Origin of the sequence: Roseibium sp. TrichSKD4, assembly GCF_000148725.1 — a bacterium.
Lineage (GTDB): Bacteria > Pseudomonadota > Alphaproteobacteria > Rhizobiales > Stappiaceae > Roseibium.
Map to the genome: position 1 here is coordinate 282959 of NZ_GL476320.1, position 54422 is coordinate 337380.

Annotated in this window: 65 protein-coding genes and 4 tRNA genes (2 of these 69 running past the window's edge); 60 read left to right on the forward strand and 9 right to left on the reverse strand. The window is 55.4% G+C overall.

All coding sequences use genetic code 11. The features are described 5' to 3' along the window. The 3 genes from TRICHSKD4_RS21945 to TRICHSKD4_RS21955 all read left to right on the forward strand — a co-directional run. Window positions 1-379, forward strand: the 3' portion of a protein-coding gene (locus tag TRICHSKD4_RS21945) for a hypothetical protein (protein WP_009469174.1). The gene continues 47 nt to the left of window position 1, outside the view; 379 of the gene's 426 nt are visible here — the last part of the coding sequence; its start codon lies off the left edge, out of view; it ends in the stop codon at window positions 377-379. 4 nt (window positions 380-383) lie between these two features. After that, a complete protein-coding gene (locus TRICHSKD4_RS21950; RefSeq protein WP_009469175.1) occupies window positions 384-887 on the forward strand; it encodes a hypothetical protein in 504 nt (167 codons plus the stop codon). 150 nt (window positions 888-1037) lie between these two features. Further along, on the forward strand, window positions 1038-1259 hold the full coding sequence (locus TRICHSKD4_RS21955) for a hypothetical protein (RefSeq protein WP_009469176.1): 222 nt from the start codon (window positions 1038-1040) through the stop codon (window positions 1257-1259). 39 nt (window positions 1260-1298) lie between these two features. On the opposite strand, the gene TRICHSKD4_RS21960 is transcribed toward TRICHSKD4_RS21955, so the two are convergent. Beyond that, window positions 1299-1583, reverse strand: coding sequence for a hypothetical protein (locus tag TRICHSKD4_RS21960; RefSeq protein ID WP_009469177.1), 285 nt, complete (start codon window positions 1581-1583; stop codon window positions 1299-1301). A 233-nt stretch (window positions 1584-1816) separates the two neighbouring features. Here TRICHSKD4_RS21960 and TRICHSKD4_RS21965 point away from each other — a divergent pair, with 233 nt between their 5' ends. The 3 genes from TRICHSKD4_RS21965 (at window position 1817) to TRICHSKD4_RS21975 (ending at window position 3295) form a co-directional block, all read left to right on the forward strand. Further along, window positions 1817-2632, forward strand: a complete 816-nt coding sequence (locus TRICHSKD4_RS21965) for a glycoside hydrolase family 108 protein (RefSeq protein ID WP_009469178.1) — start codon at window positions 1817-1819, stop codon at window positions 2630-2632. Then, window positions 2629-2880: a hypothetical protein gene (locus TRICHSKD4_RS21970; protein ID WP_009469179.1), complete on the forward strand. Its 252-nt coding sequence runs from the start codon at window positions 2629-2631 to the stop codon at window positions 2878-2880. The genes TRICHSKD4_RS21965 and TRICHSKD4_RS21970 overlap by 4 nt, the downstream gene beginning before the upstream one ends. 121 nt (window positions 2881-3001) lie before the next feature. After that, window positions 3002-3295, forward strand: coding sequence for a hypothetical protein (locus TRICHSKD4_RS21975; RefSeq protein WP_009469180.1), 294 nt, complete (start codon window positions 3002-3004; stop codon window positions 3293-3295). Window positions 3296-3311: 16 nt separating this feature from the next. Here the strand turns inward: TRICHSKD4_RS21975 and TRICHSKD4_RS21980 are convergent, their stop codons facing one another. From TRICHSKD4_RS21980 to TRICHSKD4_RS28545, 3 genes are all read right to left on the reverse strand, one after another. After that, complete coding sequence (locus tag TRICHSKD4_RS21980) at window positions 3312-3626, reverse strand: hypothetical protein (protein ID WP_009469181.1); 315 nt, start codon at window positions 3624-3626, stop codon at window positions 3312-3314. Window positions 3627-3806: 180 nt separating this feature from the next. After that, window positions 3807-3882: transfer RNA gene (locus tag TRICHSKD4_RS21985), tRNA-Thr, on the reverse strand. A 386-nt stretch (window positions 3883-4268) separates the two neighbouring features. Next, window positions 4269-4991, reverse strand: coding sequence for a DUF4198 domain-containing protein (locus TRICHSKD4_RS28545; protein ID WP_009469182.1), 723 nt, complete (start codon window positions 4989-4991; stop codon window positions 4269-4271). Between the two features lie 236 nt (window positions 4992-5227). On the opposite strand from TRICHSKD4_RS28545, the gene TRICHSKD4_RS22000 reads away from it, so the two are divergent. Beyond that, complete coding sequence (locus TRICHSKD4_RS22000) at window positions 5228-6406, forward strand: MFS transporter (RefSeq protein WP_009469183.1); 1179 nt, start codon at window positions 5228-5230, stop codon at window positions 6404-6406. A 75-nt stretch (window positions 6407-6481) separates the two neighbouring features. On the opposite strand, the gene TRICHSKD4_RS22005 is transcribed toward TRICHSKD4_RS22000, so the two are convergent. After that, window positions 6482-7315 carry an RNA methyltransferase gene (locus TRICHSKD4_RS22005; RefSeq protein ID WP_009469184.1) on the reverse strand — a complete coding sequence of 278 codons (834 nt, stop codon included), beginning with the start codon at window positions 7313-7315 and terminating at the stop codon, window positions 6482-6484. A gap of 428 nt (window positions 7316-7743) precedes the next feature. Between TRICHSKD4_RS22005 and TRICHSKD4_RS22015 the strand changes: the two genes are divergently transcribed. From TRICHSKD4_RS22015 to rplQ, 44 genes are all read left to right on the forward strand, one after another. Next, window positions 7744-7828, forward strand: a tRNA-Tyr gene (locus TRICHSKD4_RS22015). Between the two features lie 22 nt (window positions 7829-7850). Continuing rightward, a tRNA-Gly gene (locus tag TRICHSKD4_RS22020) sits at window positions 7851-7924 on the forward strand. 165 nt (window positions 7925-8089) lie between these two features. Beyond that, window positions 8090-9280 carry an elongation factor Tu gene (tuf, locus tag TRICHSKD4_RS22025; RefSeq protein ID WP_009469188.1) on the forward strand — a complete coding sequence of 397 codons (1191 nt, stop codon included), beginning with the start codon at window positions 8090-8092 and terminating at the stop codon, window positions 9278-9280. Window positions 9281-9392: 112 nt separating this feature from the next. Next, window positions 9393-9468, forward strand: a tRNA-Trp gene (locus tag TRICHSKD4_RS22030). A gap of 106 nt (window positions 9469-9574) precedes the next feature. Beyond that, window positions 9575-9766: a preprotein translocase subunit SecE gene (gene secE, locus TRICHSKD4_RS22035; protein WP_009469189.1), complete on the forward strand. Its 192-nt coding sequence runs from the start codon at window positions 9575-9577 to the stop codon at window positions 9764-9766. A gap of 66 nt (window positions 9767-9832) precedes the next feature. Next, window positions 9833-10366: a transcription termination/antitermination protein NusG gene (gene nusG / locus TRICHSKD4_RS22040; RefSeq protein ID WP_009469190.1), complete on the forward strand. Its 534-nt coding sequence runs from the start codon at window positions 9833-9835 to the stop codon at window positions 10364-10366. A 155-nt stretch (window positions 10367-10521) separates the two neighbouring features. After that, window positions 10522-10950 carry a 50S ribosomal protein L11 gene (rplK, locus tag TRICHSKD4_RS22045; RefSeq protein ID WP_009469192.1) on the forward strand — a complete coding sequence of 143 codons (429 nt, stop codon included), beginning with the start codon at window positions 10522-10524 and terminating at the stop codon, window positions 10948-10950. A gap of 4 nt (window positions 10951-10954) precedes the next feature. Next, window positions 10955-11650: a 50S ribosomal protein L1 gene (gene rplA, locus TRICHSKD4_RS22050; RefSeq protein ID WP_009469193.1), complete on the forward strand. Its 696-nt coding sequence runs from the start codon at window positions 10955-10957 to the stop codon at window positions 11648-11650. Window positions 11651-11959: 309 nt separating this feature from the next. Then, a complete protein-coding gene (rplJ, locus tag TRICHSKD4_RS22055; protein ID WP_009469195.1) occupies window positions 11960-12478 on the forward strand; it encodes a 50S ribosomal protein L10 in 519 nt (172 codons plus the stop codon). A 60-nt stretch (window positions 12479-12538) separates the two neighbouring features. Further along, window positions 12539-12916 carry a 50S ribosomal protein L7/L12 gene (gene rplL / locus TRICHSKD4_RS22060; protein ID WP_009469196.1) on the forward strand — a complete coding sequence of 126 codons (378 nt, stop codon included), beginning with the start codon at window positions 12539-12541 and terminating at the stop codon, window positions 12914-12916. A 265-nt stretch (window positions 12917-13181) separates the two neighbouring features. Further along, complete coding sequence (gene rpoB / locus TRICHSKD4_RS22065) at window positions 13182-17321, forward strand: DNA-directed RNA polymerase subunit beta (protein ID WP_009469197.1); 4140 nt, start codon at window positions 13182-13184, stop codon at window positions 17319-17321. 101 nt (window positions 17322-17422) lie between these two features. After that, complete coding sequence (gene rpoC / locus TRICHSKD4_RS22070; RefSeq protein WP_009469199.1) at window positions 17423-21628, forward strand: DNA-directed RNA polymerase subunit beta'; 4206 nt, start codon at window positions 17423-17425, stop codon at window positions 21626-21628. 74 nt (window positions 21629-21702) lie between these two features. Continuing rightward, window positions 21703-22083: a hypothetical protein gene (locus TRICHSKD4_RS22075; RefSeq protein ID WP_009469200.1), complete on the forward strand. Its 381-nt coding sequence runs from the start codon at window positions 21703-21705 to the stop codon at window positions 22081-22083. Window positions 22084-22535: 452 nt separating this feature from the next. Next, the gene (gene rpsL, locus TRICHSKD4_RS22080) at window positions 22536-22907 is read left to right on the forward strand and encodes a 30S ribosomal protein S12 (RefSeq protein ID WP_040617481.1); all 372 of its coding nucleotides are present in this window, start codon (window positions 22536-22538) and stop codon (window positions 22905-22907) included. 11 nt (window positions 22908-22918) lie between these two features. Further along, on the forward strand, window positions 22919-23389 hold the full coding sequence (gene rpsG, locus TRICHSKD4_RS22085; protein WP_009469202.1) for a 30S ribosomal protein S7: 471 nt from the start codon (window positions 22919-22921) through the stop codon (window positions 23387-23389). A gap of 24 nt (window positions 23390-23413) precedes the next feature. Continuing rightward, the gene (gene fusA, locus TRICHSKD4_RS22090) at window positions 23414-25489 is read left to right on the forward strand and encodes an elongation factor G (protein ID WP_009469203.1); all 2076 of its coding nucleotides are present in this window, start codon (window positions 23414-23416) and stop codon (window positions 25487-25489) included. A gap of 46 nt (window positions 25490-25535) precedes the next feature. Further along, entirely contained in the window at window positions 25536-26726 is a 1191-nt protein-coding gene (gene tuf, locus TRICHSKD4_RS22095; protein ID WP_009469188.1) for an elongation factor Tu, read from the forward strand. 73 nt (window positions 26727-26799) lie between these two features. Then, window positions 26800-27108, forward strand: a complete 309-nt coding sequence (rpsJ, locus tag TRICHSKD4_RS22100) for a 30S ribosomal protein S10 (protein ID WP_006936455.1) — start codon at window positions 26800-26802, stop codon at window positions 27106-27108. A gap of 23 nt (window positions 27109-27131) precedes the next feature. Beyond that, complete coding sequence (gene rplC, locus TRICHSKD4_RS22105; protein WP_009469204.1) at window positions 27132-27854, forward strand: 50S ribosomal protein L3; 723 nt, start codon at window positions 27132-27134, stop codon at window positions 27852-27854. Next, the gene (gene rplD / locus TRICHSKD4_RS22110; protein ID WP_009469205.1) at window positions 27854-28474 is read left to right on the forward strand and encodes a 50S ribosomal protein L4; all 621 of its coding nucleotides are present in this window, start codon (window positions 27854-27856) and stop codon (window positions 28472-28474) included. Before rplC ends, rplD begins: the two co-directional genes overlap by 1 nt. Beyond that, a complete protein-coding gene (locus TRICHSKD4_RS22115) occupies window positions 28471-28764 on the forward strand; it encodes a 50S ribosomal protein L23 (protein WP_009469206.1) in 294 nt (97 codons plus the stop codon). Before rplD ends, TRICHSKD4_RS22115 begins: the two co-directional genes overlap by 4 nt. 18 nt (window positions 28765-28782) lie before the next feature. After that, window positions 28783-29616, forward strand: a complete 834-nt coding sequence (gene rplB, locus TRICHSKD4_RS22120; RefSeq protein ID WP_009469207.1) for a 50S ribosomal protein L2 — start codon at window positions 28783-28785, stop codon at window positions 29614-29616. Window positions 29617-29627: 11 nt separating this feature from the next. Further along, complete coding sequence (gene rpsS / locus TRICHSKD4_RS22125) at window positions 29628-29906, forward strand: 30S ribosomal protein S19 (protein ID WP_009469208.1); 279 nt, start codon at window positions 29628-29630, stop codon at window positions 29904-29906. Between the two features lie 2 nt (window positions 29907-29908). Next, on the forward strand, window positions 29909-30289 hold the full coding sequence (rplV, locus tag TRICHSKD4_RS22130) for a 50S ribosomal protein L22 (protein ID WP_009469209.1): 381 nt from the start codon (window positions 29909-29911) through the stop codon (window positions 30287-30289). After that, window positions 30289-31017, forward strand: a complete 729-nt coding sequence (rpsC, locus tag TRICHSKD4_RS22135; RefSeq protein ID WP_009469210.1) for a 30S ribosomal protein S3 — start codon at window positions 30289-30291, stop codon at window positions 31015-31017. The genes rplV and rpsC overlap by 1 nt, the downstream gene beginning before the upstream one ends. 47 nt (window positions 31018-31064) lie before the next feature. Further along, a complete protein-coding gene (gene rplP, locus TRICHSKD4_RS22140; RefSeq protein ID WP_009469211.1) occupies window positions 31065-31478 on the forward strand; it encodes a 50S ribosomal protein L16 in 414 nt (137 codons plus the stop codon). A 21-nt stretch (window positions 31479-31499) separates the two neighbouring features. Beyond that, on the forward strand, window positions 31500-31700 hold the full coding sequence (rpmC, locus tag TRICHSKD4_RS22145; RefSeq protein WP_009469212.1) for a 50S ribosomal protein L29: 201 nt from the start codon (window positions 31500-31502) through the stop codon (window positions 31698-31700). 10 nt (window positions 31701-31710) lie between these two features. Further along, on the forward strand, window positions 31711-31941 hold the full coding sequence (gene rpsQ / locus TRICHSKD4_RS22150; RefSeq protein ID WP_009469213.1) for a 30S ribosomal protein S17: 231 nt from the start codon (window positions 31711-31713) through the stop codon (window positions 31939-31941). Between the two features lie 69 nt (window positions 31942-32010). Then, the gene (gene rplN / locus TRICHSKD4_RS22155) at window positions 32011-32379 is read left to right on the forward strand and encodes a 50S ribosomal protein L14 (RefSeq protein WP_008191626.1); all 369 of its coding nucleotides are present in this window, start codon (window positions 32011-32013) and stop codon (window positions 32377-32379) included. Further along, the gene (gene rplX / locus TRICHSKD4_RS22160) at window positions 32379-32696 is read left to right on the forward strand and encodes a 50S ribosomal protein L24 (protein ID WP_009469214.1); all 318 of its coding nucleotides are present in this window, start codon (window positions 32379-32381) and stop codon (window positions 32694-32696) included. Before rplN ends, rplX begins: the two co-directional genes overlap by 1 nt. Next, window positions 32689-33243, forward strand: a complete 555-nt coding sequence (gene rplE, locus TRICHSKD4_RS22165; RefSeq protein ID WP_009469215.1) for a 50S ribosomal protein L5 — start codon at window positions 32689-32691, stop codon at window positions 33241-33243. The genes rplX and rplE overlap by 8 nt, the downstream gene beginning before the upstream one ends. Window positions 33244-33264: 21 nt before the next feature. Then, the gene (rpsN, locus tag TRICHSKD4_RS22170) at window positions 33265-33570 is read left to right on the forward strand and encodes a 30S ribosomal protein S14 (protein WP_009469216.1); all 306 of its coding nucleotides are present in this window, start codon (window positions 33265-33267) and stop codon (window positions 33568-33570) included. A gap of 12 nt (window positions 33571-33582) precedes the next feature. After that, window positions 33583-33981 carry a 30S ribosomal protein S8 gene (rpsH, locus tag TRICHSKD4_RS22175; protein WP_009469217.1) on the forward strand — a complete coding sequence of 133 codons (399 nt, stop codon included), beginning with the start codon at window positions 33583-33585 and terminating at the stop codon, window positions 33979-33981. A 41-nt stretch (window positions 33982-34022) separates the two neighbouring features. After that, window positions 34023-34556: a 50S ribosomal protein L6 gene (gene rplF / locus TRICHSKD4_RS22180; protein WP_009469218.1), complete on the forward strand. Its 534-nt coding sequence runs from the start codon at window positions 34023-34025 to the stop codon at window positions 34554-34556. A gap of 12 nt (window positions 34557-34568) precedes the next feature. After that, window positions 34569-34931, forward strand: coding sequence for a 50S ribosomal protein L18 (rplR, locus tag TRICHSKD4_RS22185; RefSeq protein ID WP_009469219.1), 363 nt, complete (start codon window positions 34569-34571; stop codon window positions 34929-34931). 41 nt (window positions 34932-34972) lie between these two features. Next, on the forward strand, window positions 34973-35539 hold the full coding sequence (gene rpsE, locus TRICHSKD4_RS22190; protein ID WP_009469220.1) for a 30S ribosomal protein S5: 567 nt from the start codon (window positions 34973-34975) through the stop codon (window positions 35537-35539). A gap of 41 nt (window positions 35540-35580) precedes the next feature. Next, window positions 35581-35778: a 50S ribosomal protein L30 gene (gene rpmD / locus TRICHSKD4_RS22195; RefSeq protein WP_009469221.1), complete on the forward strand. Its 198-nt coding sequence runs from the start codon at window positions 35581-35583 to the stop codon at window positions 35776-35778. A gap of 21 nt (window positions 35779-35799) precedes the next feature. Next, the gene (gene rplO / locus TRICHSKD4_RS22200) at window positions 35800-36270 is read left to right on the forward strand and encodes a 50S ribosomal protein L15 (protein WP_009469222.1); all 471 of its coding nucleotides are present in this window, start codon (window positions 35800-35802) and stop codon (window positions 36268-36270) included. 47 nt (window positions 36271-36317) lie between these two features. Then, the gene (secY, locus tag TRICHSKD4_RS22205; protein ID WP_009469223.1) at window positions 36318-37649 is read left to right on the forward strand and encodes a preprotein translocase subunit SecY; all 1332 of its coding nucleotides are present in this window, start codon (window positions 36318-36320) and stop codon (window positions 37647-37649) included. Continuing rightward, a complete protein-coding gene (locus tag TRICHSKD4_RS22210; RefSeq protein WP_009469224.1) occupies window positions 37646-38239 on the forward strand; it encodes an adenylate kinase in 594 nt (197 codons plus the stop codon). The genes secY and TRICHSKD4_RS22210 overlap by 4 nt, the downstream gene beginning before the upstream one ends. A gap of 255 nt (window positions 38240-38494) precedes the next feature. Further along, on the forward strand, window positions 38495-38863 hold the full coding sequence (gene rpsM, locus TRICHSKD4_RS22215; RefSeq protein ID WP_009469226.1) for a 30S ribosomal protein S13: 369 nt from the start codon (window positions 38495-38497) through the stop codon (window positions 38861-38863). A gap of 66 nt (window positions 38864-38929) precedes the next feature. Continuing rightward, window positions 38930-39319, forward strand: coding sequence for a 30S ribosomal protein S11 (gene rpsK / locus TRICHSKD4_RS22220; RefSeq protein ID WP_009469227.1), 390 nt, complete (start codon window positions 38930-38932; stop codon window positions 39317-39319). Between the two features lie 90 nt (window positions 39320-39409). Next, window positions 39410-40432, forward strand: coding sequence for a DNA-directed RNA polymerase subunit alpha (locus tag TRICHSKD4_RS22225; RefSeq protein ID WP_009469228.1), 1023 nt, complete (start codon window positions 39410-39412; stop codon window positions 40430-40432). Window positions 40433-40516: 84 nt separating this feature from the next. Next, on the forward strand, window positions 40517-40942 hold the full coding sequence (gene rplQ / locus TRICHSKD4_RS22230) for a 50S ribosomal protein L17 (RefSeq protein ID WP_009469229.1): 426 nt from the start codon (window positions 40517-40519) through the stop codon (window positions 40940-40942). An 89-nt stretch (window positions 40943-41031) separates the two neighbouring features. Here the strand turns inward: rplQ and TRICHSKD4_RS22235 are convergent, their stop codons facing one another. Then, window positions 41032-41457 (reverse strand): hypothetical protein, encoded by a 426-nt coding sequence (locus TRICHSKD4_RS22235; RefSeq protein ID WP_139052255.1) that lies wholly within the window; start codon window positions 41455-41457, stop codon window positions 41032-41034. A gap of 262 nt (window positions 41458-41719) precedes the next feature. Between TRICHSKD4_RS22235 and TRICHSKD4_RS22240 the strand changes: the two genes are divergently transcribed. The 5 genes from TRICHSKD4_RS22240 to TRICHSKD4_RS22260 all read left to right on the forward strand — a co-directional run bounded on the left by TRICHSKD4_RS22240 (window position 41720) and on the right by TRICHSKD4_RS22260 (window position 48717). Continuing rightward, window positions 41720-43159, forward strand: a complete 1440-nt coding sequence (locus TRICHSKD4_RS22240; RefSeq protein WP_009469232.1) for a DegQ family serine endoprotease — start codon at window positions 41720-41722, stop codon at window positions 43157-43159. Window positions 43160-43175: 16 nt separating this feature from the next. Further along, window positions 43176-44489 carry a replication-associated recombination protein A gene (locus TRICHSKD4_RS22245; RefSeq protein ID WP_009469233.1) on the forward strand — a complete coding sequence of 438 codons (1314 nt, stop codon included), beginning with the start codon at window positions 43176-43178 and terminating at the stop codon, window positions 44487-44489. A 30-nt stretch (window positions 44490-44519) separates the two neighbouring features. Next, window positions 44520-46898, forward strand: coding sequence for a patatin-like protein (locus TRICHSKD4_RS22250; protein ID WP_009469234.1), 2379 nt, complete (start codon window positions 44520-44522; stop codon window positions 46896-46898). A 317-nt stretch (window positions 46899-47215) separates the two neighbouring features. Further along, window positions 47216-47602 carry a fluoride efflux transporter CrcB gene (gene crcB / locus TRICHSKD4_RS22255; RefSeq protein WP_009469235.1) on the forward strand — a complete coding sequence of 129 codons (387 nt, stop codon included), beginning with the start codon at window positions 47216-47218 and terminating at the stop codon, window positions 47600-47602. A 113-nt stretch (window positions 47603-47715) separates the two neighbouring features. After that, the gene (locus TRICHSKD4_RS22260) at window positions 47716-48717 is read left to right on the forward strand and encodes an RluA family pseudouridine synthase (RefSeq protein WP_009469236.1); all 1002 of its coding nucleotides are present in this window, start codon (window positions 47716-47718) and stop codon (window positions 48715-48717) included. Between the two features lie 3 nt (window positions 48718-48720). Here TRICHSKD4_RS22260 and TRICHSKD4_RS30955 read toward each other — a convergent pair whose 3' ends face one another. Next, window positions 48721-48894 carry a hypothetical protein gene (locus TRICHSKD4_RS30955; RefSeq protein WP_009469237.1) on the reverse strand — a complete coding sequence of 58 codons (174 nt, stop codon included), beginning with the start codon at window positions 48892-48894 and terminating at the stop codon, window positions 48721-48723. Window positions 48895-49083: 189 nt separating this feature from the next. Here TRICHSKD4_RS30955 and TRICHSKD4_RS22265 point away from each other — a divergent pair, with 189 nt between their 5' ends. After that, window positions 49084-49812 (forward strand): outer membrane beta-barrel protein, encoded by a 729-nt coding sequence (locus TRICHSKD4_RS22265; RefSeq protein ID WP_009469238.1) that lies wholly within the window; start codon window positions 49084-49086, stop codon window positions 49810-49812. A 152-nt stretch (window positions 49813-49964) separates the two neighbouring features. On the opposite strand, the gene TRICHSKD4_RS22270 is transcribed toward TRICHSKD4_RS22265, so the two are convergent. Further along, window positions 49965-51275, reverse strand: a complete 1311-nt coding sequence (locus TRICHSKD4_RS22270; RefSeq protein ID WP_247642843.1) for a DUF2778 domain-containing protein — start codon at window positions 51273-51275, stop codon at window positions 49965-49967. 416 nt (window positions 51276-51691) lie between these two features. Between TRICHSKD4_RS22270 and TRICHSKD4_RS22275 the strand changes: the two genes are divergently transcribed. From TRICHSKD4_RS22275 to TRICHSKD4_RS22285, 3 genes are all read left to right on the forward strand, one after another. Continuing rightward, entirely contained in the window at window positions 51692-52372 is a 681-nt protein-coding gene (locus TRICHSKD4_RS22275; protein WP_009469242.1) for an HAD-IA family hydrolase, read from the forward strand. Further along, complete coding sequence (locus TRICHSKD4_RS22280) at window positions 52372-53145, forward strand: ATP12 family chaperone protein (RefSeq protein WP_009469243.1); 774 nt, start codon at window positions 52372-52374, stop codon at window positions 53143-53145. Before TRICHSKD4_RS22275 ends, TRICHSKD4_RS22280 begins: the two co-directional genes overlap by 1 nt. Window positions 53146-53229: 84 nt before the next feature. Next, window positions 53230-53565: a hypothetical protein gene (locus tag TRICHSKD4_RS22285; protein WP_040617339.1), complete on the forward strand. Its 336-nt coding sequence runs from the start codon at window positions 53230-53232 to the stop codon at window positions 53563-53565. A 4-nt stretch (window positions 53566-53569) separates the two neighbouring features. Here the strand turns inward: TRICHSKD4_RS22285 and mgtE are convergent, their stop codons facing one another. Beyond that, window positions 53570-54422, reverse strand: the 3' portion of a protein-coding gene (gene mgtE, locus TRICHSKD4_RS22290) for a magnesium transporter (RefSeq protein WP_009469245.1). Its footprint extends 566 nt past the window's final position; 853 of the gene's 1419 nt are visible here — the last part of the coding sequence; its start codon lies beyond the right edge, outside the window; its stop codon occupies window positions 53570-53572.

Consider the following 54422-nt stretch of genomic DNA (forward strand, 5'->3'; position numbering starts at 1 on the left):
CTGGCAATATGCAGATGGCAAGCTGACCATTCTTGAAGGTGATATCGAACCACCCACAGACAAACAGATCCGCGCCAAAGAAGCTGAGATTGCGGCAGCAAAGGAACGTGAAGCCATCCTTGCCGGTATCCGGACTGAAGTCGGTCGCCGGATCAACGCCCATGCCAGCCTTCCCACGCAGATCAATCTTTCGGCTGCGGCAGGTGGAGGCATTTTGAATGAAGAACAGATGGCCGCTTATAAAGCTGGGCTTGTCTGGATTGATCAGATCCGGCAAACGGGCAAGGCTCTTCTTGAAGCGGCTGACCCCAACTATGCCGATGATGACAAGTGGCCGAAGGTTCCAGAGGCAGCTGCCAAGCTGGCAGCGCTCTTTTAGACCGATGCCGCGCAACTCCTACAGCGCCTTGCGACAGGATATCCGCTCCGGTGACCTGATTGCCTTTCGAGGTAATGGGCCGGTGTCGCGGCTCATTCGCCACGTCACGGGCGGGCGGCATACCCATGTTGGTGTGGCGTTCTGGTGGCACGATGGTTTGTTTCTGTTCGAGGCTCGCGAAGGTGTGGGGGTGCAGATCCGTCCATGTTCAAACCTCCTCCCGTTCGACTGGATCGAAACGGGACTTGAATGGACCGAGCAGGCAGAACAGTTCGCATTCGCCCAACGAGGCAAGCCTTATTCCTACCTTGATGCCATCCGCGCCGGTCTTGGCTTCAAGCTCGGGGGTGGTGGCTATATCTGCTCAGAATACGCCGCTGAAATCCAGTGGAAGTGCAATGGAGCTGATCCGCTCATTCCAAGGGCGACGCCTTCAGACCTCGTTGATTTTTGGCTGGATCAGGGAGCGCCTATCCGGGCCTTGAGATTTGCCGAGTATCTTACTTAGGTAGTTCAGATGGGAGCACTACCAATTGACAAATTTAAAAACCATCGATCTACGTAGAGGAGAAGCCGTTTGATGAGTATATTTCACAAATATATTCGAGAATTCATGTCAATACATAATGGAGAACGATGTTTATAAGGAGTTAGGATCATGGATGTCGCAAACATTGGAGGTACGAAGCCTGAAATTGAAAGCAATAGTAGCTTGCAAGAGCTGCAGCAAAAATTAGAGACACTCAATAAATTGTTAGAAAATCAATTTACCAAGCCGGAAGACGAAGATAGAGACACGATTGTCAAGTATGAATACATAAATGGGGAAGCAGTGCCGTACTTGGCAGATGCCAAATCTGGTGCAAAATTGGATTTGTAAATTAAGTCATGGGTACCCAGAGATAAATATATCGCACCGTTAGTGACGTACGACTGGTGCGACTTCGCTGTCTAGGGGATCGTTTAAAAATGTGACCATCCCTTCCTCTTCAACTGTGAGCTTGAATTCAATAAAAGCTTCGCGGTCGGAGGAAAATGTGCCTTCCCACACAGTGGAGGTTCCTGTGTCGTCGACAACCTCCAAGGTCCATTCATTACTTGTTTCCAAGCGGTAGATACGTACCTCAACGGTGATCCCATCTTCTTCTATTGGTCCGCCATATTTCGAATAGATCAGCTTTGGACCATTAGCGTCATCAAACATGGAAAACTCCTCAAAAAATTGAGTATTCCTGCGAACTTAGTTCGCACAGAAACTACAGCTGCAATCCTGATAGTCGCGACCATCTGTTGCGAGCATCGTACAGGAAACATCCGACTTTTGGACGAAAACGGGAATGAATCAAGGTTAGCCTATCCGGGCCTTGAGGTAATTGCTCTCAGTTAACACTGTCTGGGCGCACGTAAAATCGTGATCAAACAATTGGAGATCACGAGATGCGTGCCAATTTCGAAAAATGCCTAGCATGGGTGCTGGTTCACGAGGGTGGTTATGTCAATCATCCCAAAGATCCGGGTGGAGCAACAAACCGGGGCGTGATCCAGCGCACCTACAATGCCTATCGGCGGCGCATGGGCTTTGCAAAACGCAGTGTCAGGCAAATCACTGATGCGGAAGTTCAAGCCATCTACCGCGAGCAATACTGGAAAGCGGTGGCTGGTGACGAACTGCCGTCCGGTGTTGACTATGCCGTCTTCGACTATGGCGTTAACTCCGGGCCCCGCCGTGCCATCAAGGATCTGCAACGGGTTGTTGGTGCCAAGCCGGACGGCTGGATCGGCGCGGAAACCCTTGCTGCAATTCAATCCATGTTCCCAAAGGAAATCGTTCAAAAACTCTGTGAGCGCCGCTATCAGTTTGTGCGCCGCTTGCGTCACTGGCCGACCTTCGGGCGCGGCTGGACGAAGCGGATCATGGGCAAGAAGATGGGTATCCAGACAAGCGATATCGGTGTGATTGATCGCGCCAGTCTGCTTGCCGCGAGTAATACCAACGAAACCAAGCAGCCTGACATTCCAGCTCCACCCGAGAAGGCTCCGGGTAAGGCACTTGAAGCGGATACTGGCGCTGTGGCCGTTGTTGCGGAAGCGGCGAAGGATCCAAAGTGGCTTGGCGTTTTTGGTGCGTTCGGCTCCACACTGGCAACCGTCGCCACAAGCTCCGGTCCCATTGCATGGGCGTTTGCCGGTGTCATGGTTGTTGGCGGCATTTATCTTGTCTACCGGCTAGAACGCAGTCGAGTTGTCGCATGATATCCCGCCTTCTCTCACTTACTGCAGGCTGGAAGGCCAAACTGATTGCCGCTGGCGTTTTGCTGGCGGCATTCGGAGCTGCGCTCCTCCAAGCCTACCTGAAGGGCAAGCAGTCTGTTCGCAGCTCTATCGAGCGCAAGAACCTGAAAGCCATGCGCCAGCGCAAGGAGATTGAAGATGACGTTTCAGCCATGGATCACGCCGATATTGATGAGCGCTTTTCTGAGTACATGCGCGACGACCGGTAATTTCTGCGACACGGCCAAGCCTATCCGGCCATCTGTGCAGGATCAGGTCACAAGGGGAACCAAGGTTCAAATCATCGAGCACAATGAATTTGGCCGCAAAGTCTGTGGGTGGGATTTTTAGATGACTGCACCAAAATCACGCTGGATCCAACCGGGCGTTTCTGTCGGTAATCTGATTGTCCTCGGCTCCATGCTTATTGGTCTGGCTACAAGCTGGACCACTATGCAAAGCGCCCTTGGCGAGCATGAGCGGCGCATTACCGAAAACGCAGATGAACTGAAAGAACTGCGCCGGGAACAGCACACATTCTCCATGGGGTTTGCAGAACTGCGAGCCGATATGCGGCACCTGCTGGAGGAGGTATCTCGAACACGAAAAGCACTTGAACAGCTGGAGAGAGAGCGGCGGGAATAGCGCGGATCAGCCAGCATTAGATCTGCAATAACAAAGCCAAGGCAGCGCCGGCAGCAGCTCCTATCAGCGATCCAACAATTCCCATCCAGCCTGCTAGTTTGGTTGTCGTGAAAGCAAGCTTCTCGGCGGCTCGCGCGGTGCGGCGCTCTCGTTCCAACTCAGCCAACGCAATGGCCTTTTGGATACATCTGGTTTTTGAATCGTAAACTTTCCAGAGAATCTGCCTATCTAAATCTTCGTCGGAAAAGTCGCGCATTCTAGACATTGCGTTCTCGACGCTCTTCGTATCCTGGAAATCCGTTTTTCTAGCCAATTCGTAAAATTCTGACATGTCGGCTCCTAAAATCGGCAGGGGCTTCGATAACCCGACGCACGACTTATTTAGGTACTGAAAAACAAAAATGGAACAATTTCTCACACGTGTGAGATGTGAGAAATATTTACAGCTCACATGTTCTCATTTTGTTTTAATTCAATTCAATGAATTAACTATCTATTTCAAATGGATAATTGGTGCCGGCAGCAGGATTCGAACCCGCGACCCCGAGATTACAAATCACGTGCTCTACCAACTGAGCTATACCGGCTGAGGTCAAGCGCTTTCGGATATGTCCCGAAGCGAGGTGGACCGTGTACCCTCATTTGCTATTGATCGGCAAGAGGGAAAATTCAGTTTTTTGATGAAATTGATGCTGTCGACTCCGTTTGTGGAAAACTGGTTGCAGCCCAACCTGGATCCGCTGGGTAATGCGGAGCGGGGCGTAGCTGCATTTTCCCCAACTGATCCGGTGATACCGAAAGTCCGGGGCAGTCGACGGACGCATCAGTTCTGTTTTGCAAAAGGTCTGCTCAATCTCGGGACACCAATAATGTACCCTAAATTACACATGATCTGATCGTGAGTGAATTTAGATTGACGTATGCGACTAGCTGAATAGGGACGGCGGGAACCGCCGCCCCAGACATTTTAACTTCAGTGGCTATGACCATAGGCAAAACTGAAGGTCGCAAAGTGACCGATTTTGTCGGCCTTTGGATTGTCGGTAAGTGTTTCGTCCAAAGTGGCAGCGATCACATTCAGCCCGTTGTTGCGAATGGTGATGATTGCTTCCCCGTTTTCATCCGTCTTGACGCTGTTTTCGCTGTCTGTGGTGTATTCGGCGATCAGCTTGGCGCTTGGCGCAGGTTCACCGTTCATCAGTACCTGAACAGGCAATTTTTCGCCCGCCTTCAGCGTCAGGGGATTGGTCAACATGATGATTTCCAGAGGCTGGCCAACCGGCTTTAGTGTGTTGGCGTCTCCGTTGAAGATCGCCTTGGTGTATTTCAGATAGTGTCCTGCGCTTTCGGCTTCCTTTACTTCATTTTTCGGCAGGTTATGCCATTTGCCGGAAGTGTCTTTGGTCCAGTGGCCGTTATCGAGCACTGCTGTTACCAGCGCCAGTTTGGGGTCTTTGGCGAGCACCACGTGATCATCGAGATCAATTGGGGTTACGTCCACTGGTACACCCGCTTTGTCATAACCAGAGACGGTTTTCAGTTTGTCAGTGTTGTAAGCGTCGCTGGCCGCACCATGGCCATAAACAATGGAATTCTTGCCTGCATGTTCCGCAATCCAAATCCCATGCGAATGGGCGGCGTTTGAGCCGAAGCTGATGGCAAGTGCGGTTAAGGCAATCGAAAGACGGTTTTTCATTTACAAATATCCCTAATAGTAACGAGAGGTGAAATGTAATAACATTACATATATGTCAATTCGAACCTTGTGGAAAAGGTGCTGTCCGGAGAATTGCTTAGGCGGTCTTCCGTAGGGCGAGGGGATGGTTTTTGGGTCACAACCCTCGTCGATTTCAACCTAGGGAATATTCCCGTATGGGAAAAGCAGCGCCATACTGTTACTTCGGAACCCTAATTAAATCGGTGGGATCCGTTATGACCTACGCTCAACGCATTTGTTTTATCTTCTTTCTCCAGCCAATCGCTCTAGGGGCCTGGTTGCCACATATTCCGGGTGTTCAGACGAACCTTGGCCTTAGCAATAGCGAATTGGCCATTGCACTCATCGGTGCGCCCATCGGCACACTGAGCACGCTGCTTATTGCCGGCAAGGTGGCCAATTGGCTCGGTGCGCGCTTGATCACCATGATTTTCTATCCGGCCTTCCTCATATGCATGATGTCACCGTTTGTCGCCGTGACCCAATGGACGCTCATGGCTGCGCTTGTGTTGGTCGGCTGTACTCTGTCACTTGTGGAGCTCGGCCTGAACGTTCTGGCGGATGAATATGAAAAACAGACCGGTAAAAAGGTTATGAGCAAGGCGCATGGCTTTTGGAGTTTCGGGTTGCTCGCCGGAACATTGATCGGATCAGCTGTCGCTTGGGCGGGTTTAAGTCCACTCTATGCAGGGTTGGCTATCGCAGTTGTGGTGGAGGTGATCGCCTACCCGATTATCCAGGGACTGCCGATCGTCGAGAAAACTGCAGAAGCTGAGGAAGCTATAAAAGGCGGGTTCCGTCTACCGCACCCGATACTGCTCGGTGTTTGCCTGTTCACGTTTGGAACGACATTGATTGAAGGCGCGATGGTGGACTGGGCCGCAGTTTACCTGCGCGATACATTTGCGGCCAATCCGGGACTGGCCGGTTTGGGCGTGTCGGTCTTTGCCTTGTGTGTCGCCTCAACGCGTTTGATCGGAGATAAGCTTCGGCAGTTGGCTACTCCTGGTCAATTGGGGCAGGGGCTGGCGTTGATCGGACTTGGCGGCGTTGCCCTGATCTGGTTTGCACCGAATGCGATGGTCGCGCTGCTTGGTCTTGGCACGCTGGGCATTGGTGTCGCGCTTGCCTCCCCCCTTGGGGTCACAGCCGCCTCGGCAGCACCGGGCAAAAGTCCTGCCTCCAATGTGGCTGTGTTGTCGTTCCTCGCCCTGCTGGGTTTCCTCGTTGGTCCGCTGACCATTGGGCCTGTTGCGGACCTTTATGACATTCGTACCGGCTTGATGGTGACGGGACCCATGCTGGTTATCAGCTTTATAATGGCAACATTCCTGACGCGCGCTGAACGTTCGGACGCAGAAATGCCGCAGACCGGAACTGAGACGCCCGCCTGACCGAGCTTCTGCCAAAAAGAAAGGGCAGCGATGGAGTGCTGCCCTTGAAATCGCGGTCATGAGACGCCCGGAGGCTCATAGCCCCATCTTTTGCCTTGCTACATAAAGAGCCAGCACAGCAGCATTGGAAACATTGAGCGAGCGTATCTCTCCGGGCATATCCAATCTCGCAAGCGTTGAGCAGGCCTCACGCACGCCTTGTCGAACCCCTTTGCCTTCAGAGCCCAGCACAAGCACTGTCTTTGGTGCTAACTCGGTTTCTTCCAGTGACGCAGGACCATCGCTGTCCAGCGCGACCGCTGTAAATGCTTGCTCCTGCATCTCGCTGACAAAGCGTGCCATGTTCTTCACCCGCACGTGCTTGATCATGTCGAGAGCGCCAGATGCGGATTTGGCCAGAACCGGCCCTTCTTCTGGGGCGTGGCGTTCCGTCGTGACCACTGCGTCTGCATCAAGGGCGACAGCTGAGCGCAAAATCGCTCCAACATTATGTGGATCGGTGACCTGATCCAGCGCCAGCACAAGCCGCGCACCTTTCAAGTGCTCCGGGCCATAAGCGGGTAGGGGATCGGCTTCCAGAATAACACCTTGATGCACCGCATCACGCGTCACCATCTTATCAAGCGCGCGTGGAGCCAGTGTTTCTATGGGCACGTCGACTACAACGTCGCGCTCGGCTAGTCGGCGTTGTGCGTTCTCCGTTGCATAAAGCTTCATCCGCTTTCGTTCGGTATTTGCGAAGGCTGCTTCCACCGTATGAAGACCATATAGAAGGATAGGGCCTTCCGGTGGCAGTCCGGGGCATCGTGGTGCGGGTTTCTTTGTCCATTTTCCGGCACGCTTATTGTCGCGCGACGGACGATGGGGGCCTGATCGCTTGGAGCCGGCACTTTTCGTATTCTCGGTCATAGCGATCTCCTACTCCCAAATCCAAAAGCTGGAAAGGTGACAGATGGCGATCCAGCCACCCAATACGGACGCCTTTGCCGGTTATCGAATTGATCAGCCGGTTTGAAGCCAGCAGAATCGGGCGTTTTCGTCCGGTTTCACTTTTCCACATCGTGCTGCCCAAGGGGGAACCGAAACGGAATGTGTTGTGAAGAAACGTGACAATATGCGTCCAAAATGGCAGGATACCGGGACAAATAACAGTGTCTATCGGGCCGGTCGCGCAGTCTCGCGCCAGACCGCTGCATATTTTATGAACTTCTTCGCAAAAACGGCGTTGACACCCAAGGTCCCTATCTGCATAACACGCGCCACGGGATTGCTCGCCCCACCAAGGCGGGCTCTTCGGTAAGCCATCCTGACCGCTTCGGCGTGAAGTAGGAAAAGATGGAGGAGTGCCCGAGTGGCTAAAGGGGGCGGACTGTAAATCCGCTGGCTATGCCTACGTTGGTTCGAATCCAACCTCCTCCACCATCTTCCTTTTCAGGTCCGGTGCGCGGGTGTAGCTCAATGGTAGAGCAGCAGCCTTCCAAGCTGACGACGAGGGTTCGATTCCCTTCACCCGCTCCATCATGGGTGCTGATCGGAGTATCTGGACGGAAGGCTCTTTCGCTCGGAAAATCCTGACATAAATAATGGGAGACAATTCGCCGTTTGGGGAAACTCATGGGCCGATGCGTGTCCCGCCGCGAGCCACTATCGATATAACCTCGTATTGGACAGAGAGCGACGCCGATGGCGAAGGAAAAATTTGAGCGCAATAAGCCTCACGTCAACATTGGCACGATCGGCCACGTTGACCACGGTAAGACTACGCTGACTGCAGCAATCACGATGACACTTGCTGAGGCAGGTGGTGCAGAAGCTAAGGCTTACGACGAAATTGACGGTGCTCCTGAAGAGCGTGCACGCGGCATTACGATTTCCACGGCACACGTTGAGTATGAGACGGAAAACCGTCACTACGCTCACGTTGACTGCCCGGGCCACGCCGACTACGTGAAGAACATGATCACCGGTGCAGCGCAGATGGATGGCGCTATCCTGGTATGTTCTGCAGCAGATGGCCCAATGCCGCAGACCCGTGAGCACATCCTGCTTGCGCGTCAGGTTGGTGTACCGGCACTTGTCGTGTTCATGAACAAGGTTGACCAGGTCGACGACGAAGAGCTTCTCGAGCTCGTCGAAATGGAAATCCGTGAGCTTCTGTCTTCTTACGAGTTCCCGGGCGACGACATTCCGATCGTCAAGGGTTCTGCACTTGCAGCAGTTGAGAACCGCGACGAAGCAATCGGCCGTGGTGCGATCCGTGAGCTGATGTCTCAGGTTGACGAATACATCCCGACCCCTGAGCGTCCGAAGGATCAGCCGTTCCTGATGCCGATCGAAGACGTGTTCTCGATCTCTGGTCGTGGAACTGTTGTGACCGGTCGTGTTGAGCGCGGTGTGATCAACGTTGGTGAAGAAGTCGAGATCGTCGGCATCAAGGACACCGCGAAGACCACAGTTACCGGCGTTGAAATGTTCCGCAAGCTGCTTGATAGCGGTGAAGCAGGCGACAACATCGGCGCACTGATCCGCGGCGTTGCTCGCGAAGAAGTTGAGCGTGGCCAGGTACTTTGTAAGCCGGGTTCTGTTACCCCGCACACGAAGTTCAAGGCTGAGGCTTACATCCTTACGAAGGAAGAGGGTGGCCGTCATACGCCGTTCTTCACCAACTACCGTCCTCAGTTCTACTTCCGTACGACTGACGTGACCGGTGTTGTGTCTCTTCCGGAAGGCACTGAAATGGTGATGCCGGGCGACAACGTCTCTGTTGACGTTGAGCTGATCGTTCCGATCGCCATGGAAGATGGTCTGCGCTTCGCGATCCGCGAAGGTGGCCGGACCGTCGGCGCTGGCGTCGTCGCTTCCATCACTGAATAAGTGATTTTATCCACCGGGCCTGTTACCCGGTCCGGTGGATCTTCCTTGTTGGGGCTTGAATTTTCAAAACCTGGCAAGTATCAGGAGCAAGGCTGACTAGTCAGCATCATGAAGGGGTATAGCTCAGTTGGTAGAGCGGCGGTCTCCAAAACCGCAGGTCGCGGGTTCGAACCCTGCTGCCCCTGCCATATTTGCTCTTGAAAGCAAACCCCCGAGGGGTTACATAGAGACCTCGGGTGAGGCGCGCGAACGATGAGTCGCGCGCCCACTCGTATTTAACAGACCGGAATCGGAATGGCGAAGACCAATCCCCTTACTTTCATTCAGCAGGTTCGGTCCGAGGTGGCGAAAGTCACTTGGCCGACACGTCGGGAAACGGCAGTGACCACCGTCATGGTGTTCATCATGGTTGTTATTGCGTCGATTTTCTTCCTGCTTGCCGATCAGCTGATGGGCTGGGGTATCGGCTGGATGCTTGGTGTTTAAGGTCGGCTCGCTGTAAAAGCGCCGCTGGGAACGCTCAGAAAAGAACAAGAAACGGAACTGAAAAACATGGCCAAGCGCTGGTACATTGTGCACGCCTATTCGAATTTCGAGAAAAAGGTCGCCGAGTCCATCCGCGAAAAGGCCGAGCAAAAAGGTCTTTCGGACCTCTTTGAAGAAATTCTTGTTCCGATGGAAAAGGTCACCGAAGTGCGCCGCGGCCGCAAGGTTGAAGCAGAGCGCAAATTCTTCCCGGGCTATGTTCTTGTGAAGATGGATATGACCAATGAGGCGTTTCACCTGATCAAGGACACTCCGAAGGTCACCGGCTTCCTTGGTGCGGATCAAAAACCGATCCCGATCCCGGAGCGCGAGGCGCTTCAGATCATCAATCAGGTGCAGGAAGGCGTTGATCGTCCGAAGCCGTCCGTCACCTTTGAAGTTGGTGAGCAGGTTCGTGTCTCCGATGGTCCGTTCGCGTCCTTCTCCGGTCTCGTTGAAGAGGTTGATGACGAGCGTGCTCGCTTGAAGGTGGCTGTGTCTATCTTTGGCCGTGCGACCCCGGTTGAATTGGAATTCGGTCAGGTTGACAAGCTCGCCTGACTGTTGGCTGCTACGGTAGCTATCGTGCCTGTTCCGTTAAGGGCAGGGTAACTGGTGGCAGATTGGTTCGCTCTTCGCCGAGTGGACGGAAGATCACACCACCGCCTCCCGCAAAACTGGTGAGCCATCGCCAGTTTGCTTGAATGGAGATCATCATGGCGAAAAAAATTGAAGGCTTCCTGAAGCTTCAGGTGCCGGCTGGGTCCGCGACCCCGTCTCCTCCAATCGGTCCTGCGCTGGGTCAGCGCGGTCTGAATATCATGGAATTCTGTAAAGCGTTCAACGCACAGACCCAGGATGTCGAGAAGGGCGCACCTTGCCCGACCGTGATCACATACTTCACCGACAAGTCTTTCACATTCGAAGTGAAGACTGCACCGGTTTCCTTCTTCCTGAAGAAGGCTGCAAAGCTTCAAAAGGGTTCACAGACCCCTGGTCGCGGTACTGTCGGTTCCGTTTCCAAGGCTCAGGTCAAGGAAATTGCAGAAGCGAAAATGAAGGACCTGAACGCCAACGACATCGACGCAGCAATGCTGATGGTTGAAGGCTCCGCCCGGTCCATGGGCCTCGAGGTGACGGAGTAAGATCATGGCGAAGATCGGAAAGCGTATCACAGAAGCCCGTGAGGGCATCGACCGCAACAAGACCTACGCGCTTGATGAAGCGCTGGGTCTTTTGAAAGGTCGCTCCAAGGTCAAGTTCGACGAGACCATTGAAGTTGCCATCAACCTCGGTGTTGACCCACGTCACGCTGACCAGATGGTCCGTGGCGTCTGCGTTCTGCCGAACGGTACAGGCAAAAACGTCAAGGTTGCCGTGTTCGCACGTGGCGACAAGGCAGAAGAAGCCAAGGCTGCCGGTGCTGACATCGTTGGTGCTGAAGAGCTGGTCCAGGAAGTTCAGGGTGGAAACATCGACTTCGATACCGTCATTGCTACTCCGGACATGATGCCGCTCGTTGGTCGTCTTGGTAAGGTTCTCGGCCCGCGCGGCATGATGCCGAACCCGAAGGTCGGAACCGTTACTCCGGACGTTGCCAAGGCAATCAACGACGCCAAGGGCGGTGCTGTTCAGTTCCGCGTTGAAAAGGCGGGTATCGTTCATGCTGGTATCGGCAAGGCGTCTTTTTCTGAAGACGCTCTGCAACAGAACATCAAGGCTTTCGTCGACGCAGTTCAAAAAGCCAAGCCAACCGGCGCCAAGGGCACTTACATGAAGCGCATTGCCGTTTCATCCACAATGGGCCCGGGCGTGAAGGTCGATCTGGCCAGCGTTGCTGAATAATCCGGTCTGACCGGAGAACAAGTTTCAGTTGGGTAGCCGACTGATTGATTTGGCGGTTCGCCGCCAAGTCACCCTGTCCGAGACTGCAGGTGCCGGGAAACCGGTTTAAGCTTATTCAGGCCTGCATAGATGGGTTAGAACCGAATTTCCCGCTTGGGCGGATAACCGGTTCGAACCAGGCCTTGCCGCGCAGCCTGCGTGTGCGAGGGGACAGGACCCTGAGCGTCGTTGCAGGCGTTCCCGGGTTCGGGAAACCTGCTGCGGCAAAGGCAAACCGATGACGGAAACGTTATCAACTGGAGAAGGCAAGTGGAAAGAGCGGAAAAGCACGAGTTCGTGACGTCTCTCAACGCTGAGTTGGCTGACACCGGCGTTGTAGTCGTTGCGCACTATGCAGGTCTTTCAGTTTCCCAGATGACTGCACTACGGTCTTCTGTTCGTGAAGCTGGCGGCACTGTGAAAGTCGCGAAAAACCGCCTTGTGAAACTTGCCCTTCAAGGCACGGAACTGGAGCACATTGCTGACCTTTTCCAGGGCCCGACCGCCCTCGTCTATTCCGAGGATCCGGTTGCAGCCCCGAAAGCAGCTGTGAACTTCGCCAAGGCAAACGAGAAGTTTGAAATCCTTGGTGGCGCTCTTGGTTCCACAAACCTGAACGCGGACGGGGTTAAATCCCTGGCCACCATGCCGTCTCTGGACGAGCTGCGTGGCAAGCTGGTTGGTCTCATCCAGACCCCGGCTTCCCGGATCGCTCAGGTTGTCAACGCGCCGGCCGGGCAGCTTGCTCGCGTCTTCAACGCGTACGCCGAGAAGGACAAGGCCGCATAAGGCGACCGAAACACTGTCATACAAAACCAACTTACTGGTTCGAACTAAAGGTACTGAAAAATGGCTGATCTCGAAAAGCTCGTAGAAGAACTGTCCACACTGACTGTTATGGAAGCAGCTGAACTGTCCAAGCTTCTGGAAGAGAAGTGGGGCGTTTCCGCTGCTGCTCCTGTTGCTGTTGCTGCTGTTGCAGGCGGCGCTGATGCAGGTGCTGCTGCTGAAGAAAAGACTGAATTTGACGTTGTTCTGGCTTCTGCTGGCGACAAGAAAATCAACGTCATCAAGGAAGTACGCGCAATCACTGGTCTTGGCCTGAAAGAAGCCAAGGAACTCGTTGAGTCCGCTCCGAAGGCAGTCAAGGAAGCAGTTTCCAAGGACGAAGCTGAAGAGCTGAAGAAGAAGCTTGAAGAAGCTGGCGCTTCCGTAGAGCTGAAGTAATCAGGGCTTAAAGCCCTATAGACGGTCCCGGTCTCCGGGGCCGTTTTCTGGCCCCGGCGGGTTTTCCCGTGTCCGGGGCTAAAGTCCCACTGGAGCACAGTGATGCCAAACTAGGTTTCAACGTGCCCTGGTCCCCATAGACCGGTCAGCCAAAAGTCTGGTTGATCAATTTTGGGGGACGGTTTTCCGAAGCGCCTGGATGAGGTTCATCCGATGACAAGGGGCGTTTCGGGAAGCCGTTACCCGGCCGATACGAGGAGCGACAATGACCCAAACGTTCAACGGTCGCAAAAAGGTCCGTAAATATTTCGGATCGATCCGCGATGTCGCGGCAATGCCCAATCTCATCGAGGTCCAGAAAGCCTCTTACGACCAGTTCCTGCAGGTCGACGAGATGCCGGGCGGCGGTCGCATAAATGATGGTCTGGAAGCCGTATTCCAGTCCGTGTTCCCGATTTCCGACTTTGCGGGAACATCTATCCTGGAATTTGTTTCTTACGAATTTGAAGCTCCGAAATACGACGTTGACGAGTGCCGTCAGCGCGACATGACCTTTGCTGCACCTTTGAAGGTGACACTGCGTCTGATCGTATTTGATGTCGATGAAGACACCGGCGCAAAGTCCGTTAAAGACATCAAGGAACAGGATGTCTACATGGGCGATATGCCGTTCATGACAGACAACGGCACCTTCATCGTCAACGGCACCGAGCGTGTGATCGTCTCCCAGATGCACCGCTCGCCGGGCGTATTCTTCGATCATGACAAGGGCAAGACCCACTCATCCGGCAAGCTGCTGTTTGCTGCGCGCGTCATTCCTTATCGTGGTTCCTGGCTCGATATCGAGTTCGATGCCAAGGACATTGTCCACGCCCGTATCGACCGTCGCCGTAAAATTCCGGTTACGTCCCTGTTGATGGCGCTTGGCCTCGACGGCGAAGAAATCCTGAACACCTTCTACGCCCGTGTTGATTACACGCGTCAGAAGGATGGTGGCTGGCGTATGCCGTTCGACGGTGATCGTCTGAAAGGCACAAAAGCGTCTTACGATCTGATCGACGCAGACAGCGGCGAAGTGGTTGTCGAAGGCGGCCGCAAGATCACTGCGCGGACCATCAAGCAGCTGGCGGAAAAGAACGTTACAGCGCTGAAGATGACCGACGAAGATCTGCACGGTCAGTACCTTGCAGAAGACATCGTTGATGCACAGACAGGTGAAATCTATGCAGAAGCTGGTGAAGAAATCACCGGTAAACTGCTGGAAGAGCTTGTTGATCGCGGTTACCACGATCTTCCTGTTCTGGATATCGACCACGTTAATGTTGGTCCGTATATCCGTAATACGCTCTCTGCAGACAAGAACGAATCTCGCGAAGATGCGCTTTTTGACATCTACCGCGTGATGCGTCCGGGTGAGCCGCCCACCATCGATACTGCTGAAGCGATGTTCCAGTCGCTCTTCTTCGATGCTGAGCGCTACGACTTGTCAGCTGTCGGCCGCGTGAAGATGAACATGCGTCTGGACGTAGATGCCGAAGACACGGTTCGCGTTCTGCGCAAGGAAGATATCCTTGAAGTCATCCGTGTTCTGCTTCAGTTGCGCGACGGCAAGGGCGACATCGATGACATCGATAACCTTGGCAACCGTCGTGTTCGCTCTGTTGGCGAACTGATGGAAAACCAGTACCGCGTTGGCCTTCTGCGCATGGAACGGGCGATCAAGGAGCGTATGAGCTCTGTTGAGATCGACACCGTGATGCCGCAGGATCTCATCAACGCGAAGCCGGCTGCTGCGGCTGTCCGTGAATTCTTCGGCTCTTCGCAGCTGTCGCAGTTCATGGACCAGACCAACCCGCTATCGGAAGTCACGCACAAGCGTCGCCTTTCGGCTCTCGGCCCGGGTGGTTTGACCCGTGAGCGTGCAGGCTTTGAAGTCCGCGACGTTCACCCGACCCACTATGGTCGTATTTGCCCGATTGAGACGCCGGAAGGTCCGAACATCGGTCTGATCAACTCGCTGGCAACCTTTGCCCGCGTGAACAAGTACGGCTTTATCGAAAGCCCATACCGGAAGGTGAAAGATGGAGTCGTGACAAACGACGTCGTCTACCTGTCGGCTATGGAAGAAGCTAAGCACTACGTCGCACAGTCCAACGCTGTGTATGATGCAGATGGCCGCTTCACCGAAGAGCTGATTACTTGTCGTCATGCTGGCGAGAACATGATGGTTCCGTCTGATCGCGTTGACCTGATGGACGTGTCACCGAAGCAGCTGGTTTCTGTCGCTGCAGCGTTGATCCCGTTCTTGGAAAACGATGATGCGAACCGCGCTCTCATGGGCTCGAACATGCAGCGTCAGGCTGTGCCACTCGTCCGCGCCGAGGCTCCGTTCGTCGGAACCGGCATGGAGCCGATTGTGGCACGGGACTCTGGTGCTGCTATTGGTGCAAAGCGCGCCGGTGTCGTAGACCAGGTTGATGCGACCCGTATCGTTATCCGGGCTACCGAAGATCTTGATCCGGGCAAGTCTGGTGTTGATATCTACCGGTTGATGAAGTTCCAGCGTTCGAACCAGAACACCTGTATCAACCAGCGTCCGCTGGTGCGTGTAGGCGACAAGGTTCACAAGGGCGACATCATCGCTGACGGTCCGTCCACGGATCTCGGTGACCTGGCGCTCGGCAAAAACGTGCTCGTCGCGTTCATGCCGTGGAACGGCTACAACTTCGAGGATTCCATCCTTCTGTCCGAGCGGATCGTGTCTGACGATGTCTTCACATCGATCCACTTGGAAGAATTTGAGGTGATGGCCCGTGATACCAAGTTGGGTCCGGAAGAAATCACACGCGATATTCCGAACGTTTCTGAAGAGGCTTTGAAGAACCTCGACGAAGCCGGGATTGTCTATATCGGTGCAGAATTGCATCCGGGCGACATCCTTGTCGGGAAGATCACACCAAAGGGCGAAAGCCCGATGACACCGGAAGAAAAGCTTCTGCGTGCCATCTTTGGCGAAAAGGCTTCCGATGTTCGTGACACATCCCTGCGTCTGCCACCGGGTGTCTCCGGTACAGTCGTAGAAGTTCGTGTCTTCAACCGCCACGGCGTTGAAAAAGACGAACGCGCGATGGCGATAGAGCGTGAGGAAATCGAGCGTCTGGCGAAAGACCGTGACGACGAACAGGCGATTCTGGATCGCAACGTCTATGGTCGTTTGGCAGAAATGCTGCTGGGCAAGACAGCTGTTGCTGGTCCGAAGGGCTTCAAGAAGGGTGGCGAGCTTTCTGGCGACGCTCTGAACGAATTCCCTCGGTCACAGTGGTGGCAGTTTGCGACCGACGACGAGAAGTTCATGTCGGAAATCGAGGCATTGCGCGGTCAGTATGATGACAGCCGCAAGCGTCTTGAGCAGCGGTTTATCGACAAGGTCGAAAAACTGCAGCGCGGTGATGAGCTGCCTCCGGGCGTCATGAAGATGGTCAAGGTCTTCGTTGCCGTGAAGCGCAAGCTTCAGCCGGGCGACAAGATGGCTGGTCGTCACGGTAACAAGGGTGTGGTCTCCAAGATCAACCCATGTGAAGACATGCCGTTCCTGGAAGACGGTACGCATGTTGACATCGTGTTGAACCCGCTTGGTGTTCCATCACGTATGAACGTCGGTCAGATCCTTGAAACCCACATGGGTTGGGCGTGCCGCGGCATGGGCCTTCGCATCGGCGAAATGTACGATGAGTACAGAAAGTCCGGTGAGATTGAGCAACTGCGCGGAAAGATCGTGGAGATCTACGGCGACAACATGAAGGGCGACAACGTCAAGGAATATGACGATGAAGGTGTTGTCCGACTGGCTGAGCAGCTGAAAAAGGGCGTGTCCATCGCGACACCGGTCTTCGATGGTGCGCGTGAGCCTGATGTTGTCGAAGCGCTCAAAATTGCCGATTACCATCCGAGCGGACAGTCCGTCCTCTATGATGGTCGTACCGGTGAAGAGTTCGACCGCCGCGTGACGGTGGGCTACATCTACATGTTGAAGCTCCATCACCTTGTCGACGACAAGATCCACGCCCGTTCGATTGGCCCATACTCTCTTGTCACCCAGCAGCCGCTCGGTGGTAAGGCGCAGTTCGGCGGCCAGCGCTTCGGGGAAATGGAGGTCTGGGCACTTGAAGCCTACGGTGCAGCCTACACGCTGCAGGAAATGCTTACCGTCAAGTCGGATGACGTCGCCGGCCGTACGAAGGTCTACGAGGCCATCGTTCGCGGTGATGACACCTTCGAGGCAGGCATTCCGGAAAGCTTCAACGTGCTTGTGAAGGAAATGCGGTCTTTGGGTCTGAATGTGGAGCTGCAACGCACCGATCAGCCTCAGATTTCCGATGAACCCGCTGCCGATGCAGCTGAGTAATCCGGAAATTATGACAAAGACCGATTTGAGACTTGCAGAACGGGTTGAGGGAAGGGTGCCAGTCGGCATTCTTCCGACCCCTGCAGTGAAGGAGATGGACCATGAATCATGAGGTCATGAACCTGTTTAACCAACAGGCTCCGACGCAGACCTTCGATAATATCCGGATCTCGCTTGCGAGCCCGGAAAAGATCATGTCCTGGTCGTTTGGCGAAATCAAAAAGCCAGAGACCATCAACTACCGTACGTTCAAGCCTGAACGGGATGGTCTGTTCTGCGCGCGCATCTTTGGCCCGATCAAGGACTACGAATGTCTTTGCGGCAAATATAAGCGCATGAAATACAAAGGCGTTATCTGTGAGAAGTGTGGCGTTGAAGTCACCTTGTCTCGTGTGCGCCGTGAACGCATGGGCCACATTGAACTGGCTGCGCCGGTTGCGCACATCTGGTTCCTGAAGTCCCTGCCAAGCCGTATCGGCCTTCTGCTCGACATGACGCTGAAGGATCTGGAACGCGTTCTCTACTTCGAGAATTATGTGGTTCTGGAGCCGGGTCTTACGCCGCTGAAGCAACACCAGCTTCTGTCGGAAGAAGACTACATCGCAGCTCAGGACGAGTATGGCGAAGACGCATTCACCGCCATGATCGGCGCTGAAGCGATCCGCGAAATCATGATGTCCATGGATCTGGAGCGCATCAGCGAACAGCTCCGTCAGGAAATCGCGGAAGCCACAACCGAGCTGAAGCCGAAGAAGCTGGCCAAGCGCCTGAAGGTCATTGAGGCATTTATCGAATCCGGCAATCGTCCGGAATGGATGATCATGACCGTTGTTCCGGTTATTCCGCCGGACCTGCGTCCGCTGGTTCCGCTTGATGGTGGCCGGTTTGCGACTTCCGATTTGAACGATCTGTATCGCCGCGTGATCAACCGGAACAACCGTCTGCGCCGCCTGATGGAATTGCGCGCTCCGGACATCATCATCCGGAACGAAAAGCGTATGCTTCAGGAGTCTGTTGACGCCCTGTTTGACAACGGTCGTCGTGGCCGCGTCATCACCGGTGCCAACAAGCGTCCGCTGAAGTCGCTGTCTGACATGCTGAAAGGCAAGCAGGGCCGCTTCCGTCAGAACCTTCTTGGTAAGCGCGTCGACTATTCTGGTCGTTCGGTTATCACCGTGGGTCCTGAGCTTAAGCTACACCAGTGTGGCCTGCCGAAGAAGATGGCGCTTGAGCTGTTCAAGCCGTTCATCTACTCCCGTCTTGATGCGAAAGGGTTCTCCTCAACCGTCAAGCAGGCCAAGAAGCTGGTGGAGAAAGAGCGTCCGGAAGTCTGGGATATCCTTGACGAGGTGATCCGTGAGCACCCGGTTCTCTTGAACCGCGCGCCTACGCTTCACCGTCTTGGCATCCAGGCGTTCGAACCGACCCTGATTGAAGGCAAGGCGATCCAGCTACACCCGCTCGTCTGTTCGGCGTTTAACGCTGACTTTGACGGCGACCAGATGGCTGTTCACGTCCCGCTCTCGTTGGAAGCCCAGCTGGAAGCGCGGACGCTGATGATGTCCACAAACAACATTCTGCACCCGGCTAACGGTGGTCCGATCATCGTTCCGTCGCAGGATATCGTTCTTGGTCTCTACTATCTGTCGATCATGGCAGAGAAAGAGCCGGGCGAGGGCATGGCCTTCGGTGATATTGGTGAAATCCATCACGCTCTGGCTAACAACGTCATTACGCTGCACACCAAGATCAAGGGTCGTTTCAAGACTGTTGATGAGCATGGCAACGAAGTCTGTCAGATCGTAGAGACGACTCCGGGCCGGATGCTGATTGGTGAGCTGCTGCCGAAGCACTTTGAAGTGCCTTATGACGTGTGCAACAAGCTGATGACCAAGAAGGATATCTCCAAGATGATCGACACGGTTTACCGTGCGTGCGGTCAAAAGGAGACGGTTATCTTCTGTGACCAGATCATGGGTCTCGGCTTCAAGAACGCATGTAACGCCGGTATTTCGTTCGGTATGGACGACATGGTTATCCCGGACACCAAACAGAAGCTGGTTTCCGATACATCAGCCATGGCGACCGAATACGAGCAACAGTACAACGATGGTCTGATCACTCAGGGCGAGAAATACAACAAGGTTGTTGACGCCTGGGCGAAGTGTACCGACCGTGTTGCTGACGAGATGATGAAGCGGATTCAGGCGGTGGAATTCGACGAAGAATCCGGTCGCCAGAAGCAGATGAACTCAGTGTACATGATGTCCCACTCCGGGGCGCGTGGTTCACCACAGCAGATGAAGCAGCTGGCTGGTATGCGTGGTCTGATGGCCAAGCCGTCCGGTGAGATCATCGAAAACCCGATTATCTCGAACTTCAAGGAAGGCCTGTCGGTTCTGGAGTACTTCAACTCCACGCACGGCGCCCGTAAGGGTCTGGCTGACACCGCTTTGAAGACAGCGAACTCTGGTTACCTGACCCGCCGTCTCGTGGACGTTGCGCAGGATTCCATCATCCTTGAACCGGATTGTGGATCAGAGCGTGGCATCACAGTGGCGCCAATCGTTGATGCCGGTAACGTCATCGCCTCTCTGGGCATGCGCGTTCTGGGTCGTACGACCGCTGAAGACGTTTACAATCACCAGACCGGTGAAGTGATCGTTCCGAAGGGGCATTTGATCGACGAGAAGGACGTTGAAGTCATCGAGGCCGCCAAGGTTCAGCAGATCAAGATCCGTTCGGTTCTGACCTGTGAGACCGAGACCGGTGTGTGTGCGACCTGTTACGGTCGTGACCTTGCACGCGGTACGCCTGTGAACATGGGTGAGGCTGTTGGCGTTATCGCTGCTCAGTCCATCGGTGAGCCGGGCACTCAGCTGACCATGCGGACGTTCCACATTGGTGGTACGGCGCAGGTTGTCGATAGTTCGTTCATCGAGTCCAACGTTGACGGCCGGGTGAAGATCCGCAATCGGAGCGTCCAGCGCGACTCCGACGGCAATCTCATCGCCATGGTTCGGAACATGTCCATCGTTGTTCTCGACAGCGATGACAACGAGCGTGCAGTTCACCGCGTCACTTACGGCTCCAAGCTGCATGTGGACGACGGCGACACGGTCAAGCGCGGACAGCGGATTGCTGAATGGGATCCTTACACCCGTCCAATGCTTGCAGATGTCGATGGTGTCGTGGACTTTGAAGACCTTACTGACGGTGTTTCCATTCAGGAAACCGCTGATGAGGCAACCGGTATCACCAAGCGTGTCGTCATCGATTGGCGGTCCTCGCAACGTGGTGCTGACCTCAAGCCGGCGATTGTCATCAAGGGTGCAAAGGGTGCAGTGTCCAAGACGCAGCGTGGCTCCGATGCGCGCCTGTTGTTGTCGGTCGATGCGATTCTCTCGGTGCAGCCGGGTGCATCTGTCAAGGCAGGTGACGTGTTGGCGCGTATTCCTCTGGAAAGCGCGAAGACGAAAGACATCACCGGTGGTCTGCCGCGTGTTGCTGAACTCTTCGAGGCGCGTCGTCCGAAGGATCACGCAATCATCGCCGAGATCTCCGGTACCATCCGGTTTGGTCGGGACTACAAGAACAAGCGTCGGATCATCATCGATCCGTCGGAAGAGGGCATGGAGCCGGTCGAGTACCTCATCCCGAAAGGCAAGCATTTCCACCTTCAGGAAGGCGATGCAATTGAAAAGGGTGAGTACATCCTCGACGGTAACCCGGCACCGCATGACATTCTGGCCGTTAAGGGCGTGGAAGCACTTGCTGCATACCTCGTCAACGAAATCCAGGAAGTCTATCGACTGCAGGGCGTGACCATCAACGACAAGCACATCGAGGTGATTGTTCGCCAGATGCTGCAAAAAGTTGAGATCACGGATCCGGGCGAGACGGAGTTCTTTTCGGGCGAGCAGATCGACCGTATCGACTTCGAGGAAGCCAACCAGAGAGCGATCGACAATGCGCGCGATCCGGCCAAGGGCAACCCGGTTCTTCTCGGGATCACCAAGGCATCGCTGCAAACCCGCTCGTTCTTCTCGGCTGCATCGTTCCAGGAGACAACCCGCGTTCTCACCGAAGCTGCAGTGGGCGGCAAGATCGATCCGCTGGTCGGCCTCAAGGAGAACGTTATCGTTGGTCGCCTGATCCCGGCTGGTACAGGCGGGGTGATGAAGCGCATCCGTCAGGTTGCAAGCCATCGCGACGACCTTATCCAGGAAGCCCAACGTCAGGACTCAGCCCAAAGCGCTGCTTCCGCAGACGGCCTTCTGGAAGATATGAGTGGCGCTGCCGAATAAGGCCTTGCCCGTTTAATGACCTATCAAAGGCCGCCTCCGGGCGGCCTTTGTCATGAGATAAAGGGAAATGGAAGATGAATGACAATGGTGATGCAGAAGATCCGGTGATCTACATCGTGATTGGCCGTGTTTGGGATCATGAAGAGGGGACCACGGAAACGGCCACTCCGGTCCATGTGCTGCTTAAAGGCGCAGATGATGATGACGCGGTTCGCAAAACGCTCGAGGCTCTGACCGCAAAGGGGTTCGTTGAAGCCGAGCTTGACCAGATCGGCGTCATGGACGGAGAACCGGATGACCCGACATATGAGGCCGCATATGAGGATGCGTTGACTGGCAATGTCGCCGTCATCACATTCGCTGAATTACAAGCTATCGCCGAAAGGGATTCTCCCGAATTCGATTCTCTGGAATACGATTCCACTGCAGAGTCAGGAAATGAACCACGCCGTTAAGACTTTGTTCATGCGTATAGCGGGCATGCGTTTTCTGCATTCGCAATAAAAGGTGCGATAGGTGGTTTTGGGGAGTAATAAAATTCTAAAAACCGGCTGGAAAATGTCCAAAAAACCCGAGAAAACCGCAAAATTCCCGGAAAACGGGAAATCGCGATAAACCGCTTGACGGGAGAGGGTGTTGTGAGTAGGTTCCGGCCATCCCAAGGGCAGGCGGTAAGAGCACAGGTGTCCAGCGCGACGCGCGCAGGAGTAGGCCTCTTAAACGCTGCCGGGTTCATATAGGCGAACAAGCGTCGATTGCATGACCGCGGTTTGAATAACTCGTGGTCCTCTGGTTTTCGCAGCGCCGGCTGCTCAGTTTTGAGCGCGCGGGTGCGATTTTGCATGCAAGATCAGCGAAAACGGCAGTTGCGAAACGAATTTTGGATGGACGAGGTAAAGGGCACAATATGCCGACCATCAACCAGTTGATCCGCAAGCCGCGGAAAGTTCCGGCAAAGCGGAACAAGGTGCCGGCCATGGAGGCCTGCCCACAGAAGCGTGGTGTTTGTACCCGCGTTTACACAACGACGCCAAAGAAGCCGAACTCGGCTCTGCGTAAGGTGGCTAAGATTCGCCTGACCAACGGCTTCGAAGTAATTGGATATATCCCGGGTGAAGGTCACAACCTTCAGGAGCACTCCGTGGTGATGATCCGTGGCGGTCGTGTAAAGGACTTGCCGGGTGTTCGTTATCACATCATTCGTGGTGTTCTTGATACCCAGGGCGTCAAGGACCGTAAACAACGCCGGTCCAAATACGGCGCTAAGCGGCCGAAGTAAGGAGCACATAGATGTCCCGTCGTCACCGCGCAGAAAAACGCGAAATCAACCCGGATCCGAAGTTCGGGGATCTTGTCGTCACCAAGTTCATGAACGCAATCATGTACCACGGCAAGAAGTCTACCGCAGAACGCATCGTCTACGGTGCATTCGACATTATCGAAAACAAGGTTCGCGAGAACCCGATCGAAGTGTTCCATGCGGCTCTTGAAAACGTAATGCCTCAGGTAGAAGTCCGTTCCCGCCGTGTTGGTGGTGCGACCTACCAGGTTCCGGTCGAGGTTCGTGCAGATCGCCGTCAGGCTCTGGCCATTCGTTGGTTGATCTCTGCAGCCCGTAACCGCAACGAGACCACCATGGTTGAGCGCCTGTCCGGTGAAATGCTGGATGCTGCCAACAACCGTGGCACTGCAGTTAAGAAGCGCGAAGACACGCACCGGATGGCAGACGCCAACCGCGCATTCTCGCACTACCGCTGGTAATCTGGACTTCGAAGGGCTGACGCAATGTCCCGCACGCATAAAATCGAGGACTACCGCAACTTCGGCATCATGGCTCACATCGATGCTGGTAAGACGACTACGACCGAGCGGATCCTCTATTACACCGGCAAAAGCCACAAGATCGGCGAAGTGCATGATGGCGCTGCCACCATGGACTGGATGGAGCAGGAGCAGGAGCGTGGCATTACGATCACGTCCGCTGCAACTACTGCATTCTGGAACGAAAAGCGCCTGAACATCATCGACACTCCAGGTCACGTTGACTTCACCATTGAAGTTGAGCGGTCCTTGCGTGTTCTTGACGGTGCAGTTGCACTTCTCGACGCCAACGCTGGTGTTGAGCCGCAGACCGAGACAGTTTGGCGTCAGGCCGACAAGTACAACGTCCCGCGGATGATCTTCGTCAACAAAATGGATAAGCTCGGCGCCGATTTCGATCGCTGTGTTGAGATGATCCGTGATCGCCTCGGCGCAACTCCGCTGGTCATGCAGCTCAACGTTGGTGCTGAGAACGAATTCGCAGGTTGCGTTGACCTGCTGAAGATGAAGGCGCTCATCTGGCAGTCCGAAAATCTCGGTGCGGCTTGGGATGAGCTTGAAATTCCGGCTGAACTTGCAGACCGTGCTCAAGAAGCTCGCGACGCTCTGATCGAGACTGCAGTCGAGATCGACGAAGCGGCCATGGAAGCCTACCTTGAAGGTGAAGAGCCCTCCATGGAGAAGCTGAAAGAACTGATCCGCAAGGGCACTATCAACGGTGACTTCGTACCAGTTTTCTGTGGTTCTGCATTCAAGAACAAGGGTGTTCAGCCGCTGCTCGACGCAGTTGTTGACTACCTGCCGAGCCCGGTCGAAGTTCCTGCCATTAAGGGCATCGATCCGAAGACCGAAGGCGAAGCAGTTCGTACATCTTCTGATGAAGAGCCGCTCAGCATTCTCGCGTTCAAGATTGCAAACGATCCGTTCGTTGGCTCGCTGACGTTCTGCCGCATCTACTCTGGTGTTTTGAACAAGGGTGTATCCCTGCTCAACACTGTGAAGGAAAAGCGTGAGCGCGTCGGGCGCATGATGCAGATGCACTCAAACTCCCGTGAAGACATCGACGTTGCCTACGCTGGTGACATTGTTGCGATCGCGGGCCTCAAGGACACCACGACAGGTGACACACTGTGTGACCCGCTGAAGCCGGTTATCCTTGAGCGTATGGAATTCCCAGAGCCGGTCATCGAGATCGCGATTGAGCCGAAGACCAAGGCTGACCAAGAAAAGATGGGCATCGCCCTGAACCGTCTGGCTGCTGAAGATCCGTCTTTCCGTGTGAAGTCTGACGATGAATCCGGTCAGACAATCATCGCCGGCATGGGCGAACTTCACCTCGATATCCTCGTTGACCGAATGAAGCGCGAATTCAAGGTTGAGGCGAATATCGGTGCTCCGCAGGTTGCCTATCGTGAAACCATTACACGTGCAGCAGATGTGGACTACACCCACAAGAAGCAGTCCGGTGGTTCTGGCCAGTTCGCTCGCGTCAAGCTCACTATTGAGCCGGCTGAGCCGAACGAAGGTTTCGTCTTCGAAAGCACCATTGTTGGTGGTTCGGTGCCGAAGGAATACATCCCGGGTGTGAGCAAGGGTATCGAAAGCGTTATGTCCTCTGGACCGCTGGCAGGCTTCCCGATGCTCGACATCAAGGCAACCCTGACCGACGGTGCATACCACGACGTTGACTCCTCCGTTATGGCCTTCGAAATCGCAGGTCGCGCAGGTTTCCGCGAAGGTATTGCCAAGGCAGCGCCGAAGCTTCTTGAGCCGGTCATGAAGGTTGAGGTGGTCACACCTGAAGAGTACATGGGCGACGTGATCGGGGATCTGAACTCCCGTCGTGGTCAAATCGCCGGTACCGAAAACCGCGGCATCGTAACGGTGATCACCGGTATGGTCCCGCTGGCCAACATGTTCGGTTACGTAAACAATCTGCGGTCCATGTCCCAGGGTCGTGCGCAATATTCCATGGTCTTTGACCATTACGCGCAGGTTCCACAGGCAGTCGCCGAAGAGGTTCAGGCGAAATACGCCTGATCCACCTCTCAAAGTCAAAAAAGAATTAGAGAAACGGAGTAATCCGATGGCGAAGGAAAAATTTGAGCGCAATAAGCCTCACGTCAACATTGGCACGATCGGCCACGTTGACCACGGTAAGACTACGCTGACTGCAGCAATCACGATGACACTTGCTGAGGCAGGTGGTGCAGAAGCTAAGGCTTACGACGAAATTGACGGTGCTCCTGAAGAGCGTGCACGCGGCATTACGATTTCCACGGCACACGTTGAGTATGAGACGGAAAACCGTCACTACGCTCACGTTGACTGCCCGGGCCACGCCGACTACGTGAAGAACATGATCACCGGTGCAGCGCAGATGGATGGCGCTATCCTGGTATGTTCTGCAGCAGATGGCCCAATGCCGCAGACCCGTGAGCACATCCTGCTTGCGCGTCAGGTTGGTGTACCGGCACTTGTCGTGTTCATGAACAAGGTTGACCAGGTCGACGACGAAGAGCTTCTCGAGCTCGTCGAAATGGAAATCCGTGAGCTTCTGTCTTCTTACGAGTTCCCGGGCGACGACATTCCGATCGTCAAGGGTTCTGCACTTGCAGCAGTTGAGAACCGCGACGAAGCAATCGGCCGTGGTGCGATCCGTGAGCTGATGTCTCAGGTTGACGAATACATCCCGACCCCTGAGCGTCCGAAGGATCAGCCGTTCCTGATGCCGATCGAAGACGTGTTCTCGATCTCTGGTCGTGGAACTGTTGTGACCGGTCGTGTTGAGCGCGGTGTGATCAACGTTGGTGAAGAAGTCGAGATCGTCGGCATCAAGGACACCGCGAAGACCACAGTTACCGGCGTTGAAATGTTCCGCAAGCTGCTTGATAGCGGTGAAGCAGGCGACAACATCGGCGCACTGATCCGCGGCGTTGCTCGCGAAGAAGTTGAGCGTGGCCAGGTACTTTGTAAGCCGGGTTCTGTTACCCCGCACACGAAGTTCAAGGCTGAGGCTTACATCCTTACGAAGGAAGAGGGTGGCCGTCATACGCCGTTCTTCACCAACTACCGTCCTCAGTTCTACTTCCGTACGACTGACGTGACCGGTGTTGTGTCTCTTCCGGAAGGCACTGAAATGGTGATGCCGGGCGACAACGTCTCTGTTGACGTTGAGCTGATCGTTCCGATCGCCATGGAAGATGGTCTGCGCTTCGCGATCCGCGAAGGTGGCCGGACCGTCGGCGCTGGCGTCGTCGCTTCCATCACTGAATAATCGCCGGTAGGGCCTGCTCCGGTTTAATTGAAACTAAGGCGGCGGGCCCGCCGATTACCTCGGGAAATCTGAAATGAACGGTCAGAATATCCGGATCCGACTTAAGGCATTTGACCACCGTATTCTCGACGCCTCCACCAAGGAGATCGTGAACACGGCCAAGCGGACCGGTGCACAGGTACGGGGTCCCGTACCACTGCCGACGCGGATCGAGAAGTACACAGTACTTCGCGGACCGCATATCGATAAGAAAAGCCGCGATCAGTTCGAGATGCGTACACACAAGCGCTTGCTCGACATCGTTGATCCGACACCGCAGACGGTTGACGCTCTTATGAAGCTCGATCTGGCCGCTGGTGTGGACGTCGAGATCAAGCTCTGAGGCGGATCGAAGGGGACACGTCAATGCGTTCTGGAGTGATCGCTCAGAAGGTGGGCATGACTCGTATCTATAATGATGCGGGTGCAAATGTTCCGGTCACAGTTCTGCGGCTGGAAAAGTGTCAGGTGGTTGCCCACCGGACTGAAGAAAAGAACGGCTACACTGCGCTGCAAGTCGGCGTCGGTCTGGCAAAAGTAAGGAATACGCCTAAGGCGATGCGTGGTCACTACGCTGTTGCCAAGGTGGAGCCCAAGCGCAAACTCGCCGAGTTCCGCGTGTCGGCCGACAACATGATCGACGTTGGCGCGGAAATCACCGCTGACCACTACGTCGAAGGTCAGTTCGTCGACGTCACAGGCACTTCGATCGGTAAGGGTTTTGCCGGTGTTATGAAGCGTCACAACTTCGGTGGTGGCCGCGCCTCTCACGGTAACTCGATCTCGCACCGTTCACACGGTTCGACCGGTCAGTGTCAGGATCCGGGCCGCGTCTTCAAGGGCAAGAAAATGGCCGGTCATATGGGTGATGCCCGCGTGACCACGCAGAACTTGAAAGTTGTGCGTACGGATGTTGAGCGTGGCTTGATCATGGTTGAAGGTTCCGTTCCGGGCACCAAGGGTGGCTGGATTCTGGTCCGCGACGCGATCAAGAAGGCGCTCCCTGAAGGTGTGCCAACACCGGGTGCGTTCCGTGCGCCTGAAGCCGCTGCAGCTGGTGCTGAAGCAGCCGGGAAGGAGAGTGAGTGATGGAACTTCAGGTCAAGACCCTGGAAGGCGGGGCGGCCGGTTCGATCACGGTGTCGGATGAGATCTTTGGTCTCGAGCCGCGCACCGATCTGATCCACCGTGTGGTGCGTTGGCAGCTCGCCAAGCGCCAGGCCGGTACCCACAAGACGCTTCAGCGTTCCGAAGTTACTGGCACAACGAAGAAATTCGTTCGCCAGAAAGGCTCCGGTGGCGCTCGTCACGGCAACCGCAAGGCTCCGCAATTCCGCGGCGGCGGTAAGGCTTTCGGCCCGATCGTTCGCGATCACAGCCACGATCTTCCCAAGAAGGTACGTGTGCTCGGTCTGAAGCACGTTTTGTCTGCAAAGGCGAAAGCCGACAGCCTGATCGTTGTTGAGGATGCCAAGGCAGCTGAAGCAAAGACAAAGGCTCTGAAGGAGCAGCTTGCGAAAGCTGGCCTGACCAGCGCGCTCATCATCGATGGCGCTGAGGTTGATGCCAACTTTGCTCTTGCTTCACGGAACATCCCGCATGTGGACGTTCTGCCGGTTCAGGGCATCAACGTTTACGACATCATGCAGGCCAACACACTTGTGTTGACCAAAGCAGCGGTGTCCGCACTTGAGGAGCGCTTTAAATGAGCAACCTTCCTCACTACGACAAAATCGTCGGCCCGGTGATCACCGAAAAGGCGACCTTGGCTTCTGAAGAGAACAAGGTTGTCTTCAAGGTAGCCAACGACGCGACCAAGCCTGAAATCAAGGCTGCTGTTGAAGCGTTGTTCGGTGTCAAGGTCACGGCCGTAAACACTCTGGTCCGCAAGGGCAAGGTGAAGCGGTTCCGCGGTCGTCTTGGCCGTCAGTCCGACTTCAAAAAGGCCGTCGTGACGCTCGCCGAAGGGCAAGCCATCGACGTGACCACCGGGCTTTAAGGCGGGGGACAGAAGAAAATGGCACTTAAGACATTCAATCCCACGTCGCCGGGCCGCCGCCAACTGGTTCAAGTTGATCGGTCCGACCTCCATAAGGGCAAGCCGGTCAAGACTTTGACCGAAGGTCTATCCAAAAAAGGAGGCCGTAACAACACTGGCCGCCTGACATCACGAAATCGGGGTGGTGGTCATAAGCGTTCTTATCGTCTGGTAGATTTCAAGCGTCGTAAGTTCGACGTGCCGGCAACTGTAGAGCGTCTGGAATATGACCCGAACCGCACAGCCTTCATCGCGTTGATCCGCTATGAAGATGGTGAGCTGAGCTACATCCTGGCGCCGCAGCGTCTGGCAGCTGGAGACAAGGTTATCTCCGGTCAGTCAGTTGACGTTAAGCCGGGCAACGCTATGCCGCTTGCTTCCATTCCGGTTGGCACAATCGTGCACAACATCGAAATGAAGCCAGGCAAGGGCGCTCAGATCGCTCGCTCCGCTGGTGCATTCGTTCAGGTCGTTGGCCGTGACCAGGGTTACACAACCCTGCGTCTGATGTCCGGTGAACAGCGCCGGGTTCTGGGAACATGCATGGCAACAGTTGGTGCCGTGTCCAACCCGGATCACTCCAACATCAATCTCGGCAAGGCGGGTCGCTCCCGTTGGTTGGGCATTCGCCCGCACACCCGCGGTGTTGCTATGAACCCGATCGACCACCCACACGGTGGTGGTGAGGGACGTACCTCCGGCGGCCGTCATCCGGTTACTCCTTGGGGTAAACCGACAAAAGGCAAGCGCACACGGCGTAACAAGCAGACTGATAAATATATCGTCCGCAGCCGCCACGCGCGTAAGAAGTAAAGGGCAAGATCGTGGCACGTTCTGTCTGGAAAGGTCCGTTTGTAGACGGTTACCTTCTGAAAAAAGCGGACAAGGTTCGCGAGTCCGGCCGCAACGAGGTCATCAAGACCTGGAGCCGCCGCTCAACGATCTTGCCTCAGTTTGTTGGACTGACATTTGGCGTTTACAACGGCCAAAAGCATGTCCCGGTACTGGTGTCTGAAGAAATGATTGGTCACAAGTTCGGTGAATTTTCTCCGTCTCGTACCTACTACGGACACGGCGCCGACAAAAAGGCTAAGAGGAAGTAACGATGGGCAAGCCGAAGCGTGAGCGGACGCTCGCTGACAACGAGGCCCGGGCAATGACCCGCATGCTGCGCGTATCTCCGCGCAAGCTGAATCTCGTTGCGGCTTCGATCCGCGGTAAAAAGGTTGGCAGCGCGATTGCCGATCTGACCTTCTCTCGCAAGCGTATTGCGCAAGACGTCAAGAAAACCTTGATGTCCGCGATTGCGAATGCGGAAAACAACCACGACCTGGACATCGACAACCTGATGGTTGCCGAAGCTCATGTTGGCAAGGCATTTGTCATCAAGCGTTTCCAGGCTCGTGCACGTGGTCGCGTTGGCCGGATCGAGAAGCCTTTCTCGAACTTGACCATCGTCGTCCGTGAAGTCGAGGAGAGTGCCTGATGGGACATAAAGTAAACCCGATCGGCATGCGCCTCGGGATTAACCGTACCTGGGATTCTCGCTGGTTCGCACCGAAGGGTGAATATGGCGGTCTTCTCCACGAAGATTTCCGGATCCGCGAATTCCTGATGAACGAACTGAAGCAGGCAGCTGTTTCCAAAATCGTCATCGAACGTCCGCACAAAAAAGCTCGTGTCACCATTCACTCCGGTCGCCCGGGTGTTGTGATCGGCAAAAAGGGTGCTGACATCGAGCGTCTTCGCAAGAAGATCGCTGACATCACCAAGTCCGAAGTGCACATCAACATCGTTGAAGTGCGCAAGCCTGAAGTTGACGCAACTCTCGTTGCGGCTTCGATCGCCCAGCAGCTGGAACGCCGTGTTGCATTCCGTCGTGCCATGAAGCGGTCCGTTCAGTCGGCTATGCGTCTTGGCGCACAAGGCATCAAGATCACCTGTGGTGGCCGTCTCGGTGGCGCGGAAATCGCGCGTATCGAATGGTACCGTGAAGGTCGCGTGCCGCTCCACACACTTCGCGCTGACATCGATTACGGTGTTGCATCCGCTCACACGGCTTACGGCGTGTGCGGTGTGAAGGTCTGGATCTTCAAGGGTGAAATTCTCGAGCACGATCCGATGGCGTCTGAACGCCGCGCGACCCAGGGCTCGGATAATAACCAGGGTGATCGCGGCGGACGCCGGGATCGGGGCCGCGAGCGCGCAGCTTAATTTAAGCTGCCTGCCGCTCGTTAAACACGAAAGACGAGAGAAGAGCGATGCTGCAACCGAAGCGCACAAAGTTCCGCAAGCAGCACAAGGGCCGCATCCACGGTTTGTCGAAGGGAGGCACAGACCTCAACTTCGGCGCTTTCGGTCTGAAGGCTGTTGAGCCAGAGCGCGTTACCGCGCGTCAGATCGAAGCGGCCCGCCGTGCCATGACCCGCCATATGAAGCGTGCGGGTCGCGTATGGATCCGGATCTTCCCGGACCTCCCGGTTTCTTCAAAGCCGGCTGAAGTCCGCATGGGTAAAGGTAAGGGTTCTCCGGACTACTGGGCTTGCCGAGTCAAGCCGGGCCGGATCATGTTCGAAATCGACGGTGTGCCGGAAGACGTTGCTCGCGAAGCTATGCGTCTTGCTGCCGCCAAACTGCCGATCAAGTGCCGGTTCGTCCAGCGGATCGCCGACTAAGGCAGTCAAGGAGTCAAGGCCATGAAGGCGAGTGATGTAAGGGCTAAAACCCTCGACGAGCTCCGCACTGAGCTTGAGGGTCTGAAGAAAGAGCAGTTCAACCTGCGCTTTCAGAAGGCCACGGGTCAGCTTGAAAACACTGGGCGCGTCCGGCAAATCCGCCGCGACATCGCCCGGATCGAAACGATCATGCGCGAAAAGCGCGTGGCGGCTAGCGCGTAAGGAGACGGCAATGCCAAAGCGTATTCTGCAGGGCACCGTTGTCGGCGACGCAAACGACAAGACGGTTACCGTCAAGGTTGAACGTCGTTTCACCCATCCGCTTCTGAAAAAGACCGTTCGTCGGTCCAAGAAGTATCGGGCACACGACGAAGCAAACACACATAAAATCGGCGATTCTGTACAAATCGAAGAATGTGCGCCGATTTCGAAAAACAAACGTTGGACTGTGGTCGCAAGCTGACCACAGCCCACTAGGTGAGCATCAGGCGCCCGTGGCAGGTGCGCCGATAGAAGAACAAGGCAGCCAGTCATGATTCAGATGCAAACAAACCTCGACGTCGCCGACAACTCCGGCGCTCGTCGTGTCATGTGCATCAAAGTGCTCGGCGGCTCCAAGCGGAAATATGCCCAGGTAGGCGACATCATCGTCGTCTCCGTGAAAGAGGCAATCCCGCGAGGCCGCGTTAAAAAGGGCGATGTGATGAAGGCTGTTGTCGTGCGCACGGCAAAGGATATCCGCCGTCCCGATGGCAGCGTGATCCGGTTCGACCGCAATGCGGCCGTGCTGGTCAACAACAACAAGGAGCCAGTCGGCACCCGTATCTTCGGGCCAGTGCCGCGCGAACTCCGTGCAAAGAACCACATGAAAATCATTTCACTCGCGCCGGAGGTGCTCTGATGGCTGCGAAAATTAAAAAAGGCGACACAGTTGTAGTACTCACCGGACGTGACAAGGGCAAGTCCGGCGAAGTCATCCAGCTGCTGCCTGCCGATAACAAGGCGCTTGTCCGTGGCGTGAACCTCGTTCGCCGCCACCAGAAGCAGACCCAGACCCAGGAAGGCGGGATCGTTTCCAAGGAAGCTCCGATCCACCTGTCCAACCTGTCGGTTGCTGATCCGAAAGACGGGAAAGCAACTCGTGTTGGCTTCCAGGTCAAGGAAGACGGCTCCAAGGTCCGTGTGGCCAAGCGTTCGGGAGACCTGATCGATGGCTGAGACCTACGTACCGCGTCTTAAGACGCATTACGAAGAAGTTGTTCGCAAGCAACTTCAGGAAAAGTTCGACTACAAGAACCCGATGATGGTTCCTAAGTTGAACAAGATCGTTTTGAACATCGGCGTTGGTGAAGCCGTTGGGGATTCCAAGAAGGCCCGTACTGCGGCTGCCGATCTTGCCCTGATTGCTGGTCAGAAGCCGGTTGTAACCAAGGCAAAGAAATCCATCGCGACCTTTAAGGTTCGTGAAGGCATGCCGCTTGGTTCCAAGGTGACCCTGCGCCGCCAGCAGATGTTTGAATTCATGGACCGTTTGATCACCATCGCGCTTCCGCGCGTTCGTGACTTCCGGGGTCTGAACCCGAAGAGCTTCGACGGTCGCGGCAACTATGCGATGGGCATCAAGGAACACATCGTGTTTCCAGAGATCGAGTACGACAAGGTCGACCAGATCTGGGGCATGGACGTGATTGTCTGCACCACCGCTGCAAACGACGACGAAGCGCGCGAATTGCTCCGCGCGTTCAACTTCCCGTTCACGAAGTAACGGGCAAGGAAGGGAACGACGATGGCGAAGAAGAGCGCGGTCGAAAAGAATGAGCGTCGTAAGAAGCTCGTCAAGAAATACGCTGAGAAGCGCGCCACTCTGAAGGCACAGGCCAAAGACGAAAGCCTGAGTCTGGAAGAGCGGTTCAATGCACGCCTCAAGCTTGCAAAACTACCGCGGAATTCCGCACCGAACCGAGTTCGCAACCGTTGCGAAGTCTCCGGTCGTCCGCGCGGTTTCTACCGCAAGCTGAAGATGTCGCGTATTGCGCTTCGTGAACTGGGCTCCCTGGGTAAGATCCCCGGCCTGGTCAAGTCGAGCTGGTAAGGAGAAACTCCCATGGCAATTTCTGATCCGTTGGGGGATATGCTGACCCGGATCCGCAACGCGCAACTGCGTCGCAAGGGCAAGGTTAGTTCACCAAATTCCAAATTACGCGCACACGTACTTGAAGTGCTCGTAAAAGAAGGATACATCCGTGGCTTCACCACGGTTGACTACGAGGGCGGTAAGTCCGAGTTGGAAATCGAACTGAAGTATTTCGACGGTGAGCCGGTTATCCGCACGATTGAGCGGGTCTCAAAGCCGGGTCGTCGCGTGTACTCTTCGGTAAAGAACATCCCGCACGTCTCTAATGGCCTGGGTGTGTCGATTCTGTCGACTCCACGCGGTGTCATGAGTGACCACCAAGCGCGCGATGAAAATGTAGGTGGCGAGGTTCTCTGCCGCGTCTTCTGATGCGGTAGACTCGTCTTTAAGACAACGACAAGGTTGGTCAGATGTCTCGTATTGGCAAAAAGCCAGTCCCCGTGCCAAGCGGGGTAACGGCAACGATCAACGGTCAGACCATTGCGGTCAAGGGCCCGAAGGGGGAACTCTCCTTCGTGCTCAACGATCAGGTGCTGGCCGAAATGACGGACGACGGGATCAAGGTTGATCCACGTGGTAACTCCAAGACGGCACGTTCCCTTTGGGGTATGAGCCGGACCATGGTCCAGAACATCGTCACTGGTGTTAGCGAAGGCTTTGAGAAGAAGCTGGAGATGACAGGTGTCGGTTACCGTGCCCAAATGCAGGGCAAGAACCTTCAGCTTGCGCTGGGTTTCTCGCATGACGTTATTTACGACGTTCCGGAAGGGATCGAAGTAAAATGTCCGAAGCCGACCGAGATTGTTGTTTCGGGGATCGACAAGCAAACTGTCGGTCAGGTTGCAGCGGAAATCCGCGAATTCCGTCCACCTGAGCCTTATAAGGGCAAGGGTGTACGCTACGCTGGCGAATTCATCGTCCGCAAAGAAGGCAAGAAGAAGTAACGGAGCAGGATCATGGCGAACAGCAAAAATGCTTTCGAACGCCGCCGCGATCGCGTGCGCCGTTCCATCAGAAAGACAGCCGGCGACCGCCCGCGTCTTTCGGTATTCCGCTCGTCGAAGCAGATCTACGCCCAGATCATCGACGATGCGAAAGGACATACTCTCGTTTCGGCTTCGACCATCGAGAAGGATGTCAAGGGCAACCTGAAAACGGGCGCCGACACCGCTGCTGCTGCAGCCGTCGGCAAGCTTGTCGCCGAGCGCGCTTCTGCCGCTGGCATCAAGCAGGTCGTGTTCGACCGGGGTGGGTACCAGTATCACGGGCGTGTTAAAGCGCTTGCAGATGCGGCCCGCGAAGGTGGACTTGATTTCTGACCAGCGCCCGTTGGCGCTCTTAAGAACGGAAGACTTATAACATGGCGAGACAAGACAATCGCGAGCGCGACGAGCGCGACAGCGAATTCGTCGACAAGCTGGTCCACATCAACCGCGTTGCCAAGGTGGTCAAGGGTGGCCGTCGTTTCGGCTTTGCCGCTCTGGTGGTCGTAGGTGATCAAAAGGGCCGCGTTGGCTTTGGACACGGCAAGGCACGTGAAGTGCCTGAAGCAATCCGCAAGGCAACTGAAGCTGCCAAGCGCACTATGATCCGCGTACCGCTTCGTGAGGGCCGGACCCTTCACCACGATGTGGAAGGCCGTCACGGTGCAGGCAAGGTGATCCTGCGTTCCGCACCTCCTGGTACTGGTATCATTGCCGGTGGCCCGATGCGTGCTGTTTTTGAAACACTCGGTGTTCAGGACGTTGTTGCCAAGTCGCTGGGAACTTCAAACCCCTACAACATGGTGCGTGCAACTTTTGCAGCATTGACCAAGGAAGACAGCCCGCGCTCCGTCGCAGCTCGTCGTGGCCTGAAGGTCTCTGTGATCCAGTCGCGCCGCCGGGACAATAACGATGAGGCAGCTCCTGCAGCCGCCGAGGCTTGATCTCGGCGGGCTCAGGGCCCACTTGAACGAGGGTTAGTTCCATGGCGAACACCGAAAAGACCGTAACGGTCGAACAGATCGGGAGCCCGCTGCGCCGTCCGCAAGACCAGCGCGCAACGCTCATCGGTCTGGGTCTGAACAAGATGCACCGTCGCTCGACACTGAAGGACACACCGGAAGTGCGCGGCATGATCAGAAAGGTCCAGCATCTCGTTCGCGTCGTTGAAGACAACGCGTAAGCGGGATCGGGAGATAGTATAATGAAGCTCAACGAACTTCGGGACAATCCCGGTGCCGTAAAAGAGCGGACCCGCGTTGGACGCGGTATCGGCTCTGGCAAGGGCAAAACCGGCGGTCGTGGCGTCAAGGGTCAAAAGTCCCGTTCCGGCGTAGCGATCAAGGGCTTTGAAGGCGGTCAAATGCCACTGCACCGGCGTCTGCCGAAGCGTGGTTTTACCAACATCTTTGCCAAGGACTTCAACGTGGTATCTTTGGGCCGCGTTCAACAGGCTATCGACGCAGGCAAGCTTGATACGAAAGCTGCAGTCACTGTTGAAGCACTCAAGGCTGCAGGTGTAGTCAAGCGCGTTCGTGACGGCGTACGTCTGCTGAGTGATGGCGAGCTGAAAGCAGCTGTCACCTTTGAAATCGCTGGCGCTTCCAAAGCTGCCATTGAAGCGGTTGAAAAAGCGGGCGGCAAAGTAGTCGTTCAGGGAGCTCAGGCCGAATAGGCCTGGGCTTTTCCCATTTGTCGGTAAGTAACTGACCGGAGTAGGGCATGGCATCCGCCGCCGAGCAACTGGCGTCAAATTTAAATTTCTCAGCTTTCGCCAAGGCTGAAGAACTCAAAAAGCGCATCTGGTTCACACTGGGGGCGCTTTTGGTTTATCGACTGGGCACATACATTCCGCTGCCCGGCATCAATCCGGAAGCATTCGGGCAAGCGTTCAACCAGGCGCAATCCGGCATCATCGGCATGTTCAACATGTTTGCCGGTGGCGCAGTTGAGCGCATGGCCATTTTTGCGCTTGGCATTATGCCTTATATTTCCGCCTCGATTATCATGCAGCTGATGACGACGGTTGTTCCGACGCTTGAGCAAATGAAAAAAGACGGCGAGCAGGGCCGAAAAGTCATCAACCAGTACACCCGCTACGGAACAGTCGTTCTGGCTGCGCTTCAAGCTTACGGCATTGCCGTTGGTTTGGAAGGTGCGGCGAATGTCGTGACCGATCCGGGCTGGTTCTTCCGGGCGTCCACAGTGATCACCCTTGTAGGTGGCACGATGTTCTTGATGTGGCTCGGTGAGCAGATCACGTCTCGCGGCATTGGTAACGGTATTTCCCTGATCATCTTTGCAGGCATCGTGGCCGGACTTCCAACAGCCGTCGTTTCGACGCTTGAGCTTGGCCGTCAGGGCGCCTTGGCAACGTGGATCATTCTCGGAATCATCATTCTGGCCGTTGTCGTGATCGCGTTTATCGTGTTCATGGAGCGCGCACAGCGCCGTCTTTTGATCCAGTATCCGAAGCGTCAGATGGGCAACCGGATGTTTGAGGGCAACACCTCATTCCTTCCGCTGAAGCTCAACACTGCTGGTGTTATTCCGCCGATCTTTGCGTCATCGCTTCTGTTGGTCCCGGCTACGATTTCGGGCTTCAACTCAGGTGGAGGCAACGAGTGGCTGACGACCATCACAGCGCTGCTTGGTCATGGCCAGCCGCTCTATATGGTCTTCTATGCGGTGATGATCATCTTCTTCTGTTTCTTCTACACAGCGATCGTCTTCAATCCGACGGACACTGCTGATAACCTGAAGAAACATGGCGGTTTCATTCCGGGTATTCGTCCGGGCGAGCGTACCGCGCAGTACATCGACTATGTGCTGACTCGCGTTACCGTCGTTGGGGCCATATACATAACCCTCGTCTGTCTATTACCCGAATTCCTCATTTCGGCGACGGGCGTACCGTTCTATTTCGGTGGAACCTCATTGCTGATCGTCGTCAGTGTGACAATGGATACCGTTTCTCAGATCCAGGGTCATCTGCTCGCGCACCAGTATGAGGGACTGGTGAAGAAAGCAAAACTGAGGGGGAAGCGTAAATGAGGCTGATTTTGGTGGGACCGCCGGGTGCAGGTAAAGGCACTCAGGCAGCTCGTTTGGTTGCGAATTACAACATTCCGCAACTTTCGACCGGCGACATGTTGCGCGCTGCTGTCGCAGCGGAGACACCAATCGGTCTTCAGGCCAAGGCTGTGATGGATGCCGGTGGGCTCGTTTCCGACGAGATCGTTGTTGGCATCATCCGCGACCGCATCAACGAAGAAGACGCCAAGAACGGCTTCATTCTGGATGGGTTCCCGCGGACGATTGCCCAGGCAGACGCTCTCGCGGACATGCTCAAGGACAATGGACTTGAGCTTAATGCCGTGGTTGAGCTTCGCGTTGATCAGACAAAACTGGTCGACCGGATCATCAACCGTGCAGAAGAAGCCAAGGCCGCTGGTCAGCCGGTCCGTAAGGACGACGATCCAGAGGTCTTCAAGGACCGTCTTGAGGCCTATAACCGCGACACAGCTGTGGTTATTCCATACTACGAGAAGGCCGGTTTGCTGACCGTTGTTGATGGCATGCAATCCATCGACGATGTTGCAGGCAGCATTGATGCCGTTCTTAAGAAAACACAGGCGGCCTGACCCTACAGGATGCTATGTGGAAGCTCTGGAAAGCGCGCCATTTGGCGCGCTTTTTCGTCTTGACGAAACCTTTGACTTTCGGTAAACGACGCCATCAATCCTTAAAAAGGTTTGCGCCGCTCTCATGTGAATCATGAGGACGGTGTTTTGCGTGCTTGAATACGGCCGCAAATAATCATCCGCAAGGGCCGGACTCCACCGGACGCGGGTATAACAATGGCCGCAGCCTTTGGGCTGCATGAAATGGAGACCAGCGTGGCACGTATTGCTGGCGTTAACATCCCGACAAACAAGCGCGTCATCATTGCGCTTCAGTACATCCACGGCATTGGCGCGAAATTCGCCCAGGAAATCGTCGAAAAGAACAACATCGACGCTGCTCGCCGCGTGAACGAGCTTTCCGACGCTGAAGTTCTGTCTATCCGCGAAACCATTGACCGCGATTACATCGTGGAAGGTGACCTTCGTCGTGACACAGCCATGAACATCAAGCGTCTGATGGACCTCGGTTGCTACCGTGGTCTGCGTCACCGCCGCGGCCTTCCGGTTCGTGGTCAGCGGACGCACACAAACGCACGTACCCGTAAGGGTCCGGCGAAGCCGATCGCAGGTAAGAAGAAGTAATTTGCCCCGATTGGCGGTGGAGCTGCCGGCACTACGGCAGTGAAGAGATCAAAGTAAGGAATTCAAATGGCAAAAGACACAACGCGCGTCCGTCGCCGCGAGCGGAAAAACATTTCCTCCGGCGTTGCGCATGTGAACTCTACATTCAACAACACCATGATCACCATCACTGATGCACAGGGAAATGCGATTTCCTGGTCATCCGCTGGTGCTCTGGGCTTCAAGGGCTCTCGTAAGTCCACTCCGTACGCAGCTCAGGTTGCTGCTGAAGACGCTGCAAAGAAAGCAGCTGATCACGGCATGCGTACGCTCGAAGTTGAAGTTCGTGGTCCTGGTTCAGGTCGTGAATCTGCGCTGCGCGCTCTTCAGGCTGCCGGTTTCCTCATCACGTCCATCCGTGACGTGACGCCGATCCCGCACAACGGCTGCCGTCCGCGCAAGCGTCGTCGCGTCTAAGGCCTTCTGGCTTTGGGCAACTGTTTCTCCAGTGGCAAAGAATAGCCTGGAACTTGTGCATTCAGGCGGGATAGCCGAAGGGACATATACGTGACAATTCAAAAGAACTGGCAAGAACTGATCAAGCCGACCAAGCTGGAAGTAAAACCGGGCGATGACCCGCGCTTCCTGGCCACAGTTGTGGCCGAACCGCTTGAGCGTGGCTATGGTCTGACGCTTGGCAATGCCTTGCGCCGCATTCTGCTGTCGTCTCTCCAGGGCGCTGCAGTAACTGCTGTGCAGATCGACGGCGTTCTTCACGAGTTTTCGTCCATTCCGGGCGTGCGTGAAGACGTGACGGACATCGTTCTCAACATCAAGGAAATCGCCATCCGCATGGAAGGTGAGGGCCCCAAGCGCATGGTTGTGCGCAAGCAGGGACCTGGTGTTGTTACAGCTGGTGACATCCAGACTGTTGGCGATGTTGAAGTTCTGAACCCGGAGCTGGTTCTGTGTACTCTTGATGAGGGCGCAGAGATCCGTATGGAGTTCACTGTCAACACTGGCAAGGGCTATGTTGCATCCGACCGGAACCGTCCGGAAGATGCTCCAATTGGCCTGATCCCGGTCGACAGCTTGTATTCCCCGGTCAAGAAGGTCTCCTACAAGGTTGAAAACACCCGTGAAGGTCAGGTTCTCGATTACGACAAACTGACTTTGACCGTTGAAACCGATGGATCAGTCAAGCCGGATGATGCGGTTGCTTTCGCAGCACGCATTCTTCAGGACCAGCTGTCCATCTTCGTCAACTTTGAAGAGCCGCAGCGCGAAGTCGCCGAGGACACTGTCCCGGAACTGGCTTTCAACCCTGCGCTTCTCAAGAAGGTCGACGAGCTGGAGCTGTCCGTCCGTTCTGCAAACTGTCTGAAGAACGACAATATCGTGTATATTGGCGATCTCATTCAGAAGACCGAAGCGGAAATGCTGCGCACGCCGAACTTTGGCCGCAAGTCGCTTAACGAGATCAAGGAAGTTCTCGCCCAGATGGGTCTCCATCTCGGCATGGAAGTCGCCAACTGGCCGCCTGAGAACATCGATGACCTCGCAAAGCGCTACGAAGATCATCAGTATTAAGGGGCGCACGCGTCCCTAACGGAGCAACCGGGCAAGTGCTTGGCGAGAGACCAGCAGACTGCCTGATAGACAAAGGAGAGGGCTATGCGCCACGGGAAATCCGGCCGTAAGCTCAACCGGACATCTAGCCACCGTAAGGCTATGTTCGCGAACATGGCAGCGTCGCTGATCAAGCACGAGCAAATCGTGACGACCCTGCCAAAGGCTAAAGAAATGAAGCCGATCATCGACAAGCTCATCACATTGGGCAAGCGCGGTGATCTTCACGCACGCCGTCAGGCTATTTCGCAAGTCCGCGATGCTGCCATGGTCAAGAAGCTGTTTGACACGCTTGGCGAGCGTTACAAGGAACGCAACGGCGGTTACAGCCGTGTTCTGAAAGCTGGCTTCCGTTATGGCGACAACGCACCGATGGCTGTCATCGAGCTGGTCGACCGTGATCCGGAAGCACGCGGCGCAGAAGACCGCGCACGCGCCGAAGCACAAGAATCCGCTGAAGCAGCTGCATAAGCACCGCTTCAGGATTTGACATGAAAAGGGCGGACCACATCGGTCCGCCCTTTTTGTTGGTCTTTGGTCCGCCAATTTTCTCGCGAAACTCAATTAATCTCGCAGCTTCTATACAACACGTTGCACTTGATCCATGCCGTGCTGGTGATTTTGGATACACCGCTTCCGGTTTCAGCATGGGCATACATGCAGAACTTCTTCACGCCCCTGAACTCGATCTGGTTTCCGTTTACATCTTTGGTTGAGATGTTGATGTACTCGCGATTTCCCGAAGTTCGGCACTGTTGTTTGTGACCCGCGCCATTTCGTTTCTTCATAGAGATAGAGCTTTCCACGATGTACTCATCGCTTCGGGCTGCAAAGCACTGAACAGGTGAGTTCGCGGACGCGCCACGATCACTTGTGCTGTAGGCTTTGCCGCTATCGACGACAAATACCTGACTATCCTCACAAGCTGCTTCTGCCAGGCCAACTGACATCAGGGATAAGAGACAAAACACTCCAAATTTGCGCATGACACCCTCCGGTTCTCCATTTTGAGATGTAAATATTTGCAGTGTAATTTTACCGGGTCGGGCGTGATCCAAGCGGGAATACGCCATGAAGAGAGTGTGAGGCTGAAGAGCGTTGAGCTTTCCGGGAGAGGTTTGTCAGAAATCCTTCGTAACCCACGGACTGTTCACCAGCGATTGATTGTGTTTGCGCGCAAAACTCCCTATCTGCCAAGGTGACGGTTCTTTCAAAAGAGATTCGCCGAAAATGGCTTGGGAGACGGGAATGACACTCGGGGCAGGGCGCAAGCTCATCAAACTGACAGCGGTAATCGCCCTTGCAGTTGGCACTGTCTTTCAGGGGGCAAACGCGCAGGATGGTGCGCGGCAGGTACCAACCTCCGCTGCAGAAATGAAACTCTCTTTTGCACCCATCGTGAGGGACGTCGGCCCGGCGGTGGTCAATGTCTATGCAAGTCGGCGCGTGGTGCAACAGCGCAGGGTGTCTCCCTTTTTCGACGATCCGTTCTTTAAGAGGTTCTTTGGTGAGCCGGGTGGAAACCTCTCACGTCCACGAGAGCGGGTGCAGTCGTCCCTTGGCTCTGGTGTCATCATCTCCGATGATGGGACGGTGATTACCAATCACCACGTCATCAAGGATGCGGATGAAGTTCGTGTCGCCCTGAACGACCGGCGTGAGTTTGATGCCGAAATTATTCTCAAGGACGAACGCACGGATCTGGCCGTTTTAAAGATCAAAGCAGATGGCCCTTTTGACTCTGTGCCCTTTGCTGAAACGGATAGTCTGGAAGTCGGTGATATCGTTCTGGCCATCGGCAATCCGTTCGGGGTTGGTCAAACCGTGACCCAGGGCATTGTGTCGGCCTTGGCGCGCACGCAGGTTGGCGTGACGGATTATCAGTTCTTCATTCAGACCGATGCAGCCATCAACCCCGGAAATTCGGGCGGGGCCTTGGTGGATATGCATGGTCGGCTGGTTGGCATCAACACAGCGATCTTTTCACGCTCTGGCGGCTCCAACGGCATCGGCTTTGCCATCCCGGCCCATATGGCGCGCTTCGTGGCATCAGCAGCCGGGCAGGGTGATATGGTTCGCCGTCCCTGGCTTGGCGCAACGGTCCAAACGGTCAGCGCTGAAATCTCGGAAGCCTTGGGACTGGATCGTCCACGCGGCGTCCTCGTCACCAACGTCTTTGAAGGCTCCCCGGCACGGGCAGCGGGTCTGCGCGTGAGTGACCTTGTAGTGGCCATCGATGGCAAGGAAGTCATTGATCCGGACAGTTTTGGCTATCGCTTTGCAACCAAGCCGCTCGGCGAGGTCTCCAGCTTCACGGTTCTGCGCTCCGGCGGCGAAACCATCATTGATGTTCGGCTGGAGCCAGCACCTGAAACCGTCCCTCGCGATGAGAGGTTTCTCGATGAATTTTCACCCTTTGAAGGTGTGACCGTGATGAACCTGTCGCCCGCCGTGGCCGAGGAGCTGCGGATTGAGGGAGACTATGAAGGGGTTGTGATTACTGCGGTCGATCCGCGCGGAACGGCCCGCCGCGTCGGGCTGCGGGTTGGTGACATCGTGCGCAGCGTCAACGGTCGGCAGATCGACAGCACCGAACGATTGGAACGGGAAACGCGCCGCGATGTTCGGGTCTGGGACCTTGAAATCGAACGCGGTGATCAGGTTCAGCGCATTCGGCTGAGAGGCTAGGAAAAGGGCAGGGGCGATGTCAGATCTGTTTGCCGCATCTGGTCTGGACAAGGACGTCAATCGCCCCTTGGCCGATCGCTTGCGGCCACAGAAGCTGGACGATGTCGTCGGTCAAGACCATCTGCTTGGGCCGGACGGAACACTGTCGCGCATGCTCAAGACGCGCAGTCTGGGCTCTCTGATCTTCTGGGGGCCACCGGGAACTGGCAAGACGACCATCGCGCGCCTTCTGGCGGATGAAACAGATCTCGCCTTTGAGCAGATTTCCGCGATCTTTTCCGGCGTGGCGGATCTGAAGAAGGTGTTTGAAACGGCCCGAGCTCGCCGCATGGGCGGGCGTGGCACGCTTTTATTCGTGGACGAGATCCACCGCTTCAATCGTGCCCAGCAGGACAGTTTTTTGCCCGTTATGGAAGACGGCACCATCACGCTTGTTGGGGCGACCACGGAAAACCCGTCTTTTGAGCTGAATGCCGCTGTTCTCTCCCGCTCCCACGTCATGACGTTCCATTCGTTGAACATTGAGTCGATCGGAAAGCTGTTGGCGCGGGCCGAGGAAGAAGAGGGCAAACCCTTGCCGCTGGACGAAGAGGCGCGCGGTGTTCTCATTCGCATGGCAGATGGGGACGGGCGGTCAGCGCTCACACTGGCGGAAGATGTGTGGCGGGCAGCAGATGAGGATGAGGTTTTTGATGCCGAGCGTCTGCAGGGCATCGTGCAGCGACGTGCCCCGATCTATGACAAGGGGCAGGACGGGCACTACAATCTGATCTCGGCTCTTCATAAATCCGTCCGCGGTTCAGACCCGGACGCATCGCTTTACTGGTTTTGCCGGATGTTGGACGGGGGCGAGGACCCGATGTATCTCGCCCGACGCCTGATCCGCATGGCGGTTGAAGACATCGGGTTGGCGGACCCGCACGCTCTGGTTCAGGCCAACAGTGCGCGCGATGCCTACCAGATGCTTGGCTCTCCGGAAGGAGAACTGGCATTGGCGCAGGCCGTGATTTATCTCGCCAGTGCACCGAAATCGAATGGTGCCTATCTGGCCTATAAGGCTGCCATGCGCAGCGCCAAATCCAGTGGTTCCCTGTTGCCGCCTAAGCATATTCTCAATGCGCCGACCAAGTTGATGAAGGCGGAAGGGTATGGCGATGGCTATCAATATGATCATGATGCGCCGGACGGATTCTCTGGTCAGGATTACTTTCCCGAAACTCTTGGGCGTCAGACTTACTATGATCCGCCAGACAGAGGCTTTGAGCGGGAATTGCGCAAGCGACTGGACTATTGGTCTCGTCTGCGGCGCGAGCGCAGCGGAACGTCTTAAGGGACAAAGGGCAATGACAGGCACACGCTCATGAGAGAGATCGAACTGCGGTTGGCTCTGGTATTTTATGGCGGTGTCTCGCTTGCCATCTATATGCACGGGGTTAGCCGGGAAGTTTTGTCTCTTGTGCGTGCCAGTGCTTGCCATACACCAACGGGCCGTCGCTCATCTGATCCGGATAAGTGCCGCGTCCTATCCCCAAGCGAAAAAGCGTATGCGCGCTTTCTTGCAGCCGTGGGAGAGCACATTCAGATCCGGGTGGTGGTTGATGCAATTGCCGGCGCATCGGCGGGCGGTGTCAACGGCATCATGCTCGCCCGCGCCCTTGCACATGACTTGCCGCTGGACGGACATCGTGATCTCTGGCTGAAACATGCCGATGTAACAGAGCTGGCCCGTCCACAGGACGGTTTGACCCGTTATCTGAAATCTGGCGTTTCACCGGTGCTGGACCGATTGATCAGTTCGCAGTTGAACAAGGAAGTCTCCGAGCCCGAAACGCGCGAAAAGCTGCGCCTGTTCATGCAGTCCCGGTGGTTTACACCACCCTTTTCGGGCGAAGCCTATATCGGGTGGATGTTGGATGCCTGCAAAAAGATGGAGGAAGGCACCACTCCGGGTTCGACCCTTATTCCTCACGGCCAAACGCTGGATCTCTTTGTCACGATTACGGACTATCACGGCAATTGTCGGCAGATTCGGATTGATGACCCGGCCTTCATCGAGGAATGGGACCACCGCCGCATCCTGAATTTCAAGGCCCGTCATCGCGCCTCCGGCGAGCTGGAAAGCGAGTTGGATAGCCTGAGCGCACCGGAACTGGTGTTCGCCGCGCGGGCAACATCCTCTTTCCCGGGTGCCTTTCCGCCCGCGACGGTGAAAGAAATGGACAAGGTGCTTAGCGAGCGCGGAGACGATTGGACGAACCGCGAGCGTTTCCTCACGCAAAGCCTGCAAGTTGATGGGGACACAGGCGAACATCGCTGTTTTGTCGACGGCAGCGTGGTCATGAACAAGCCTTTTGCACCTGTGATTGACGTTGTGCGGCAGCGCCCGGCAGCACGGGAAGTCGCCCGCCGTCTTGTCTACATAGATCCAACCCCGGTGGAAGAGCGCGGACTGACCGGGCCTCAGGAAGAAGTTCCCGGCTTTTTCCGGGTAATCCTGGCCTCTCTTGCCCACATTCCCCGAAATGAGCCGATTGGTGATGACCTGTTGGAGATCGAGGAAGGCAACCGGCGGAGCCGCTGGGTTAGTCGGACGATTGCCGCTGCCGATCCGGTGGTGTCTGCCAACGTGCGCAAGGTTCTGCCCTTTTGGGGCAGCATGACGACGGAAACGGTTACTCGGTGCCGGGAAAAGGCGAATGAGGCGGCGCACGATCAGGCGGGGTTTGCCATCCTGAACTATCAGGCCCTGAAGCTGCATGCCATTGCGGACAAGCTGGGTGAACTGGCCAAAAATTTGGCCGGGGTGGAACGCGGTGGTCCTGCGGATCAGGAATTGGCCAATCTGTTGGTTGCCCGGATTGAGCGCCTGACAGCCATGCCATCGGGCAGTACTGTTAAATCGTCACTGGATGTTATTCGCTTCTTGAAGCAGTACGATGTTCACTACCGTATCCGGCGACTGCGGTTTTCCATTCGAAGGCTCAACGGGTTTTATCTGGAACCTGCGGCCACAGAAGAAGACAGCGCGATAAAGGCCGAGTTTGATCGGCTCAAAAGCCAATTCTATAAGCAAATCGATTTGCTTCAGGAGCGCTGGCAGACGAGCGCCTTCGATGGAAATGCGAAAGATGCGGCCCGTGATCTGCTGACCCATTGTCAGACAGGGGATCAGCTTGAACAGGAGCGTGGACTGGATCGGTTTCTGGATGCAATTGCCGGGCAGATGCAGCTGATGGATCTGGACATTTCCCAAGACGAGCTCCTGTCGGAAGCCGCCACTAGACTTCAAAAAGGCGTCTGGTATGAGCGCTTGATCGAAGCCTATGTCGGCTTTGCCTATTATGATCTGGTCATTTACCCCGGCCTGCAAAGTGACGATTTCGCAGAAGCTGGTGAAACTCTGGTGGATAGAATCAGCCCCAAAGATGCAACAGGCCTGCAGGACGAAGGCTTTGAACTGAAAGGCAAGGCTCTCAACACCTTCGGGGCGTTCTTTAATCGTAGTTGGCGAGAGCATGATTATGTCTGGGGGCGGCTGAACACCGCAGAACGCCTGATCTCGATAATCATGTCCGCATCTGATGAAATCCGGATCGAACCCGGCCGCTTCATCGAACTCAAGACCGACATCTTCAACGCAATCCTCGAAGAAGAGCGGCCTTTCCTGGCCGAAATACCAGACGATCTGGACAAGATTCAGGACCGGATCACGACAATGGCGAACAAGTGGAAGGGCTAGGGTCAGGACCCATTAATTTGGATGGAATGGTAGGGATGAATTTGTTCGGATACGAGGCGCAAGGCTGAAGGAAACCGTCCGGTTTTCAAAGATTTGCAACGACGTTGCCGGCCAAATTCACCCTATCCCGCAGGGACGTAAAAACAGCTTCGACCTGCTGCGTCAAACCGCTCAACCGGACAAGAAGTCCGCTCGTCGCGCTTTTCCTTGCAGCTCATGGCTTTTTGTTACGCCATTCCAATCAAATTAATGGGTCCTGACCCTAGGGTGCGTGGATGGGGCATGCGTGAGCTTGTCGATGCAGCTATAGTTGCACCATGAATCACTTGTTGCTTGTCATGTTGGGCGGTGGACTGGGGGCTGGCCTCCGCCATTTGGTCGCACTTGGCACCTTACGAGCCTTTGGGCCGGGCTTCCCGGTTGGTACCCTGACTGTCAATGTCGTCGGCTCGCTCGCCATGGGCGTGTTGATCGGTTGGCTTGTCCGCCATGAGGCTGCGCAGGCGCAAAACTTGCGTTACTTTTTGGCCACCGGCCTTTTGGGCGGTTTCACCACCTTCTCCGCGTTTTCTCTTGATACAGCGGTTTTGTGGGAGCGTGGGGACACCGGCTTGGCATTGATCTACATTGCAGCCTCCGTTTTATTGTCACTGATTGCCGTGTTTGCAGGGCTGTTTTTGATGAGAAGCTTCGCGGCAGCATGATCGGCCCCTTTTCTAATCCGCCATTGTTGCGTATACGCGGGTGAAACAGCGCCCGAGTAGGGCAGGGCTAGGGTCAGGACCCTAGGAGCCCAAACACAGACGAAAGATCCAACATGTCCGCTATTGAGCAGAAAACTGTCACCGCAGATGAAGCGGGCATGCGCCTCGACCGCTGGTTCAAGGCTCATTATCCGGGTATGGGCTTTGGGCGACTTCAAAAACTGCTGCGGACCGGTCAGGTGCGGGTCGACGGCAAACGGGCTGAAAGCAACACGCGGATTGCCAAGGGCCAAACGGTTCGCATTCCGCCATTGGGCGTCGAACTGCCTGCAAACGACAAGAAGAACGCCAAACCCAAATCCTCCAAACTGATGGCCGATGACAAGGCAGCGATTGAGGACATGATGCTGTTTGAGGACAATCATGTCATGGTCCTCAATAAGCCGGCCGGTCTGGCGGTGCAGGGCGGCTCAGGCCTCAAACGGCATCTTGACGGCATGTTGGAAGCATACACCAACAAAAAGGGCGAAAAACCGAAACTGGTGCACCGGCTGGATCGGGAAACCTCTGGCATCATTTTGGTGGCCAAGACCCGCAAGGCGGCGCAGGAGCTCACCAAGGCGTTCCGCCACCGCAATACCCGAAAAATCTACTGGGCGATGTTAGCGGGCGTGCCAAAGCCGCATCAAGGGCGGATTTCCACCTATCTGGCCCGCAGCGAGGAAATGGAGCGGATGCGGGTTGCCCGTCACGGAGATGACGAGGCCCAGCATGCAGTGTCGCTCTATTCAGTATTTGAAAAGTCAGCGCAGAAATTGTCCTGGGTAACCCTCAAGCCGGTCACTGGCCGAACCCACCAGCTGCGTGCCCATGCGGCCCATATCGGTCATCCGATCATCGGCGACGACAAGTATTTCAATATCGAAAATTGGGAATTGCCGGGCGGTATTCAAAATCGCCTGCATCTGCTTGCCCGCCGGATCGTCATTCCGCACCCTTCCGGAAACGGCATGATCGATGTCTCAGCTCCGCTTCCCCCGCACATGCAGCAGACCTGGAACCTGCTTGGGTTCGATGTGACCGATTATGATCCGGATGTGGATGATCCTGAATAAGGATCAGGCTCCCTGAAACAGGGCTGTCAAAACCAGCATGACAAATGTGACGCCAATGGCCGCTGCGACCAGCCGCCACGCGTCTGAGCGTTTCTTCAGTCCGGGCCAACCAAGCGGTTTGATGACCTGGATCGCAGCGATGCACAACAGCAGAAACAGTATAATTTTACTGGTCACGGGATCCCATTCCAAAGCTGATTTTGGTTCTTCGTAGGATCTATTGGCAGCTTTGTCGAGGGTGAGAAAATGCGCGTAAAAGGTGTAAATAATTTGTGAAAGTGAAATGCAGGCGAGTTTTCACGGTGGAATATCACATTTTGACCCGGTACGTCTTCTTGAAAGCTACATTCAAATCAGGATGTTAAAATGGCTTTCAAGGTGCTGAAAATTTCCTTTTTTGCAGGGGTTAGCATTGCAACCTTCGCTTTCGCGGCTCCAGCTTTTGCTGATGAGAATGAAATAGGCTGGTTCGCCGATCTGGGAGCGGGAGCCGCATTCAGGTCAGCAACAAGCGATACCCGAGACGGCGGCCTTTCCGGTAACGGACGTGTTGAGGACATTGACTTTGACACTGCTTTGGCCGTTGGCGGGCGTGTCGGCTATCAGTTCTCGAGCGCGCTCGGTGTGTTCCTGAGTTACGACTATGTTGGCGGTGACGCGCGATGGTTCGCATCATATGCCGGGATCTCCAATCGCAGCCGTTTTGATGCACAGGCTCAGTCGCATGTCGTTTTGGCGAACTTGAGCTACACGATGGACATGACATCAGCGACTTCATTGTCGGCTGTTGCCGGTCTGGGTTTAGCGGTTAACCGCCTGAGCGATATTGAAGAAAGCAGCGAAGCCACGGGAATTAAGTTTGCCGACGTTGCCTCCAAGACAAACACGGGTTTCGCGGCTCGCGGCGGTGTGGAAGTCAACCATGCCTTGAGCGAAGCTTTCGCAGTCAAACTGGGTGCCAGCCTGGATTATTATGGAAGTTTCAAGACCGGCGACACCCGGACCATTGGCACGAACAAACAATCAATAGGTGCTTATGAGTTGGACAACGCATGGGGCGCAACGCTTATGGCGCGCGCCACTTACCGGTTCTAAACGACACGAAGAATAGGCTGTTGAAGTAAGGCGCTGAATTACATGCCGGTGCCCTTTTCCAGTCCCCACTGCCAAAAGAGTGTGGGTCTCCTGTGATCAAAGGCTGGGGTTAGCAGTTCGCGGGCCCAATCAGCCTGTCGATCACAAGTGTCCTATTGTCTGGACGCGAATTTGCGTTCCTTGTACATGGCAGCGTATTTCGGCAGGGCGCTCATCTTAGGCACGACAATCATCGTTTTGACCTTGCCTCGCTTAAAGGCTTTCAGGAACTTGTTGTAGTTCGGGAAGGCGACGCATCCGTGAGACCCCTTGCTATTGCGCAGCAGTGGCGTGTGGGCCAGCATTCCGTCTCGGCCACGCATTGCGGCAACGTCATAGGGCAGCATGCGGATTGCTTCCACTCCATGAAAGCGCCGCTCCCGCATCCGCAGCTTGTAGACATTCGGTGGTGTCGGCCCAAGGTTCTTCACATAAGCATATTTCGGATTGTTCATCCGGTGACCAATGCCGGAATTTGCCTTTAACTTGCTGCCGTCCGGCATGTGCACGGTTGCAGTACTGATATCGTAAATCGCCACTTTGCTGTCCGGGCCAAAGTCTGTCGGGCTGCTAAATAGCTTCTTGATGCCGCTGAAAACGCCGTTTTCTTTGCTCTCCGGATTGCCCGGATTGCCCGGATTGGCATAGGAGAGCACTGGTCCTGATAATTGTGCAGGTTTGTTTACAGCGCGGGGCTTGGTTCGCACCAAAGGCCTCGGCCTAAGGCTCGGAACAGGAATAACGTCCGGGCTGAGAGAGGCGAGAACCAGAGGCTCAGCGGTGATCGGCACCTCATGCGATGGGATAGACGCTGTCGTGAGAGGTTCGTTAGATGATAGATCTGCATCAATCAGAGGAAGTTCGCCGGTTTCAGCTTCTGCTGCTGTCTCGGGAGCCTCGGCAAGTGCCAGCTGTGCGGCCTGCTCTTGACGGTGCAAGGCAATCTTTTGAACGGTTTGGAGGCTGAGAGCGAGGTTCAGCCGCGCCAAGCCTTCAGCAAGAGCTTGAGTCGCTGCTCTCTTTTCCTGATCTGAAGGCCCGGTATCCAACTCCGGAAGCGTCTCGCTGGTCGCTGTTTGCAGCGGAACAGCCGGCGCTTCTTGAGCAGGGGCCTCGGTCACTTCAATACCCCCGATAGGAGGAACTGGCACTTCGGCAGGCGCTGCCGGCTCTATGGGTACCGGCAGAGCGACTTGCGACGGCTGCTGCATGGGCGGGGTGACCGTTGCAAAGCTCACCACTGAGGGAGCTTTTCCGGCAAATCCGGTGTGATGGTCAGGCAAGTCCGCACTCATCATTCCGGCTGTCACGGCAGCGGCTGAAAGGAGAGTGGAAAGTCCGGCGAGGCTGATACCAGCCGTGAACAAACTTACCCGTGCGGTCGACCGTGGCTTTGACCCGGTTGGCTGCTTCTGTTTCTTCATAAAGACAAAACAGTCCTGTTGCACCCAGCAATACGCGCTGCGTGTCGGTTACTCATCGTGTTTAGCGGCAAAATTGCCCCAAACGTTCATGCCCACCCAAGGTCTACAGAATGGACGTTTATGGTAACCAGAGAGTTTACACCACCGTTCTGCATGTTGGGCAGCGGCTTGGACCATCATAAAATGGCTGAAACCTCAGCGTTCAAAACATTCCAGAGATATCCAGAGAAACCGCTCCAGAATTGAAATGCTGGCTGGGAAGACAAGATCGGTTGCTCATACCGACAAACTGCAGCGGGGCAGACGTAGCGCTCGTTGAGGTCAATGGCGGAAGCGGGTGGTCCGCAGGCCTTGACCCTCATTGAAAAACAGGCCACATGCGGGCCTCCCTTGATTAAAGCTCGAGACCTACGCGCATGTATCTTGTCATTTTCGATTGCGACGGCACGTTGATCGATAGTCAGCACACGATCTTGCACGGGCTTGAAGTGGGGTTTGACGCGGTGGGGCTGCCTATGCCGGATCGGCAAACAGCTCTCTCCATCGTCGGCCTTTCGTTGGAGCAGGCGTTCGAAACGTTGGTCGGTCCCCATAACGCTCACCTTGCACCCGAGATGGCGAACGCCTATCGGCAGTCGAAAATTGCACGGCGTCAAAGCGGCGCGGATCAGGACCCGCTTTATCCAGGGGCACGAGAGTGTCTTGATCGGCTGGGGCAACGCGACGATATCCTCTTGGGGATCGCAACGGGCAAAGCGCGCCGCGGCGTTGATCACATGATTGACGTTCATAGCCTTCAAAACCGCTTTGTGACCATCCAGACCGCTGATACGTCTCCCTCCAAGCCGCACCCGGACATGATCCATCGCGCGCTCTCTGAAACGGAAGCAGATGCTGCACGGACTGTGATGATCGGAGACACGACGTTCGACATTGAAATGGCGCTGGCTGCGGGCACGCAGGCTATCGGCGTGTCTTGGGGGTATCACGAGGCGGATGCACTGAAGCGGGCAGGAGCTTTCAATGTTATCAATCACTTCGATGAATTATTCGATTCAATATCCCAAGCACTTCACCTGAAAGGGGAACTGGCCTGATGCGCGATTTGTTGTCTGATCCGGAAGGCGCTGCCGCAAATGATCCCGAGCAGCGGGCCCGGGAGCTGTCCAAGCGCGAACTGCCAAAACGGTTCTACAAGAAGGCGGAGGCCGCGAAGGTTGACGGCGGTTTCGCCATTCATCTGGATGGTCGGGCAGTCAAGACACCGGCCAAGGTAACGCTCCTGCTGCCAACGCTGACACTGGCAGAAGCCGTCGCTGCTGAATGGGAAGCGCAGGAAAAGGAAATCGATCCCGGCAAAATGCCGCTGACCCGGATATCAAATTCTGCGCAGGATGCTGTTACCTCCAAGTTTGCTGATGTTGCAGATGAAATCACTCGCTTTGTTGGGAATGATGCCCTATGTTATCGGGCAGATGGACCTGAGACGCTGGTGACCCGTCAACGCGAATTGTGGGACCCGGTTTTGAATTGGGCAGGGGATGCCTTGGGCGGCGTGTTTGTCCTGATTGAGGGGATCATTCACAAGGAACAGCCCGAAGCTTTGCTTTCGTCCTTCCGCACCCGTCTGGATGCACTTTCACCCCTGCAGCTTTCAGCTCTCCACACAGCGACCACTCTGACAGGCTCTGCCGTGCTGGCCTATGCACTGTTCGAAAAACGGGTGACCGCAGACGAGGCTTGGAAAGCCGCTTTTGTTGAAGAAGACTGGAACATTGAGCGCTGGGGCGAAGACGCCGAATCCAGCCAAATGCGCGTCTACAAGCGCAAGGAATTTGATGCCGCAGTGCTTATTTTAGAACAAGCATAAGTTTAACACTTCTTAGATTTCACACCATCATTCCGCCTGTTTTTCCGGCAACAACGAGCCTTAACGAACAAGGGACGTTTGGTGATGAAATATCTTGGAATGACTGTCGTGTTGCTTGGGAGCATCGGTTCGGCAGCAGCTGGCGGGCCGTTTGATCATCTTCCCATTTTGGAAAAGAACAGGTTGACGGTAACCATTACTGGCGAGCGGACATTTTGCATGGGGATGGCACCTCAGCCGTTTCCCTGTTTTGAGGGCATCACGACATCAGGGCGAAAAATCAGCTTTGACACGGGAATATCCGGCTACACCTTCCGCGAAGGGCGGAAGGAAACCATTGAAGTTGAGGAAATCAAATATGATTTCAGTGGTCCGGCAGCGCCAATGGACACATCTTCCATCCGCTACGTTCTGAAATAGCGTCTCAGCCCAGATAAAACGTTGTCGCCATCAGGAAGAAGATCAATACGCCCAGAATGTCATTGGACGAGGTGATGAACACGCCAATGGCCATAGCCGGGTCAATCCCGACCTTGTCGAGGATGATGGGCACGGTCGCGCCGACCATTACGGCCAGCGTCGTGACACAGAGCAGGGACAGCGACGTCGCCAGCGCCAGCTGGTGAGGGGCTTCAATCGGAACGACTTGCGAGACAATGAGCACCAGGCCAGCCAGAATCGTTCCTGCAATGGCTCCATTCACCAGCGCTGCTATGAGCTCTTTAAAGAGGCGGAACAAGATATCTCCGGACCAGATGGCTCCGGTCGCCAAGCCTTGAACAGCAACGGCTGAAGCCTGAAGCCCGGCGTTTCCAGCCATGGACATGGTGACGGGAATAAAGGCGGCGAGGATCGCGGCCTTTGCAAGTTGCTCTTCAAACGATCCGACAACCGTCGCAGCAACACTTGCGCCAATCAAACCGGTAAGCAGCCACGGCAAGCGTCCTTTGACGATCTTGAAGACCGTGTCGTCTGCCTTGGCTTCGCCAGAAACACCGCTCATCAACAACAAGTCTTCAGCAGATTCCTCAGAAGCTATTCGGCTGAGCTGCTTTGGCGTGACGCGGCCGATCAGCTGCCCGTCTGAACTGACAACAGGCATTGTTCGCATATCTTTTCGGCGGGCAATGCGAAGCACTTCCTCCTGATCCATGTCTGCAGAAACGGCGATAAAATCGCGGTTCATGATGCTGGACAGGAGCGCGCTGTTGTCGTTGAGCAAAAGCTTGCCCACTTCCACAGTGCCGGTCAGACGATTTTCATCGTCGAGCGCGTAT

Bases quoted from the DNA above. Each gene is read 5' to 3' on its own strand.
- fusA (WP_009469203.1), top strand. From the start codon at position 23,414: ATGTCCCGCACGCATAAAATCGAGGACTACCGCAACTTCGGCATCATG.
- rpsL (WP_040617481.1), top strand. From the start codon at position 22,536: ATGCCGACCATCAACCAGTTGATCCGCAAGCCGCGGAAAGTTCCGGCA.
- rplB (WP_009469207.1), top strand. From the start codon at position 28,783: ATGGCACTTAAGACATTCAATCCCACGTCGCCGGGCCGCCGCCAACTG.
- TRICHSKD4_RS22275 (WP_009469242.1), top strand. From the start codon at position 51,692: ATGTATCTTGTCATTTTCGATTGCGACGGCACGTTGATCGATAGTCAG.
- rplP (WP_009469211.1), top strand. From the start codon at position 31,065: ATGCTGCAACCGAAGCGCACAAAGTTCCGCAAGCAGCACAAGGGCCGC.
- rplQ (WP_009469229.1), top strand. From the start codon at position 40,517: ATGCGCCACGGGAAATCCGGCCGTAAGCTCAACCGGACATCTAGCCAC.
- TRICHSKD4_RS22280 (WP_009469243.1), top strand. From the start codon at position 52,372: ATGCGCGATTTGTTGTCTGATCCGGAAGGCGCTGCCGCAAATGATCCC.
- TRICHSKD4_RS22265 (WP_009469238.1), top strand. From the start codon at position 49,084: ATGGCTTTCAAGGTGCTGAAAATTTCCTTTTTTGCAGGGGTTAGCATT.
- TRICHSKD4_RS22250 (WP_009469234.1), top strand. From the start codon at position 44,520: ATGAGAGAGATCGAACTGCGGTTGGCTCTGGTATTTTATGGCGGTGTC.
- crcB (WP_009469235.1), top strand. From the start codon at position 47,216: ATGAATCACTTGTTGCTTGTCATGTTGGGCGGTGGACTGGGGGCTGGC.
- rplO (WP_009469222.1), top strand. From the start codon at position 35,800: ATGAAGCTCAACGAACTTCGGGACAATCCCGGTGCCGTAAAAGAGCGG.
- TRICHSKD4_RS21965 (WP_009469178.1), top strand. From the start codon at position 1,817: ATGCGTGCCAATTTCGAAAAATGCCTAGCATGGGTGCTGGTTCACGAG.
- TRICHSKD4_RS22075 (WP_009469200.1), top strand. From the start codon at position 21,703: ATGAATGACAATGGTGATGCAGAAGATCCGGTGATCTACATCGTGATT.
- rpmD (WP_009469221.1), top strand. From the start codon at position 35,581: ATGGCGAACACCGAAAAGACCGTAACGGTCGAACAGATCGGGAGCCCG.
- rplV (WP_009469209.1), top strand. From the start codon at position 29,909: ATGGGCAAGCCGAAGCGTGAGCGGACGCTCGCTGACAACGAGGCCCGG.
- TRICHSKD4_RS22270 (WP_247642843.1), bottom strand. From the start codon at position 51,275: ATGAAGAAACAGAAGCAGCCAACCGGGTCAAAGCCACGGTCGACCGCA.
- rplE (WP_009469215.1), top strand. From the start codon at position 32,689: ATGGCTGAGACCTACGTACCGCGTCTTAAGACGCATTACGAAGAAGTT.
- rplN (WP_008191626.1), top strand. From the start codon at position 32,011: ATGATTCAGATGCAAACAAACCTCGACGTCGCCGACAACTCCGGCGCT.
- tuf (WP_009469188.1), top strand. From the start codon at position 8,090: ATGGCGAAGGAAAAATTTGAGCGCAATAAGCCTCACGTCAACATTGGC.
- rpoC (WP_009469199.1), top strand. From the start codon at position 17,423: ATGAATCATGAGGTCATGAACCTGTTTAACCAACAGGCTCCGACGCAG.
- TRICHSKD4_RS22240 (WP_009469232.1), top strand. From the start codon at position 41,720: ATGACACTCGGGGCAGGGCGCAAGCTCATCAAACTGACAGCGGTAATC.
- rpsE (WP_009469220.1), top strand. From the start codon at position 34,973: ATGGCGAGACAAGACAATCGCGAGCGCGACGAGCGCGACAGCGAATTC.
- rplC (WP_009469204.1), top strand. From the start codon at position 27,132: ATGCGTTCTGGAGTGATCGCTCAGAAGGTGGGCATGACTCGTATCTAT.
- rplR (WP_009469219.1), top strand. From the start codon at position 34,569: ATGGCGAACAGCAAAAATGCTTTCGAACGCCGCCGCGATCGCGTGCGC.
- tuf (WP_009469188.1), top strand. From the start codon at position 25,536: ATGGCGAAGGAAAAATTTGAGCGCAATAAGCCTCACGTCAACATTGGC.
- rplA (WP_009469193.1), top strand. From the start codon at position 10,955: ATGGCGAAGATCGGAAAGCGTATCACAGAAGCCCGTGAGGGCATCGAC.
- rpsN (WP_009469216.1), top strand. From the start codon at position 33,265: ATGGCGAAGAAGAGCGCGGTCGAAAAGAATGAGCGTCGTAAGAAGCTC.
- rplL (WP_009469196.1), top strand. From the start codon at position 12,539: ATGGCTGATCTCGAAAAGCTCGTAGAAGAACTGTCCACACTGACTGTT.
- rpoB (WP_009469197.1), top strand. From the start codon at position 13,182: ATGACCCAAACGTTCAACGGTCGCAAAAAGGTCCGTAAATATTTCGGA.
- rpmC (WP_009469212.1), top strand. From the start codon at position 31,500: ATGAAGGCGAGTGATGTAAGGGCTAAAACCCTCGACGAGCTCCGCACT.
- TRICHSKD4_RS21970 (WP_009469179.1), top strand. From the start codon at position 2,629: ATGATATCCCGCCTTCTCTCACTTACTGCAGGCTGGAAGGCCAAACTG.
- TRICHSKD4_RS21960 (WP_009469177.1), bottom strand. From the start codon at position 1,583: ATGTTTGATGACGCTAATGGTCCAAAGCTGATCTATTCGAAATATGGC.
- rpsH (WP_009469217.1), top strand. From the start codon at position 33,583: ATGGCAATTTCTGATCCGTTGGGGGATATGCTGACCCGGATCCGCAAC.
- rplX (WP_009469214.1), top strand. From the start codon at position 32,379: ATGGCTGCGAAAATTAAAAAAGGCGACACAGTTGTAGTACTCACCGGA.
- TRICHSKD4_RS22000 (WP_009469183.1), top strand. From the start codon at position 5,228: ATGACCTACGCTCAACGCATTTGTTTTATCTTCTTTCTCCAGCCAATC.
- TRICHSKD4_RS22285 (WP_040617339.1), top strand. From the start codon at position 53,230: ATGAAATATCTTGGAATGACTGTCGTGTTGCTTGGGAGCATCGGTTCG.
- rpsQ (WP_009469213.1), top strand. From the start codon at position 31,711: ATGCCAAAGCGTATTCTGCAGGGCACCGTTGTCGGCGACGCAAACGAC.
- secE (WP_009469189.1), top strand. From the start codon at position 9,575: ATGGCGAAGACCAATCCCCTTACTTTCATTCAGCAGGTTCGGTCCGAG.
- TRICHSKD4_RS21980 (WP_009469181.1), bottom strand. From the start codon at position 3,626: ATGTCAGAATTTTACGAATTGGCTAGAAAAACGGATTTCCAGGATACG.
- rplK (WP_009469192.1), top strand. From the start codon at position 10,522: ATGGCGAAAAAAATTGAAGGCTTCCTGAAGCTTCAGGTGCCGGCTGGG.
- secY (WP_009469223.1), top strand. From the start codon at position 36,318: ATGGCATCCGCCGCCGAGCAACTGGCGTCAAATTTAAATTTCTCAGCT.
- TRICHSKD4_RS21950 (WP_009469175.1), top strand. From the start codon at position 384: ATGCCGCGCAACTCCTACAGCGCCTTGCGACAGGATATCCGCTCCGGT.
- rplF (WP_009469218.1), top strand. From the start codon at position 34,023: ATGTCTCGTATTGGCAAAAAGCCAGTCCCCGTGCCAAGCGGGGTAACG.
- TRICHSKD4_RS22210 (WP_009469224.1), top strand. From the start codon at position 37,646: ATGAGGCTGATTTTGGTGGGACCGCCGGGTGCAGGTAAAGGCACTCAG.
- TRICHSKD4_RS28545 (WP_009469182.1), bottom strand. From the start codon at position 4,991: ATGAAAAACCGTCTTTCGATTGCCTTAACCGCACTTGCCATCAGCTTC.
- TRICHSKD4_RS21975 (WP_009469180.1), top strand. From the start codon at position 3,002: ATGACTGCACCAAAATCACGCTGGATCCAACCGGGCGTTTCTGTCGGT.
- TRICHSKD4_RS22115 (WP_009469206.1), top strand. From the start codon at position 28,471: ATGAGCAACCTTCCTCACTACGACAAAATCGTCGGCCCGGTGATCACC.
- rpsC (WP_009469210.1), top strand. From the start codon at position 30,289: ATGGGACATAAAGTAAACCCGATCGGCATGCGCCTCGGGATTAACCGT.
- TRICHSKD4_RS22260 (WP_009469236.1), top strand. From the start codon at position 47,716: ATGTCCGCTATTGAGCAGAAAACTGTCACCGCAGATGAAGCGGGCATG.
- nusG (WP_009469190.1), top strand. From the start codon at position 9,833: ATGGCCAAGCGCTGGTACATTGTGCACGCCTATTCGAATTTCGAGAAA.
- TRICHSKD4_RS22245 (WP_009469233.1), top strand. From the start codon at position 43,176: ATGTCAGATCTGTTTGCCGCATCTGGTCTGGACAAGGACGTCAATCGC.
- rplD (WP_009469205.1), top strand. From the start codon at position 27,854: ATGGAACTTCAGGTCAAGACCCTGGAAGGCGGGGCGGCCGGTTCGATC.
- TRICHSKD4_RS22005 (WP_009469184.1), bottom strand. From the start codon at position 7,315: ATGACCGAGAATACGAAAAGTGCCGGCTCCAAGCGATCAGGCCCCCAT.
- rpsK (WP_009469227.1), top strand. From the start codon at position 38,930: ATGGCAAAAGACACAACGCGCGTCCGTCGCCGCGAGCGGAAAAACATT.
- TRICHSKD4_RS22235 (WP_139052255.1), bottom strand. From the start codon at position 41,457: ATGCGCAAATTTGGAGTGTTTTGTCTCTTATCCCTGATGTCAGTTGGC.
- rpsG (WP_009469202.1), top strand. From the start codon at position 22,919: ATGTCCCGTCGTCACCGCGCAGAAAAACGCGAAATCAACCCGGATCCG.
- TRICHSKD4_RS21955 (WP_009469176.1), top strand. From the start codon at position 1,038: ATGGATGTCGCAAACATTGGAGGTACGAAGCCTGAAATTGAAAGCAAT.
- rpsJ (WP_006936455.1), top strand. From the start codon at position 26,800: ATGAACGGTCAGAATATCCGGATCCGACTTAAGGCATTTGACCACCGT.